The organism is Nesterenkonia sedimenti (assembly GCF_012641515.1).
GTDB lineage: Bacteria > Actinomycetota > Actinomycetes > Actinomycetales > Micrococcaceae > Nesterenkonia > Nesterenkonia sedimenti.
This window is the reverse complement of the sequence record NZ_JABAHY010000001.1, coordinates 507,846-563,525: the sequence shown is the minus strand read 5'-3', so window position 1 is coordinate 563,525 and position 55,680 is coordinate 507,846. Positions and strand designations below refer to the sequence as shown.

Here is a 55,680-nt window from a genome sequence, read left to right as displayed (position 1 = left end):
GGGGCGCTGCGAACAGACCATGAAAAAGGAGCCCTGTGAAGAAACTCTGGACCCGGGGAGTGGGACTCTTCCGCCTGCTCTGGCGTGAACTGGCCAAATTCGGCGTCGTCGGAGGGGTAGCCTTCCTCATCGACACCGCCGTGTTCCTGTGGCTTATCACCGGCCCCATGGACGACTCCCATGTGAAGTCCAAGGCCATCGCCGTGGCCGTGGCAACCCTCTTCTCCTGGGTGGGCAACCGGTACTGGACATTCCGCCACCAGCGCACCCGCACCCGGATGCGGGAACTGGTGATGTTCATCCTGATGAACGTCATCGGACTGCTGATCATGTCCGGCTGTGTGGCCTTCAGCTTCTATGTGCTGGGCCTGCGCAGCGAATTCGCATCCTTCGTCTCCGGCTCCATCATCGGTATGGGCCTGGCCATGGTCTTCCGGTTCATCGCCTATAAATACTGGGTCTTCACCGGCGAGGGTGATGCCGAGACCGCCAAGGCAGCCGCACACGCCGCGCCTTACACCGGCCAGATCCCGGCCCTGGACACCGAAACTGCCAGCGGAGAAACCGAGCGCTAAACACCCTCGTTGCTGCGGATCAGCTCGGCCAGTTCTGCATCCGGCTGACCATCAGTGAGGACGACGACGCCGCCCTGGGCCCAGGTGCCCAGCATCCGATCATTACTCTCCGGCGACCACTCGGTCAGCAGCAGTGGCCCCTGCTCGCCGCCGGTGTTCGCCGCAGCCGGCAGAGGAACCTCAGGCAGCGGCATCAGCAGCTGATCAGGATGCTGACGCACCTCCGCGGAGACATCCAGCACCCAGGCCGGGATCTCCTCGCCGGTGGCTTCCTCGAAGGAGGAGTCCAGCATGCCCAAGGAGAGCGCGGCCAGCTCCGCGTCACCCAAGGTGTCCGAATCCACCCAGCTCAACGGCTGGTCAGTAACGACGACGGCGGCCTCAGGCCAGCCCTCTGAGCCCAGCGCGACCTCCGCGCCCATGGCCCCGGCGGCCAGACTGGCTGCTGCCGCCTTCCAATGCGGGGGAGCGTCGATGAGCACCTCATCGCCTTCGGTGAGGTCATACTCCTCGTTGAAGAGCCCGATGAGCTTGGTGACCCAATTGGCCAGAACCTGTCCCGAGAGCTCAACACGGGTGTCTGCGGCGGCATAGTGAACAACGGCAGGCTGGGGCCGGGATCCCAGGTGATCAAGCAGCTCGGTAAAATCTGTGGGAACTTTTCCTGACGAGCTTCCCAGGGTAAGCGGACTCATTATTCGACTCCTCCCGCCGAAACTGCAGGTCGCGGCGTCGTTAGGCGGATTTTCGCGCCACGCCCGGTGTTGGGCGACGCGCCGAAGGCACTTGACGAATGTTTACTCACACCAGTGTAATTAGGTGCAGACATTGACCGATACGAACCAGATACGCGTTGGATGCGCATTGGGGGAGGCCCACATCATGGGGAAGGCACAGCGGCTGAGTAAGATCAGCCCCGAGCAGGACGAGACACCTGCCCGCAGCAGCGGGCTCGATGTTCCCTCGGACTGGTTCGTCGACCCCGCTGACCCCTCTGCGGCCGAGAAGCTGGAGCACGGCAAGTCTCTGGACGACCAGGCAACTGCGTTCCTGGCCGCCGCCGAAGCCGCGGAGTCACAGCAGAGCAATGGCACTGTCACCGCCCTGAGCGAGGCGCCTTCCCGCCGCGCTGAGTCCGATGAACAGACCAATGCGGACTCCGTCTGGCTCGGCATTCCCACACTCATCCCGGCCGAGCAGATCGAGGGCGAACTGGCCTGGCAGGTCGACGCTCTCTGCGCCCAGACCGATCCCGAGGCATTCTTCCCCGAGAAGGGCGGATCCACTCGGGACGCCAAAAAGGTCTGCGCAGCCTGCACTGTCAAACAGGAATGCCTGGACTACGCACTGGCCAATGACGAGCGATTCGGCATTTGGGGCGGACTCTCCGAACGGGAGCGCCGCAAGCTGAAGAAACGAGCACGGTAGGTGCCGGCAGCACATCCAAGGGAGGGTCAATAGGTGAGCAGCCCCGCTGCTCAGATCCGCATCGCCGCCGTCGTTCTGCATGATGGCGGCGGTTTTACGTCTGCCGCCCTCGGGGAACAGACCCGCCAGCCCGACCAGATCATCGAACTGAGTTCCCCCAATTACTCGGGGGTTCAGGACCTGTCCCGATCGCTGCGCTCGGGGCTGATCACCGACCGTCAGCACGCCCGCAGAACACTGAGCCCACCAGGACCCGGCGGAGCCCAGAACACTCAGCTGTGGCGGAACCTCGAACGCCAGCTGGGTGAGGGGTTCACCCCCCGCTACCAGTGGCTGTGGATCCTGCCCGCCGGCACAGTCCCAGCACCAGACGCGCTGGAGCGTCTCGAAGAGCGACTGTTCACCGTCCAGGACGAACAGACCCACAGTCAGATCGGCATCATCGGTGCCAAAGAGCTACACGAACCCATCGGCCAAGAGGCACGGCTGGTCAGCGCCGGACTGTGGCAGACCCGATCTGGGGAAGTCCTCACCCGCACTGAACCCATGGAACTGGACCAGGGGCAGTACAACGGGCGCGACGACGTCCCCGCGGTCCCAGCCCACGGCATGCTCATCCGAGCTTCAGTCCTGGGCAGTCTGGGAGGCTTCAACCCAGAACTCTCCGACCACTACGCTGCCGCTGAGTTCTGTGCCCGAGCCCGGGAGACCGGCACCCATATCGTGCTGGAGCCCACCGCCAGGGTCTACCGCACTGATCCGCCCAAACGCGATGTCCTGCACCGGCTCGGCGGCACCCTCTGGCTGCCTGCTGCCCAACGGCGCAGCCAGATCCGCGCCAGGCTCTCCGAGGCATCTCCGGCCGCGGTGCCCTTCCTCTGGTTGGGTATGTGGTTCAGCGCCCTGCTGCGGCTGTTCGCCGTGGTGGTCTGCAAAGCCCCAGGGCTGGCCGCCGGGCAGTTCCTGACAGCTGCCGCGGCCCTGCTGAACCTAGGCTCCATCTGGCATATCCGTCGGTTCCGCAAGATCGGCTACCGAGCAGCCCTGAGCAGAAAGAACACACCGGGGCGGCAGGAGGCCGCTGATGAGAAACCCCTGCCCCAGGCAGAGGAACTCACACCGACCCAACTGCGGGCCCAGCGTCGACGGGACATCACCGCAGAGACTGTCGGCGAACACGCCCAAGACAAGCCCGGCGGCCACGGCACGGCTCCGGTTTCTCGGCGGCGAGAGGACAAACTCGGACTGCTGCTGGTGGTCGCGTTCCTGGCCGGGGTCTCCCTCTTCGGCTTCCGTGAACTGCTGACCAGCCCCGCACTCAGCGGGGGAGCGGCCCTCCCGGCCGGAGGACTCTTCGAGGTCTGGCAGCAGAGCCTGAGCTTCCTGGTCTCCGATTCCCTGGGCGAACGCGCCGCAGCAGACCCCTTCAACCTGGTGCTGCTGATCCTCTCAGTGCTGAGCCTCGGCCATGCCTCAGCGGTGCTGTTGTGGGTGATGATCCTGGCCGCCCCGCTCAGCGCCCTGACTGCCTGGTGGGCCGCAGGACTGTGGAGTCCCAGGACCTTCCACCGGGTGATCGCAGCCGCCATCTGGGCACTGCTGCCGGGACTGCACACCGCAGTGGGCCAGGGACGGATCGGTCCTGTGCTGGCTCATATTCTGCTGCCGCTGGCAGTGCTGGCCACGGTCAAAGCCGTTCGGGCTCGCCGGGGACTCAGCGTTGGACGTGAAGCTGCCGCCGCCGCGGCCCTGCTGCTTGCGGCTGTTACGGCCGCCGCCCCCATCCTTCTGGTGCCGGTGGTGCTGGGCTGTGTGATCGCCGCCCTGCTGCTGGGCCGCTCCGGACGGGTCCTGTGGCTGCTGCCCATCCCGGCCCTGGTGGTCTTCGGGCCCATGGTGATCTCCACTGTGGACCGTGGCGGAAACCTCCTGGCGGCCCTGCTCTCTGAGCCGGGAAGACTGCTGCCCACCAGCGAAGCCGGAGCACCGGCGGCGATCTGGCAGCAGCTGCTGGGCTTCTCCCACTACTTCACCCCGCGAGAGGGCCTGCCCGGCACCGGCGGCGACGGCAACCTCGCCTGGCTGCCCCCAGAATTGGGCGATGACTTCTGGTCTCTACGCATGGCACTGCTTCTGGGAGCCCCTCTGCTGGTCATCGCGCTGCTGGCGCTTTTGGCAGTGGGTCGCCGCGGCCTCGTACTCACTGCGGGACTCACCAGCTGTGGTCTCCTTGGCTACTCTGCCCTGGCGGCCAGGGCCACTACAGGAGATGTCGCCGGTGAGCTCGTCCCGGCCAATATCGGCCCGGTGGTCTCCGCCCTGGCGCTATGCCTCATCGCAGCCGGGCTCAGTGCCCTGCACACCTCCACTGCTGCCGAATCCTCCCTCGGCGGGATCTTCGCGCCGGTGGCCACGACCCTCCTGATTCTGGCGATCTTCGCCTCAGCCGTGCTCTGGGCCGCACCCCGGCTGCTGCCCAACTCCACACTGGATGAGAAGACCGTCACTGCGGTGAACAGCCAAGAGGTGCTGATCCAACCCGGTCAGACCCGTTCTCTGCCGGCCACTGCGGCAGATCAGGGCACCGGCCCAGCCAATCTGCGCACCCTGGTGCTCAACAGCACCCCCGGCGGTGGTCTCACCGCAGAGATCGTCTCCGGCAGCGGCAAGACCTTGGATAAGGTGCGCACTGCGGCCGAGGTAGATGATCTGCCCCTGCTGGCCACCGATATCCCCGGTCTGACAGACCCCGAGCAGCCACCGCAGCCAGCCAGCGAACTGGACCGCACCCAGGAGCGCCTGGCCGAACTGCTCGCGGCGCTGGTGATCCCCGGCTCCGATGAGGTCAGTCCCCTGATGGCAGAGCTGGGCATTGGTTATGTCCTGGTGGAACAGGGCACTGCGCTGAGCCGAGCAGCCGATACCTCCGAGGGTCTCGTCCCGGTGGGTGAAACTGGCTTCGGCAATCTCTGGCGCCTGGATCCTGGCCCAGCCGAAGGGCTGGCCACAGCCGGCGGAATCTCCGGAACCGGAACTGCCTGGGCGCGTATCGTCACCGCCGAGGGCGAACCAGTGGCACTGCTGCCAAGCCAGAACAACCAGCTCAACCTCGACCTCAGCGAGGTCACCACCGCTGATGGCAGCACCCTGACGCTGGAGGAAGGGCAGGACTACTACGTAGAGATCGCCGCTGAACGAGCTGCCGGCTGGCATGCAGAGCTCGACGGCGACCGCCTCCGCCCGGTGACTCCACACAGTCTCGATGTGGATCCTGAGGAACTGGGCTGGATCCGGCAGTTCCACCTTCCCGCGGAGGCGACCTCCGGGGAGCTTCAGGGACAGCTGAGCATCAGCCATAACTCCCAGTTCCAGTACCCCATCCTGATCGGTGTGGCCGGAGTTCTGCTGATCTTCCTGCTGGTGGCCCTGCCCCTGCCACGCAGCTGGCGGCTCCAACAGGTCACCGCCGGGGAGGTGAAGGCATGAGCCCCAATAAGGTCAAAAAGCATATCCGCGCCCAGCGGAAGCTGCGCAAACAGCAGGCCCGTCAGGAACAGCGTGCTGCCCGCCAAGAGGAGAAGCTGGCCAAACTCCCCGAGGAGAAACGCCAGGAGCTGGAAGCCAAACAGGAGCAGACCAGCGGCAACCGGGTGGGCCAGATAGGCGCCGTTGTCGTCGGCCTTGGCATCATCGCCGCAGGTGCAGGTTCGGCCGGACTGGAGTTCATCAATGGGGGCGCCTCCCAGCCGTCGGCCGTCTCGGCGCATTACGAACCAGCCCCGGCGGTTCCGCAGCGACTGGTCTGCCCACCTATGCCCGGTGAGCCGGACAGTCTCAGTGAACAGGGTGTGCTGGAGTACGACGACCGGGACGATTCCGCGCAGCTGCAGCGCCTCGGGCTGCTCTTCGCCGCCGCCGATGGGCGCACCCCCGCCTCCGACTGGGTCCCACTGACCCAAGAAGGACGTGGGGAGGCCGAGTCCATTACCGAGGCTGGTGAGGATTCAGAGAACGACGACGCCGCTACACTGGCTGAACGCAGTCTCACGCCTTTGGCTCAGGATGAGGGTCCAGGTTCCACGGTTCTGCAGGTGCAGACTCTGGAGGAGGTCGCCCCTGAGGATGCCCCGGCGGCCCTGAGTGGGCTGACCTACCAGGCCGATTCCGGTGCCGTGACCGGGCTGGCGGCAGCCGAATGTGTTGAGCCTCAGCGCAATCAGTGGTTCCTGGGACCGGAGACCGGTTCCGGAGCGAACTCCCTGCTGACCCTGGCGAATCCCTATGACCGGGACGCCACCGTGGAGGTCACCACCTACAGCCCCGAGGGAGCAACGGGCGATCTCGGCCGGACCAGCCTCTTGGTGCCGGCGGATTCTGTGCGCACGGTGAATATGGCCGCACTCACCGATGGTGAGAACTCCCTTGCTGTAGAGGTTGCTGCTACCGGAGCCCCGGTGGCCGCGCATCTTCAGTCTTCTCGGGCCGATGGCGGCACCGGTGAAGGCACCGAACTGCTCAGCGGGCAGGCGGAACCTCGTCAGCAGCATCACCACTTGGGAGTTCCGGTGGGGCATCCGGAGCGGGACCCCGAGCTCTGGTTCCACAATCCCAGCGATGAAGTTGTGACCGTGGAGCTGCAGGCCTATAACCAGAACGGTCAGGCCGCCACGGAGACACCCGGGGTCTTCCACCTGGACCCGGGGCAGGTCTCGGTGCTGGGGCTGCATGGTCTGGAAACCGGCACCTATGAGCTGATCATGAACTCCGATCAGCCGCTGTATTCGGCAGTGCGCAGCGCCGGTGACGGTGAAGCAGTGGAGGTCGAGGAGGAAGAGACCGAGCTCGATCCGATCACCGGCGAACCCCTGGAACCTCAGGAGGATGAGGGGGAACCCGCCCCTGACTTCAGTTGGACTGCGCCGGTGGAGGGACTCCAAGAGGGTTCTGGGGCTCTGTTCCCCCAGGCGGCTGAGGGTGAACTTCGCCTGTTGGCCCCACCAGGTGAAACTCCCGCTGAGGTGACCTACCGGCTCTTCGATGCGGCGGGCAATGCCTCAGAGGAGCTCAGTGCGGAGATCCTTCCCGGTACCAGTGCGGTAGTGGAGATTGATGAGCTCGCCGAGCAGGCAGAGGATGCCGGTTTGGATGAGGTCTTCGCGCTGGTTGTGACTGATGTCGAGGGTGAGGCCTATGGCGGGATTCTCGCCGTGGACTCCCAAGGACAGTTCACCAGTATTGGACTGAACCCCATCGGCTCTCTGACTCAATATGTTCCCATGTGGCTAGTTCCCTAGAACCGTCCAGAAACCTCCAAATTTCCTTCGTAGGCTGACATGCATGAAGGAACGGAGAAACCTGGCGGTAGCTGCCGGATTCGGGGGAGTGCTGGCTCTCAGTGCCTGTGGTGACAGCGCCCCCGAGCGAGTACTGACCGAGGAAGAGGTGGAGGAGCTCCTTACTGTGCCAGTGTCGCTGCCGGAGGGATTCGATGCAGATCGAATGGTCGATGAACTTTATGACGACTACCAAGCGGATGAGTCCGAAAAGATCCGAACCTCGGGCAGCATCACCTACCCCGGTGAGGACTCATCAGTGGTGGACATTCGCATCCGCTCAGCTGACCCCCTTCTGGATCTGGGACGAGATCGATACGCTGAGTATTCGATAGCCTGCCTCGAGGAGACTGACGGGACTGTAGAAGTCCTAGAGATATGAATCGAAAAGCAGGGTGGGTAGCCGCTGGAGTAGTTGGAATTCTGGGTTTGACGGCCTGCGGTTCCGATTATCCGGGGATGAATACGAGCCCAGGGCTTACAGCGAGGGCGGGGACTACGGCGTAGAAACTGCGGAGTTCGTGGAACAGCAGACTTATCAGGCTGAGGGGCTCCACAACCAGTATGACGACTGGGCAGAGGACGGCGAGATCGCAGATAATCCAGCCATTGCCTTCCCGGTCGAAGAACGGGAGAACTACGAACGCATCTGCCGCGAGCGATTGGAGGACGCGGAGGTCGATGACCTCGAAGCAGGCGAGATGACCGGCTGGCTCCAGGAGACTGACCGCGGCGAAGTCACAGGCGTACTGGCCGGCGTCTACGGCGAACACACCACCGTCACCCTCCACAGTGAAGGAACCGACGCCGAAGTCATCCGCAACAGCCTGGATGAAATCGCCGAGTACATCGAAGACCAACTGGCCGAGATCGAGGACTGAACCAGACACGGCTGATGATGAGGTCCGCCGAATCTGGGTGCCGGCTGGGTAGGCTCTGAGGCTGTGGATTCCAAGCGCCGATGCACCAAGTCCAGCTGCGGGAAACCGGCAGTGGCAACCCTGACCTACTCCTATGCCGACTCCACGGTGGTGGTCGGGCCGATCAGCGTCTATGCCGAACCGCATACCTATGACCTCTGCGGCGACCACGCCGACTCCGTCAACGCTCCCCGCGGCTGGGAAGTGCTGCGACTGGACTACGAGCGGAAGAACCCCGACGACGACGGCGACCTCCTGGCCCTGGCCGATGCCGTGCGCGACCAGCCCGAACCCGAAGCCCCGGCCGCCCGTCAGGCGCCCCAGAAGCTGACCCCACCGGAGGGCGCCTCCTCCGGGGTATCCCGAGGAAACCTGCACCTGCTGCGCTGAACCGCCGCCGGCTCTGACCAGGGCCCTGTGCCTTGTAGGCTTGGACTATGCCCGCATCACCGCAGCTTGACCCTGCTGTCCTGGAAATCCTGCGCTGCCCGGTCACCGGCAGCCGCCTCACACAGGAGGGCTCGGAACTGGTCACCGTGGACGATCCCGCCCGTCGGTACCCCATTGACCAGGGTGTGCCCAAACTTCTACCGAACGGATGACCACCACCTATGAGCTTTGACTACAAAATCGCCGACATCTCCCTCCACGAGGCAGGCCGCCACCAGATCCGACTGGCCGAACATGAGATGCCCGGCCTGATGGCCCTGCGTGAAGAATACGCCGAGGAACTGCCCCTGGCCGGTGCGCGGATCGCCGGCTCCCTGCATATGACCGTGCAGACCGCTGTGCTCATCGAAACCCTCACCGCACTCGGTGCTGAGGTGCGCTGGGCCAGCTGCAATATCTTCTCCACCCAGGACGAGGCCGCCGCGGCCGTCGTCGTCGGCCCCAACGGCACCCCGGAGGACCCCCAGGGCGTTCCCGTCTTCGCCTGGAAGAACGAAACCCTCGAAGAGTACTGGTGGACTGCCACCCAGATCTTCGCCTGGCCCGGAGTCGACCAGGACCCCAGCAAGGGCGCAAATATGATCCTCGACGACGGCGGGGACGCGACCCTGCTGGTGCATAAGGGTGTCGCATTCGAAGCAGCCGGGGCTGTGCCCTCAGCAACTGATGAGGACCCCGAGGAATACCGGATCATCCTGCAGACCCTGCGCGACTCCCTGGCCGAGAACCCCCAGCGCTGGACCGGAATCGCCGGTGAGCTCAAAGGCGTGACCGAGGAGACCACCACCGGGGTCAACCGGCTCTACCAGCTGGCCCGGGACGAGCGGCTGCTCTTCCCCGCGATCAACGTCAACGACTCAGTGACCAAATCGAAGTTCGACAATAAATACGGCATCCGGCACTCCCTGCCCGATGGCATTATGCGCGCCACCGATGTGCTGCTGGGCGGCAAGACCGCCGTGGTCTGCGGATACGGTGACGTCGGCAAGGGAACCGCCGAGGCGCTGCGCGGCCAGGGCGCACGAGTGGTGGTCACCGAAATCGACCCCATCAACGCCCTGCAGGCGGCCATGGACGGATTCCAGGTCGCAACCCTCGACGACGTCGTCGAAGAGGGCCATATCTTCATCACCTCCACCGGAGGGAAGGACATCATCTCCGCAGAGCAGATGTCCCGGATGCGGGATAAGGCCATCGTGGGCAATGTCGGCCACTTCGACAACGAGATTGATATGGCCGGACTGGAGAAGACCCCAGGGATTCAGAAGATCGAGATCAAACCCCAGGTGCATGAATGGGTCTTCGAGAACGGAAAATCCATCATTGTGCTCTCTGAAGGCCGCCTGCTGAACCTCGGCAACGCCACCGGACACCCCTCCTTCGTGATGTCCTCATCCTTTGCCAACCAGACCATCGCCCAGATCGAACTGTTCGCGAAATCCCATAAATCCGGACACAGCGGTCACGACACTTACCAGAACCAGGTCTACACCCTGCCGAAGGTGCTCGATGAGAAGGTCGCCCGCCTCCACCTGGATGCTCTCGGTGCCCGGCTGAGTGAACTCACCAAGGAACAGGCTGACTACCTCGGCGTCGATGTCGCCGGGCCCTATAAGCCCGACCACTACCGGTACTAGGAGTAGGGCAGGGCGTGGAGGCGCTGCTGGAGGCTGAGCTGGCGTGACTGCTGCTGGACCATGCGCTGGTACTCGCGGTTGCGCCGCTCAGCCATCACCGCGCTGAGAAAATCCAATGAACCAGTAGGCGGCGGGGCCGGGGCGATATACCCGTAGATCTCATCGGCCAGCCGATCGGCCACCTGCAGCACTGCAGGCCGATCAATACTGGTCCCACCGCGCTCGACTGTGCGCAGCAGCCTCGCGGCCTGGGCGGCGGTGGTATCCGGGATCCGGCCGATATCGGCAATCTGCGCCCAGGCAGCCAATGGGCCAGGCACCGGCAGCATCATCGGCCGCACTCTGGGATGACGGGCCTTGATCGCATAGGTGCCGGCCATAATGTCACCCATCCGCTTTCCCCGAGGGTTGAAGATCGCCGCCAACAGCGGCATCAGCCCCAGGGTCAGATAGAACTCCCCGAAACCGGCCAGTCCTCGGATGAAGGAATGCCGGAACCGGATGGTGCCTCCGTCGTCGCGGACCACCCGGATGCCAAAGGCAAGTTTGCCCACCGAACGGCCCCGGGTCAGAGTCTCAATGGTCACCGGCACCGCCACCAGGCACAGCACCACAGTTGCCAAGGAGACCGCCGCCGCCATCGCGGGGTCGAGATAGCCGAAGGCCCCGGCGTTGATGCCCAGCAGGAAGAACAGAATCAGCAGGGCGGCCCAGTAGATGATCAGATCCACCAAAAGAGCAGCCCCGCGGGTGATCAGTGAGACAGAGGGCAGGTCGAGACTGACTGCCTCGCCGGTCACCACAGTTTTCACAGTCCCCAGCTTATAGGCTGGGGGAGTGGACATTGATGCGTTCATCGCCGTACACCAGCCGCAGTGGGACCGGCTGGAGTATCTCGCTGGGCGCCGGCGGCTCAACGCCACCGAGACCGATGAACTGCTCCAGCTCTACCAGCGGGCCTCCACACACCTTTCGATGATCCAGGCGGTGGAACCTGATTCCCAGGTGGCTGCTCAGCTCTCCGCCCAGATCGGACGGGCCCGGGCGCATCTGACCGGCACCGGGGAGAACCCCCTGGCGGGAATCGGCTTCTTCTTCACCCAGTCCCTCCCGGTGGCCTTCTACCGGCTGCGGTGGCTGACGGTGATCATCGGTGCCGCATTCCTCGCCCTGGCGCTCTGGGCGGGCTGGTGGACCTACCACCACCCACAGTTGGACCTCATCATGCCTGAGGCCGAACGTCAGCAGTACGCCCAGGCTGACTTCGTCTCCTACTACTCTGAGCACCCCAGTTCATCCTTCGCCTCCCAGGTCTGGACCAATAACGCCTGGATTGCCGCCCAATGCATCGCCTTCGGTATCACCGGGATCTGGCCGGTGTTCATCCTGGGGCTCAACGGGTTCAACGTCGGAGTCGCCGGGGGCATCATGCATGAACAGGACGCAGCCGCAGACTTCTGGGTTAATATCCTCCCGCATGGGCTGATGGAGCTGACCGCAGTGTTCATCGCCGCAGCCGCCGGGCTGCGCATCTTCTGGGCCTGGGTCGCCCCCGGCCAGCAGAAACGGCTGACCTCAGTGGCGGGGGAGGCGCGCCGGCTGTTCACCGTGGTGCTGGGCCTCGTCGTCGTACTTCTGGTCTCCGGCATTGTGGAGGGCTTCGTCACCCCCGCGCCCTGGCCGGATTGGCTGCGCATCGGCATCGGTGCCCTGGTGCTGCTGGCCTACTGGGTCTATACCCTCGTGCTGGGCTCCCGAGCGGCCAAAGCCGGGGTGACCGGAGACCTCGGCCGGTATGACTCCGGAAGCCACGAACTGACCGCCTAGCGACTCTCCGAGCGTGTTCCGCCCCAGGCCAGGCGCCTGCCCGTACTCTTGAAGTTGGCAAGTAATGCGTGGAGAGGCGATTGAAGTGAGTCAGAACCCCGACGAATCGCGTGAGACCAACGCGGAGGAGAAGGACTTCGAGTCCGGCCTGGACTACGGGGCCTTCGCCTCCGAGGAACCCGACTTCCCCGAGGAGCGGCTCGGCGAGGATACTCCCGAGACCGAGCAGGCTGAAAGCCCCGCCGAGGAGGACGAGCCCACCCAGGTCGTCCCGCCGGTGGCCGGAACCGGTGCTGCCCGCCCGGCCCAGAGCCCTGCGGCTACCAGCCCCGTGGCCGCCAGCCCCGCCCGGTCTCCTGAGGAGGACGAGCCTCAGCACACCACCGCTCTCGGCGGTGCTGCCGCCGCGGCTGCGGTGCAGCGTGAGCAGCAGACCACCACACTCGAGCGGGAAGAGCCTCGCCAGGAGCGGGAACCCCGCGAGCCCTACCGTGCCGCCCCGCATGTCGGTGGACCGCCACAGCGTCCTGCCGATGTTGCCCCCAATGACGAGCTGACCGAACAGGACATCGCCGAGGAAGCCGCAAAGTCCAAGCGCGGCATCTCCCGGTTCTTCACCGTGCTGGTGGCGATCTTCACCCCGCTGATGTTCATTGTGCTGGCCATCCGGCTGGTGGGCTCCCCGCTGTTCCTCTACGTGACCTACGCCCGCCCCGGCTTCCCCGCGGACCCCGATGGATGGGGGCTCTCGGAACGGCTGCTCTACGGCTCCTACGGCACCGACTTCCTATTCAACCTCTCCGACTCCCGCTACCTCTCACAGCTGGCGCCCGGTGGTGAAGCTCTCTTCACCGAAAACGAGGTCTCCCACATGATCGATGTGAAGGTCCTCATCTGGTACGCCATGGCAGTCGGCGTCGGACTTCTGGTGCTGACCCTGCTGCTGGGACTGATGCTTCGGGCATGGCGCCCCGGCGGATTGGCCCGCGGTATCTTCGCCGGTGCCTGGGCGACAATCGCCCTGGTCATCGCCCTTGCCGCCCTGGCCATCTGGGACTGGCAGTTCTTCTTCGAGGAGTTCCACCACCTGTTCTTCCCGCAGGGCAACTGGGCATTCGACGGCGGAAACCTCATCCGCCTCTACCCAGGACAGTTCTGGGTCGATGCAGGTATCTGGCTGGCTGGCTTCCTGATCCTGTTCAGCCTCATCGCACTGCTGATGACCTGGCCCACCAAGCGCCGCCGCGAACTGCGCGCCGAGCGGCTGGAAGAGGTGCAGGCACGCAAGCGCGCCAAGCTCGAGGAGCAGGCCCGCGCCATCTGAGCAGTAACACCGCCGCCCCGAGGGCAGATCAGATAGTGATCTCGCCCTTGGGGCAGGAGAAGGTGATGCTCATAATGCCGGGAGTTCCCGAGGGGGCGACCCAGTCGACGTCGACATCGTCGAAGGGATCAGCATCGGGCTGACCCAACCAGTCAGCCACCCGCTGGGGGTCACCGGCAATCGAGAGCCGCAGCAGCTGAGCCTGGGGCTGATAGGCCCGCGAGGGATGCAGATGCTCAGTGCCCTCATCCCAGCGCAGCAGATAGGGGACCTGTGGGTCAGCGATCAGACCCTTGATGCCGATCTGCTGCCAGGTCAGCTCCTGGCCATCGGGGAACTTCCGGTTGCCCGGAACTGACCGGCGGCCCAGACGCTGCTCAAAGGGCTCGAGGTCATCGACTGTGACGCACCAGCCCATCCAGCCGCCGCCGATCTGCGAACGGTTACGCACAGCCTGGCCGAACGGGGCCTTATCCGCGCTGGGGTGGTCCAACACCTCCACAATCTCCAGGTACCGGTGATCGGCTAGGGGGATGATCGCGCTCTGAGTGCCGAACCGGGGGTGGATCCCACCCTTGACCCGGTCAACACCCAGCTGATCGGTGATCCGTGCCACAGTGGCGTCCATGCCATCGGGGCCTACCGCAAAGGAGACGTGGTCCAGTCGCATCATGGTCCTATCCTGACACCGGGGACCGATGAGCCGAAATCGACGCCCAAGAATTCAGTTTCTCTACGTCGTGTAGAAAATGGTCCGTCACGGCGCGTATTCTGGTGTGGTGCCAGATTCCGCTCCCTCGCTGATGGCCACCGCCCGCCAGCCCAAATGGATCGCTATGCTCCTGCTGGCCCTGGTGATCGCCACAGTATTCGTCGCATTATCGGCCTGGCAGTTCGACGCCTCCCGCAGCGAGCACACCTATGACCACGACACCGAAGAAGCCGTGGAACTCACCGAGGTCTACGAGCCGGTGCGTCCCATCGGACTCGACGTCGCCGACCGGATCGTGAACCTGCGCGGAGAATTCGTCGAGGACACCCAGGTGATGATCGCCGACCGCCTCCAGGACGGCGAGGACGGCTACTGGGCAGTGGCAGCCTTCCGTGTGGCCGGCTCCCCGGATGGTCAGGTGATCCCGGTGGTCCGCGGCTGGAGTGAAAATTACGACGACGCCGGCCCACCACCGCAGGGGCAGCTGGAACTGCAGGGACGGCTGCTGCCGACTGAGGCCCCCGGGCCTGGTCCGCGGGAACTGCCCGTGGGAGTCCTTCCGACCCTCTCCGTGGCCGAGCTGATCAACCTCTGGGGTGAGGACTCCTACTCCGGATTCGTCGTCGACTTCAGCGAAGAGGCGATCGGGGCGTCATCGACCCTTGAACCGGTCTGGGTGGGACCCCAGCCCGAGGACAGCGAGATCAACTGGCAGAACCTCTTCTACGCCATTGAGTGGATCGTCTTCGCAGCCTTCGCCTTCTATATGTGGTGGCGACTGGTCAAGGACGATCACATCCGCCAGCAGGAGGAAGCCCGGCTGGACCGCGAATGGGAAGAGCAGTGGCGGGCCGAACAGCTGGCCAAACTCCAAGCGGCCCGGGCAACAAACACCGAAACGAAGGACCAGGCATGACTGAGAAGAATCAGAATGAGGCTCAGGGTGTAGCCGAGGAGACTGAACTGGGCAACCCGCCGCCGCGCCCCAAGGGCACCAATCGCCGGCTCTACGGCACCGCAGAGCAGATCCGCAGCACCCGGACCTTCTACCGGGTCATGGCTTTCATCACCGGTATCTTCCTGCTCATTATGGTCGCCAAGATCCTGATCAGCGGCTCCCTCTTCGGCTGGGTCTTCATGGAAGGCGGCCAGGAGCTCTACATCGGCGGCACCACCGTTACCGGTGAGTCCAATGCCATCGGCTTCTACCCGGCTGACTCCCTGCAGGATGCCCGGTCCACCTCCACTCTGATCGCTCAGGCCCACGGTGTGGCCTATATCGTCTACCTCGTGGCCGGATTCCGGCTCTGGTACATGATGCGCTGGGGCGGGGCGAAGATCGCACTGATCATCTCCGGCGGCCTGGTGCCCTTCTTCAGCTTCTTCGTCGAGCGCAAGATCGTCGCCGCCGTGCGCCGCGACCTCGACGCCGCCCCAGAGGCCGCATCGCGGTACTGACCAACGCGGTCCTGACCAACACAGATAGGATGTACGGGTGACTTCTGCTGAGACCCAAGCCCCTGCTGCCGAACGTCCAGACCACAGCGCGCAGACTGTGCTGGTGGTCGACTACGGCGCCCAGTACGCCCAGCTGATCGCCCGCCGAGTCCGCGAGGCCCGGGTCTACTCCGAGGTGGTTCCGCACACCCTGCCGGCAGCCGAGATCATCAGCCGCCAGCCGGCAGCCGTGATCCTCTCCGGAGGCCCCTCCAGCGTCTACGCCGAGGGCGCACCCTCCGTGGAACGTGAACTTTTCGAGGCCGGGATCCCCGTACTGGGCATCTGCTACGGGTTCCAGGCCATGGCCCACTCCCTGGGCGGCGAAGTCGCCCGCACCGGCGACCGCGAATACGGCAAGACTGAAGTCCGCGCCACCAACGTCCCCCATGGTCTGCTCGACGGCACCGATGCCGTCCAGACCACCTGGATGAGCCACGGGGATGCGGTGACCAAAGCGCCCGAGGGCTTCGAAGTTCTCGCGGTCTCCGATGCCGCCCCAGTAGCCTGCTTCGCCGATGAGGACCGCCGTCTCTACGGGGTGCAGTGGCACCCCGAGGTCAAACACTCACCTCAGGGCCAGCGGGTCATCGAGAACTTCCTCTACGAAGGGGCAGGCCTGACCCCAGAATGGACCACCGGCAATATCGTCGAAGAACAGGTCGCGGCCATCCGCGAGCAGGTCGGCGATGCCCGCGCTATCTGCGGGCTCTCTGGGGGAGTGGACTCCGCCGTGGCCGCCGCCCTGGTCCAGAAAGCCATCGGTGACCAGCTGACCTGTGTCTTCGTCGACCACGGTCTGATGCGCGAAGGTGAGGCCGAACAGGTCGAACGAGACTTCGTCGCCGCCACCGGCGCCAAGCTCTACATCGCCGATGAGAAGAAACGCTTCCTGACCGCACTGGCCGGAGTCGCCGACCCTGAGGAGAAGCGCAAGATCATCGGCCGGGAATTCATCCGCGCCTTCGAGGAGGCCGAGCGCAATATCCTGGAGGAGGCCGAGGCCGAAGGCGCCAAGGTCGAATTCCTGGTTCAGGGCACTCTCTACCCCGACGTCGTCGAATCCGGCGGGGGAGAAGGTGCGGCAAATATCAAATCCCACCACAATGTCGGTGGGCTGCCCGAGGATCTCGAGTTCCAACTGGTCGAACCTCTGCGCGCCCTGTTCAAAGACGAGGTCCGCGCTGTCGGTGCCGAACTGGGCCTGCCGGCAGAGATCGTCCAGCGCCACCCCTTCCCGGGCCCCGGCCTGGGCATCCGGATCATCGGCGAGGTCACCGAATCCCGTCTGGAGATCCTGCGTGCCGCCGATGCCATCGCCCGCGAGGAGCTGACCGAATCCGGCCTCGACGCCGAGGTCTGGCAGATGCCGGTGGTCCTGCTGGCAGATGTCCGCTCAGTCGGTGTCCAGGGCGATGGCCGCACCTACGGCCACCCCGTGGTGCTGCGCCCGGTCAGCTCCGAAGACGCGATGACCGCCGACTGGTCACGGCTGCCCTACGAGCTGCTGGCGACCATCTCGAACCGCATCACCAACGAGGTCGAAGAGATCAACCGAGTAACCCTCGACGTGACCTCGAAACCCCCAGGGACCATTGAATGGGAATAGGGGTAACCTTCCTCCAAACCCTTGCTGTGACTGTTGTGGAGGAAATAGGTGAGCGCCAAGGAGTCCGCCGCGTCGGCTGAAGCCTGGATCGAGTCCCAGGGCACCGGCACTGAGAACGACACCATGCTGCGGTTCACCCCCAGCCAGCACAATGCCATCGACCTCACAGAGGCCAACGCCTCAGGTCTGATGCAGCTGCTGGGCGGGCGCCGCACACGGCTCTCAACGCTGCTGAACAACCCCTCGGTCTTCGACCCCGCGGCCAAAGCTGCCGGAAATATCCGCACCAAAATCCGCGAGATGCGCGAAGAGCGCGGTATCGAAGTCGGCTGTCTGGCCGCCGGGATCGCCTCCTGGTCCGAGACCACCGATGCCGGTACCGAGTCCTTCACCGCCCCGGTGATGCTGGTGCCCATTGCCCTGCGCAGCCGTGCCGAGGCCACCAGCGTGGGCAATACCGACTACGAGCTGCAGTTCACTGCACCCGCCCAGCTCAACCCCGCCCTGGCCCGGCACCTGAAACAGCGGCATGGGATAGTCCTGGACCCCGATGAGTTCCAGGCCACCGGCTATGTCACCGCCCGGTTCGACCCCCACCGCACCGCCGATGCACTCTCCCGCATCGCCGCCAATACCGAGGGCGATGGCCCCCTGGGATCCCTGCAGGTCTGGAAACAGCTCTATGTCTCCACCTTCGCCGATCTCGCCGACCTCGGAAACCCGCAGAGCCTGGACCTTCAGCATCCGGTGCTGACCGCCCTGAGCAGCGGCGAGGAACTCGACCAGGCTGAGCCCCTGGAGGCCGCTGAGGCCCTGGATCCGGTGGATGAGCGCACACCTGAGGACGAACGGCTGATCACCGACGCCGACGCCGACCAGCAGGCCGCACTGGACGCCATCCTCTCCGGAGTCTCGGCAGTGGTCTCCACCCCGCCGGGCACCGGGCAGACCCAGACCGCGGTCAACGCCGCAGCAGGACTGGCCTGGTCGGGCAAACGCGTGCTGGTCATTGCCGAACGGGCCGATACACTCACCGAATTCACCCAGCGGCTCTCGGCAGCCAAAGCCGGCACCCTGGCCGTCAGTGTCACCGCCGGCCCGCTCTCGGCCTCCTCGCCCTCGGAGGAGCTGCGCACCCAGGTGGTCCGGGCGATCAAACGCGCCGAACGGGCCGAACCCCCGCGGCTGAGCCAGCTGCACAGTCGGGTCAGCGAACGCCGCCACCAGCTGCGTGACCATGTGGCCAGCCTGCATAAGGTCCGCCAGCGCTGGAACTGCTCTCCGTACCAGGCCATGCAGGCCCTGGCAGCCCTGACCAGTCTCAGCCCCGCACCGGGCACCAATGTCCGGCTGAAGCGCTCGGTACTGGACAACACGGTGGACCGCAGCGGGGTCTCCGTGAAGCTGAAGCGGATCGCCGAGCTCGGAGAATTCTCGGCCGAGACCCGCTCCAGTGCCTGGTTCGGCGCGAAGCTCTCCAACCGCCAGGAGACCACCGACGCCCAGGCCCTGGTCAGCCAGCTGCGCGAGGAGCTGCCCGGCTTCCGCGAACAGATGGAGACCGCCTGCGCTGCCGTGGGAGTCCGCCCCGGGAAGACCTTCTCCGAATGGCACTCCCAGGTGCTGCTCTTCCAGAGGGTCCAGGAATCCCTGGGCCGGTTCAGCCACGATATCTACGCCCGCGACGTCGACGATCTCATCGCCGCCACCGCACCGGGCTGGTGGCGCCGGCAGAATAACGTGGAGATGAGCTCCATGGCCCGCTCCCGGCTGCGCCGGGTGGCCAAGGAATACATCCGCTCCGGGGTCTCCATCAACGATCTGCACTCCTCCTTAGTCGATGTCCAGTCCGAACGTGAGGAATGGACCGGCTGGATCGATGAGAATAACGACGACGCCGGACTGCCCCGGGTCCCGAAGAACCTCGACTCCCTCATCAATAGGGTCGGCGAGGTCCAGACCCGGCTGCAGAAACTCGTCGGCGTGCTGCGCCCAGGTGACCAGACCCTCTTTGACCTCCCCGTTGAAGAGCTGATCAGCACTATCGAACAGTTGGAGGAGGACGAGCATTCGCTGCTGACCCTCCCAGAGCGCACTCTGCTGGCCGAGCAGCTGACCGAACAGGGCTTCGCCGAGCTGCTGGAGGACCTCGCCGAACGTGAGGTCCCAGCCGCCCAGGTCGCCGATGAGCTGGAGCTGGCCTGGTGGCAGTCCGCCCTGGAAGCGATGATCTCCGGGGATGAGTACTTGGCGATGACCACCGGGGAGAACCTCCGGCGGACCGAAGCCGAGTTCCGCAGTGCCGATGCCTCCCATATCGAATCCGGTGCCCAGCGGCTGAACCACACTCTGGCAGTGCGCTGGAAGTCCGCCGTGGAGTCCCATCCCGATGCCGCCGCCCATCTGCGCAGCCTCCTGCGGGACTCCGTTCCCACTGTGGCCGCCCTGGAATCGGTGGCACCGGAGATCACCCAGCCGCTGGTGCCCATCTGGGCGACCTCACCGGTAGGCCTGGCCTCCCAGTTCCCCGCCGGTGAACCCGGCACCCCCAGCTTCGATACAGTGATCCTGCTCGATGCCGAAACCCTGGATGTGCCCTCGGCACTGGGCGCGGTCTCCCGGGCCAAACAGGTGGTGGCCTTCGGTGATCCGGTCTCCGGTGCGCCCAAACCGATGATCGTCTCCGCCGATCCCATCGCCCGCGAGGCCGAGGCCCAGGTGCCGGGTTCCATCTACCAGGAGCTGGAGCGTGTGCTGCCCACCTATCGGCTCTCCGAGGTCCACCGCGGGGTCGACCAGGAGCTGACCCAGCTGCTGTCTGACTCCCTCTACGAGAGCCGGCTGGTCCGCCTGCCCGATGCCGCCCAGCTGACCGGTCAGGGCCGGCGCCTGCGCTTCGAACAGGTCAACGGAACCGGCGGACGGGAACCGGTGGAGTCGCCCACCGCCGAGGTCAACCGGGTGGTGGACTTGGTCTTCGAACATGTCCGGGCCCACCGCAACCGCTCCCTGGCCGTGGTCACCGGATCCGAATGGCATGCCAAGCGAGTCGCCGATGCCATCCGGCTCCACCTGGCCAACCACCCCTGGGCCGCGCCCTTCTTCGAACACGGAGCAGCCGGTGTGCCCGGCGGCTCCGGAGCCGGGGCCGCAGGAATCGGCACCGGTGAGAAATTCGTCGTCGCCCCTGTGGAACGCTGCCACTCACTGGTCCGCGATGATGTGATCTTCTCCCTGGGCTTCGGCCGCTCCGCCAAGGGCGAGGCCGCCCACGACTGGGGAGAGCTCTCCGGACCCCGCGGTCCCGAGTACATCGCCCAGGGGCTCACCCGCGCCCGCGGCCGGCTCACCGTGGTCAGCTCCATCAAGGCCGAGGACCTCGACCCCGAGAAGCTGCAGCCGGCTGCGAAACTGCTGCATAAGCTCCTGCAGCTTGCCGATGGCACAGAGACCAATCCCAGCGGTTCGGCCGATCTCGCCGACCCCCTGGTGCTGGATCTGGTGGACCGGATCAGGGCCCGCGGCGGCCGGGTCGAGGACGGTTTCCGCGGCACCCTGGACCTGGCGGCATGCCCCCGCCGGATCACCGCTCAGTCCACGGTCCGTCCAATTGCCATGGTCTCTGACGGAACGGATTCCTATGCAGGGCTCTCCGTGCGTGAACGCGCCCGGCAGCGCCCTGCCCGCTTCGAGCAGCTGGGCTGGGAGTACATGGTGCTGTGGACCATCGAGGTCTTCACCGATCCCACAGCGGCTACTGAGATGGTCGCTGAGAAGGTGGGACTGGGCTCCGGTCCGGAGTTCGCCCAGCACGGCCGTGGGCGACTGACCAACACCACGGGGCCGGTCACCTTCGGGGGAGCCGCTGATGAGTCCGATGAGGAGGCCCACCGCCGGCATAAGCGGTGGCCCAGCCCCAACCAGCGGCGGCCCTGAAAGACCGAGATGAACACAGAACGACGCCGCCATCGGCGAGTAGTTGCCCCCGGCACTGCCGAACGGGCCGAGGAGATCGAAGCCCAGGGTGGGCTCATCTCCCCGGTGGAGAGCGCTGAGTCCCCGGAGGAACTCCCGCAGGAGGATGCCCGGGGTGAATGGATGAAGGCCGAACGCCCACCGCATTGGTGAGGGTTTTCCCCAGCCCCAGTAAGGGTCCCTGGGACACTCCGGTGTCTCCACAGTCCGGCCCATAGGCCCAGGCGCGGGGTGCGCTCGGCTGCATGCTGGCCGGTATGAGCAGTGAGACCTTCTCAGCCATCGCCCCGGCGCGCCGGCGGCATATCCGCAGACCGAGGCCAGTGACTGAGAAGAGTGTCCCCTTCACGCCGGGCAGACCTCAGCATGCTGCACCCCGGCCGGAAGCGCCGGTGGAGACCCGCAGGCGCTCTGCCTCCCGTGACCGACAACGACGACGGCGGCAGCGGAGCAAGCCGCCGCGGGTCAGCCGCCGGCTGAAACCCGGTGGGCTCTACCGGTGGATCCGCAGATTCCGGATACCGGTGGCCATAACCCTGGCCCTGGCAGCCGCAGCGGCAGTGCTGCTGGCGGCTGAGGCCCCCGAGCTGGAGACCACCCAGGCGGTGCGGGTCACCACCGATATCGGAGTGGGGGAGAGGCTGGAGGCAGAGCACCTTGAGATCGCCGATATCGACTCCTCCGCAGTCCCCGAGGGCCACTCCGGGCAGCTGGAAGACTTCCTGGGCCAGACAACGGCCACCACACTGCCTGCCGGGGCGATCGCGCACCCCGCACAATTGGTGGGCCCCGGCCTCCTGGCAGGCTTCGATCCCGGAACTGTGGCGGTTCCGGTTCGGCCGGCAGATACTGCCATCATCGGGATGCTGACCCCAGGCCAACGAGTCGATGTCACAGCCTCAGCCGATATCCCCGAGGAGGACACCGGACCGCGGCGGATTGCCGAATCTGTGCCGGTGCTGTGGGTGCCGCAGGAGGAGTCGGAGAACTGGCTCGGTGCCGGAACCGAGGCGCAGAATGTGGTGATCCTCGCCGTGGATGCCCAGACCGCTGAGGCCATCGCTGAGGCCACCCACAGCGGCCGGCTGCACCTCAGTCTCGTCGGAGAGGAGGACTAAGAGCTGGAGGTTGAGGCAGCCGCAGTTGAGCTGCTGGAACTGCTAGAACTGCTGGAGCTCGAGGAGGTGCTGGAGGACTCACCGGAGGAACTGGTGCTGGAATCGCTGCTGGAGGAGCTGCCGCGGGAATCGGTGCGGTAGAAGCCTGAACCCTTGAAGGTCACACCGACATTGCCGAACTTCTTCCGCAGCACACCGGAGCATTCGGGGCATTCAGTCAGTGAATCCTCCGTAAAGGACTGCACGATATCGAAGGCGTGACCGCAGTCCTTACAGGCATAGGCATAGGTAGGCATTTTCCAGTCTCCCGGGGTTAGCACTCAGAAGTATCGAGTGCTAATTCTAGCCCAAGGAGAGGACTCCGGTCTCGGTCACCGCCTGCTGGATCCGCAGATCATGGGTCTCCACCGGGAAACTGCCCGGGGAAAGAACCTCCCAGGAGTGAACCACAGCCAGCAGCTGAGCCCTGGTGGCCAGCTTCGGGTTCTGCTGGAAGAGCGTGTCGTAATAGCCGCCGCCCTGGCCCAGCCGGGCACCTGAGGTATCCACTGCCAGGGCCGGTACCAGGACTGTCAGCTTCCCACCGATGAGCTCCTCAGTGCTGATCCTGGGGCCTGCCGGTTCGCTCACCGGAGCAAAGGGGCTGGGCTGCAGGGGAGTCTGAGGCGACCAGGCAGTCCACTGCATAAGCCGGTTCTCAGCATCGGCGATCACCGGCAGATAGACCACCCCGCCGCGGCTGATATGCCGGTGCAGAAACGGCAGCAGATCTGGCTCTCCGGGGATTGGGAGGAAGCCAGCGAGGACGGCATCGGCGGGGATGAGTGCGGTCAGGACCTCAGCCAGCTGTTCGCCACGGCTGCGGAGGTCCTCTGCGGTGAGCTGCCTGCGGGCGGTACGGAGGCGTCGTCGTACCTCTGCCTTAGCTGCTGCGGGGGAGGGCTCCGTCATTGACATCAGATCCAGGACTGCAGCCACATGCGCTGGCGCCACTGCTCATAGGGGATGATCTCAGCGGTCCACAGCGGCCAGAAATAGGCCGAGACCGCAATCGCCAACAGGACGAAACAGAGCACCATCACCGTATTGCGCTGCTGGGCGCTGATGATCTGACTCTTGGGCCGTGACTGGCCATCGCGGCCCACTGGGGATGTTCCGACTCTCAGCACCAGGGCCGCCACCGCCGTGATCGCCAGGATCAGGAAGGGGTGGTAGCTGATGGTGTAGAAGAAGAACATGGTCCGGTCGTTCTCACCGAACATCAGGACCAGCAGCCAGACGAAGAAACCGCCGACCCAGCCGGCGAGGATTGCCCCATAGCGGAAATCTCGGCGCCCGAACCACAGCAGCAGCACCAGGAGTAGGGCAATCACCCCGGTCCACCAGATCAGCGGATTCGGCAGATCCAGCACTGCCGAGGAGCAGTGGTCATAGGGGCAGACCACCGCCGGCTCACCGCCGATGGCGGTGTGCTCGAAGGCCTCGCCCTCCTCCCGGGACTGATAGTGCATCGACACTGGCCGGCCGGCGAAGAGCCAGGTCCAGGGATGGGAGGCGTACTCATGCTCGGAGTCCAGACCGGTGTGAAAATCAGTGGCCGAGCTGTGATACCGCCACAGCGACACCAAGGGATTCGGATGGGCGTCCCGGTCCCAGCCCCGCTCACCGAGCAGCCAACCGGTCCAGGAGGCCAGATAGGTCAGCAGGGCCATCGGCAGGACGGTCAGGACTGCCGGCAGGCCATCACGCAGCAGGCCGCCGAGCAGCCAACGCCGGATCCCCAAGGTGCGGCGGGCCTCGATATCCCAGAGCACCACCATGATCCCGAAGACGGCGATGAAGGCCAGACCGGAGAGCTTCACAGCCACCGCGCAGCCCAGCAGGACCCCGGCAACCAGCCGCCATGGCCGCCACAGCAGCCAGGGGCCTGCTGTCCAGAGCTGTGAATCACTTGGTGTCTCGGCTGCCCAGGCGGCCAGGCGTCGTCGTCCGCTGTACCGATCGGCCAGCAGCGCGGCAAATGCTGCCAGGACGAAGAGCATCAGGAAGATATCCAGCAGCGCCACCCGGGACATCACCAGATGATGGCCCTCCACCGCGGTGAGCACACCGGCCACACCGCCGAGGAATACCGAGCGGAACATCCGCTGGGCCACCAATGCCACCAGCAGAGTGCCCAGAACCCCGGCCAGGGCGGGGGCGAAACGCCAACCTGTGGCCTGCTCAATGCCGAAGAGATGGATGCCGATGGCGATCAGCCATTTGCCCAGCGGCGGATGCACCACATAGGAACCAGCTGCCCCCGGCTGCGGGGTCTCGCCCTCAGCCAGCCAGACATCATCGGCCCCCTCAGGCCATTCCAGCTCATAGCCGGCCTCCAGCAGGGCGTAAGCATCTTTGGCGTAATAGGTCTCGTCGAAGATCAGCGCATGGGGGTCGCTCAGCCCCGGGAAACGTAATAATGCGGCAAAGACCGCCACCACTGCTGGAACGACTGCGCCCAGCCAGCCGGGGGAGAAGCGGTCAGCCCCCAGCCGCAGCTCCAGCTTCCGGCGTTTCTCGGTGGTATCGGCCTGACTCACCCTCGATATGCTACTTGCCATGACCCACCACGCTGCGCATTGGCTATGGGATGCACCCGTGGTGCTGGCCGCAACCCCCATCGGGAATCTCAGTGACGCCACCGATCGGCTCAAACAGCTCATCAGCACCGCTGATCTCATTGCCTGCGAGGACACCCGCAGCACCGGGCGGCTGATCCAGTCCCTGGCTGTGAGCACTGATGCCCAACTGATCAGCCTCCACGAACATAATGAGGCCTCACGCTCGGCAGAACTGGTAGACCGTGCCGCAGCCGGGGAACGGATTCTGGTGGTCTCCGATGCCGGAATGCCCGCTGTCTCCGATCCCGGGCACCGGCTGGTCTCCGCAGCAGTAGAAGCCGGGGTGCCGGTTACCGCAGCGCCTGGCGCCTCCGCAGTGACAACCGCCCTGGCCCTGTCCGGACTGGCCACCGCACAGTTCACCTTCGGCGGCTTCTTCCCCCGGAAGCAGTCCGAGCAGACCGCCCTGATCACCCGGCTGCAGTCCGAGGAATGGACCACCGTCCTCTTCGAATCCCCGCACCGGGTCACCGCCACTGTGGAACTGCTCAGCGCGGAACTGGGGGAGGATCGGCAGGCCGCTGTGGCCCGGGAGCTGACCAAGAAATACGAGGAGATCCTCCGCGGCAGTCTCGGTGAACTGCATGCCGAGCTGGCCCGGCGCCAGGCCGCCTCACGGATCAAAGGTGAATTCGTCCTGGTGCTGGCCGGCACCAGCGGAAATGCCGGGGAGGAAGAGCTCAGTCTCGAGGAGGCTGCCGGCCTCGTCGTCGAACGTTCCCAGCGGTCCGGGCAGCGTCTGAAAGCCGTGGCCAAGGAGCTGGCGGCCACCACCCCCTACAGTGCGAGCGAGCTCTACGACGCCGCAACCAGGGTCATTCCGCGTTAAATCAGGCAAGGGCACAGCCTGGCGTGGTTAACTGGCCACCGTGAGTGATGAAACCCAGACCACTGAACAGACCGGAATCCGGGAGTCCAGCACCGAACAGGTCGCCCGGATCGATGACAGCGTCAACGTCACCGACGGGGTGCTCGCCCTGGCCGAGCACGCCCCCGAACACCCGGTCTACGCCGTGCGCAACGGGGCCGGCGGCTGGCTGGACGTCACCATCAGCGCCTTCCTGGAGCAGGTGCGCTCCGTAGCCAAGGGGCTCATCGGACTCGGTGTCCAGCCCGGGGATCGGGTCGCGGTGATGTCAGCGACCAGCTACCCCTGGGCAGTGGTGGACCAGGCCATCTGGTTCGCCGGAGCCATCTCGGTGCCCATCTATGAGACCAGCTCCGCACACCAGGTCGCCCCGCTGCTGGCCGACTCCAAGGCACGTATGGTGCTCATCGGAGATGACCAGCTGCGCGCCAAGGTCCAGTCCGGGGCGAATATGTCCGGAGGGAAGAACTCCGGAACCGAGATCTACCCCATCGCCAGTACCGCCGATCTCGAGGAGATCGCCGCCAATGGCAATACCGTCAAGGACGCCACCCTGGAGAAGGCCCGCTCCGGGGCCGGGGCAGATGATGTGGCCACCCTGGTCTACACCTCCGGGACCACCGGCAAACCCAAGGGAGTGCGCATCACCCACCGCAACCTCGCCGAGGGTGCGGCCAATATTGTTCCCTTCGCCTCCGATATCCTCGGCGAGGGCGAATCCCGGACCCTGCTCTTCCTGCCTCTGGCCCATGTGCTGGCCCGGGCCGTCCAGCTGATCTGCCTGCACCGCGGCATCCAGGTCGCCCATACCGGGGACACCTCGACCCTGCTGGATGACCTCGGGACCTTCCATCCCACCTGGCTGCTGGCCGTCCCGCGGGTCTTCGAGAAGGTCTATCACTCCGCGGCCGCCAAAGCGGAGTCCGAGGGCAAGGGCAGGATCTTCAACACCGCCTGCCAGACCGCCATCGACTTCTCCAAGGCCCTGGAATCAGCCGCTGCCGGCGGACGTGGACCCTCCCTCGGTCTGCGGGCCAAACATGCCCTCTTCTCCCGCCTGGTCTACTCCAAACTGCTGGATAAACTCGGCGGCGAGGTCACCCATATGGTCTCCGGCGCCTCCCCGCTGAACCCGGAGATCGGCCATTTCTTCACCGGCATCGGAGTTCCGGTCCAGGAGGGCTACGGGCTGACCGAATCCACCGCCCCGATCACCCTGAACATCCCCGGTGCCACCCGGGTGGGCACAGTGGGCCTGCCGGTGCCGGGAAATACGGTCAAAATCGCCGACGACGGCGAGGTCCTGCTGAAGGGACCAGTTGTCTTCGCCGGCTATCACAACAACGAGGAAGCCACTGCCGAGGCATTCGACGAGGAGGGCTACTTCCGCTCCGGTGACCTCGGGCAGCTCGATGAAGACGGCTTCCTGACCATCACCGGCCGGAAGAAGGAACTGATCGTCACCGCCGGTGGCAAAAACGTCTACCCCACTCCCATGGAGGAGAAGGTCCGGGCTCATCCATTGGTGGCTCAGGTCGTCGTCGTCGGGGATGAGAAGCCCTTTGTCTCCGCATTGGTGACCCTGGACCCGGAGTCGATCCGCGGCTGGACCCAACGCAACGGACTGGGGGATCTCACCCTTTCCGAGGCGCTGAAGGACGCCGATGCGGCTAAGGCCCTGGAGGCTGAGGTCCAGAAGGCAGTCGATGCAGCCAATGATGAGGTCTCCCGGGCGGAATCTATCCGCGAGTTCCGAATCCTCGACACGGAGCTCACCGAGGACTCCGGGCATCTGACCCCCTCGATGAAACTGGTCCGCGGCAAGGTCATCGAAGACTTCGCCGATACCATCAAGGAGATTTACTCCTAGCTCAGGGGAAGTATCCAGTAACCTTCCAGGTTTCTGCGCCAATGTAATGCGCATCATCTCATTTAATACTGGAAGGAAAACTGTGATGCGTAACGATAGTGACGTCGCCGATGGCCTGTATTTTGACATCCATTTGTTCGCCTTTCAGGACTACTCCTCTCCAGAAGAGCAGTGGGAGGAGGCTGTCACCGATCGTGGAGACGGCGATGTGGGGGATGAGGGTTACTTCGTCTTCAGCCTGCCCTCAACGGGATTCGAGAGCACTGGAGATCTTGGCCCCAGCGAGGAGCAGCTGGAAGCTCAGATTGAGCTCGCTGAACTGATTCTCGAGCGTATGTGATCTCTCCGGCGGCTCCGCGGCTAGACTGGTGGGCTGTGAGTACCGAGACTGCCCAGATCACCCCGGGCCAGACACCGCCTGCCTATCTGCCCACGGGGCAGAACAACGACGACGGCGCAGGCGGTCCGGTCCGGGACCAGACCGAGGAGAAGTCCAAGAAGAAGCGCCGGCTGGAATACCCGCCGGCCCCTGAACCGCTGCCGGTTCCGGTTCTGGACAACCACGCCCACCTCGACTTCCGGGACGGGCTGGTTAAGGTCACCGTGGCCGAGCATCTCGATACCGCCGAGGCCCTCGGAGTCAGCGGGGCCATCCTGGTCGGCTATGACGTGGCCAGCTCCGAATTCTCCGTGCAGGCCGCAGGGGAGGAGCCCCGGGCCAAAGCAGCCGTTGCCCTGCATCCCAATGACGCCCCGCGGCTGGCCGAGGACGGGAAATACCAGGAGGCCTTCTCCCGGATCGATGAGCTCTCCCGGGACGGTCAGGTTGTGGCCATCGGAGAGACCGGGCTGGACTACTTCCGCACCGGGGAATGGGGCCGGGAGTCCCAGCGCAAGAGCTTCTACGACCACATCGCCCTGGCCGCTGAGCGCGGACTGGCCATGCAGATCCACGACCGGGATGCCCATGCCGATGTCGTCAAAGTCCTCGACGACGCCCCCGAGCTGCCCGGCTCGGTGGTCTTCCACTGCTTCTCCGGAGATGCCGAGCTGGCCCGGATCTGCAATGAGCGCGGCTGGTACATGTCCTTCGCCGGTACCGTGACCTTCAAGAACGCCGAGGGTCTGCGGGAGGCGCTCGCCATCGCTGATCCCCAGCTGATCCTGGTGGAGACCGACTGCCCCTTCCTGACCCCGCACCCCTACCGCGGCCAGCCCAATGCGCCCTATATGATCCCGCAGACCATGCGGCTGATGGCTGATGTGCGAGAGGCCGACTTGGGTCAGCTGTGCCAGCAGGTCATGTTCAACACCAACCAGGCCTACGGGCAGTGGGTATGAACGAGCTTCTCTCAGCAGCCCATATCCGTGACCTCGCCGATGGGCTGGGCATCCGCCCCACCAAACAGTGGGGACAGAACTTTGTGATCGACCCCAATACCATCCGACGCATTGTCGGCATGGCCGAGCTCGAGGGCACAGAGCATGTCCTGGAGGTCGGACCAGGGCTGGGTTCGCTGACCCTGGGCCTGCTGGATGAGGCCGCCGAGGTCACCGCCGTGGAGATCGATCCGAAACTGGCCGCCCAGCTTCCTGAGACAGTGCAGCTGATGCGTCCTGAGAAGGCTGAGAATCTCACCGTCCTTCGCCAGGACGCCCTGAAGATCGCACCGGAGGAGCTCGGTGAGCCCAGTGTTCTGGTCGCCAACCTCCCCTATAACGTGGCGGTGCCGGTGGTGCTGCACCTGCTGCAGGTGCTGCCCAGCCTCACCAAGGGCCTGGTCATGGTTCAGGAGGAGGTGGCCGACCGCCTGGCCGCAGGCCCCGGCTCCAAGATCTATGGGGTGCCGAGCGTGAAGATCGCCTGGGACACCCAAACCCGGAAGGTCGGCGTCGTCGGCAAGAAGGTGTTCTGGCCCGAACCACGGATCTCCTCAGGACTGGTGCGCTTCGACCGCAGTGAGCCGGTCACCGATGCGATCAGCCGCCAGGAGGTCTTCGCTGTGGTGGATGCTGCCTTCGCCCAGCGGCGCAAAACTCTCCGGGCAGCACTGAGTGGTCTGGCCGGATCCGGTACGGCCGCCGAGGCTGCCCTGCGTGAGGCCGGTGTGGACCCCCAGGCCAGGGGAGAGACCCTGGATGTGCGGGCCTTCGCCAAGATCGCCGAGGCCCTGCGGGACCAGGATGGGTGAGGCGGAACATCACCGTGTCCCCAGCGGGGGATACCGTTGAGCATGATGCGAGACAGCGAGTTCTACGGGCATGTCACCGCCCTGGCCCCGGGCAAAGTGAACCTGGGTCTGCGGGTGGGGCCGCTGCGTGCCGATGGCTACCACGATGTGGCCAGTCTCTACTACGCGGTCTCCCTCTATGAGGAGGTCACTGCGACCCCGCGTGAGGATGATGCGATCACCATCTCCATCTCAGAACGCTCAGCCTTCACCAGCATCTACACCAAGGACCCCGAAACTGGTGAGCCTTCCAAGGCCGAGATCCCCCTGGATGAGCGCAACCTCGCCCATCAGGCGGCAGTCCTGCTGCGGGAGACCCTGCAGAACCGCGACGCCGCCACCTTGAGTTTCCCAGGCGCCGAACCACCCAGCTATGGGGTGGACCTCAGCATCACCAAGAACGTGCCCATCGCAGGCGGAATGGGCGGCGGCTCCGCCGATGCGGCTGCGACCCTGGTGGCCTGCTCCGCACTCTGGGAAGCCGGTCTCACCAAGGAACAGCTTGCTGAACTTGGCGCCCAGCTCGGAGCAGATGTGCCCTTCTCCATCCTAGGCGGTGCGGCCGTGGGCCAGGGGGCCGGGGAGGAGCTCACCCCGCTGCTGACCCCCGGGGAGCTGCACCTGGTGATCGTGCCCTCCTCACGGGGACTGTCCACTCCTGAGGTCTACCGCAGGCTCGATGAGATGCGGGCATATTCTTCAGTTCAGTCGGATGTGCCGGAACTCGACGCCGATCTCGTCCGGGCGGCCTGCACCTCCGATCCCGAGATGGTGGCCAGCCTCATGGCCAATGACCTCCAGGCCCCGGCAGTCTCCATGTTCGGTGCCCTGGAAGACATGATGGATGCAGGACTCACCGAGGGGGCCATGCAGGGTATGGTCTCCGGTTCCGGGCCGACCGTGCTGTTCCTGGCCCGCGACGCCCAGGCCGCCACCCAGCTGGCCACGGGCCTTCAGGAACGTCTGGATGTCTGGGCAATCCCGGTCAGCGGCCCCGCCCACGGAGCCCGGCTGCTCTAGACCCAGAAGGTCTCGCGGATCCCCATCACCAGGGAGATCCCGGCGCCGATGAAGGCCAGCACAATCACAATCCGGCGGGCCCAGGAGTCGCTGATCATCGTGCGCACCAAGGTGCCGATCCGCATACCCACCAGAATGGCGATGAGACTGCCCAGCCAGAACCACCAGGGGAACGCTGGGATCTCATTGCCGCTGAAGGTCAGTTTGGTCAGGAACCCGCTGACGGCCATCAGCACCCACAGCGGTTGGAGGGTGGCAGCAAATTTCCGCACATCCCATCGGGAGACCACCGAGTAGATCGCCATTGCGGGACCGCCGACACCGGCCAGCACAACCCCACCACCGGCCCCCACACCGGTGAGCACCCGGGCGATGGGACCATCCACGGCTGCACTGATCCGGCTGACGATCAGGGAGATGCTCAGCCCCAGGATCACCAGGCTGGCCACCACAATATAGAGCGGCCCCTGCGGGGAGATGGCTGCCAGCCAGCCGAAGAGCGGCATCACCAGCACTGCGGCAGGACCGATGACGGCGACCTTACGCCACTCGATGTCACGCCAGACAACGGGGATCATCAGGGCTGGGGCGAGGAAACTGAGCAGGTTCGTCAGCATCACCCCGCCATGGGGACCGATCATGACCACCAGGAATGGGGCCATCATCATGGCGAAACCGATTCCGGTGAGGCGCTGCAGTGTGGCAGCCAATACGACCAGACCAATAATGGCCAGGGCCACTGTGAGCTCAGCGCCCATCATCACCTCGTTCTCTCTGGGGCATATCCCAGCTGACCACATTACCTCCCCAGGTAGATAAGCTAGATCCCCTATGGCTCATCTTCTCGGCGCCGAAGGCATCTCCATCACCTTCGGCACACGCACTGTGCTCGACAACATCACACTCGGCATCGACGCCGGGGACAGAATCGGCATCGTCGGCCGCAACGGCGACGGCAAATCCACGCTGATGCGCATCCTGGCCAAATCCACAACCCCCGATGACGGCCGGGTCACCTGGCGCGGGGGCACCACCGTGGGTTTCCTGGACCAGCAGGACATCCTGGACCACAGCGCTACCCTGGCCGAAGTTGTCCTGGGCGGGATGGCCGAGCATGAGTGGGCGGCTGATCCCCGGATGCGGGATGTGGCCTCCGGGCTTCTGGGCGGCATCTCCTGGGACGCCCCGGTGGGGTCGCTCTCCGGTGGGCAGCGGCGTCGTGCCGCCCTGGCGAAACTGCTGATGAGTGACGCTGAGGTCATCATGCTCGATGAGCCCACCAACCACCTCGACGTCGAGGGTGTGGCCTGGCTGGCCAATCACTTGAAGACCCGGTGGAAACCGACGGAGGGTGCCTTCCTGGTGGTCACCCACGACCGCTGGTTCCTGGACGAGGTCTGCAGCACCACCTGGGAGGTCCATGACGGGACTGTGGACTCCTTCGACGGCGGCTACGCTGCCTATACCTTGACCCGTGCCGAACGGGACCGGGCAGCGGCGGTGGCAGAGCAGAAGCGTCAGCAGCTGGTGAAGAAGGAGCTTGCCTGGCTGCGCCGTGGTGCCCCGGCCCGTACCTCGAAACCGAAGTTCCGCATTGATGCGGCCAATGCTCTGATCGATGATGTTCCGGCTCACCGGGACGAGGTCCAGCTGAAGAAGATGGCCACTGCCCGGCTGGGCAAGGATGTGCTGGACCTGGAGAACCTCAGCTACCGGATCTCAGAGGAGGACACAGCTGAGGGGAAGGTGGAGCAGCCCGTTCTCTTCGATGACGTGACCTTCCGGCTTGGCCCGGGGGAGCGGGTCGGCGTCGTCGGGGTCAATGGCGCCGGGAAATCGACCCTGCTGCGCCTGCTCGATGACCGGATTCAGCCTCAGTCCGGCCGGGTGAAACGGGGTAAGACTGTCCGTACCGCGGTGCTCACCCAGGAGGTGACCGAGCTGCGGGAGCGTGAGCATATGCGCGTTCTCGAGGTGATGACCGAGGAGAAGTCCACTTTTGAGGTCGGCGGGAAGGAGCTCTCGGGCGCCCAGCTTCTGGAGACCCTGGGGTTCTCCCGGTCGAGGCAGTGGACCCCCGTCCGGGATCTTTCCGGTGGTGAGCGGCGTCGCCTGCAGCTGCTGAAGCTGATGACCGGTGAGCCGAATGTGCTTATGCTCGATGAGCCCACCAATGATCTGGACACCGATACATTGGCGGCCATGGAGGACCTCCTGGACGGTTGGCCCGGGACTCTGGTGGTGGTCTCCCATGACCGCTACCTCCTGGAGCGGGTCACCGATCACCAGGTTGCCCTGCTGGGTGATGGCAAGATCCGCGCCCTGCCTGGGGGAGTGGAGCAGTATCTGCGAATCCGCTCTGGCCAGGAACCAGCCCCGAGCGTTGATGGCCGCACCTACCGGGGGCAGAGTTCCTCGGCTGCGGCGGCGACTTCCCATGCGCCGGCGAACACTGGGGCGCCACAGTCTGCCCCGGCGGAGCCCTCTACAGCTGAGCCTGCCTCGTCGGGGGATTCTGCCTACTCCGAGGCGCAGAAGCGCCAGGCCCGTAAGGATATGCAGCGGGTGGAGAAACAGATGGAGAAACTCTCAGCGCAGCAGACCGAACTGCATGACCAGATGGCTGCAGCCTCGGAGTCCGTGGATCTGGAGAAGCTCGGCACACTCCAGGAACGGCTCAGCAGTATTGACGCTGAACTCGCCGAGGCCGAGGAGGCTTGGCTGGAGGCCAGCGAAATCGCTGAATCCTAAAGGAGGGGAGTGAAGGCTACGGAGTGGTCTCCACGAAAGTCGTGAATGCCTCGATGTAGTCCTTGGCCCGCTTGGTGGTTCCCTCGGCGGCGGTGCCGTCCTCGTTGAAGGTGTTCTCCCTGACAGTCTCGGCCACCACGGGTGTGCCCATGAGTTTCACGCCCAGAGGCGGCAGTGACTGCCGCAGCTGGGACTGAGAGTTGATGGTGCCGAAGCGTCCCGGAGAGGCCCCCACAATGCCCAGTCTCAGACCGGCCAGTTGGAAGCTGCCGCCGCGGGAGAGGATATCGATGGCATTCTTCACCGGCGCGGGGAAGGACTGGTTATGTTCCGGGGTGACCAGAAGTAGCCCGTCCACCGCCTCGACCTCCTGTTTGAACTTGGTCATCACCTCGGGGAAGTCCTCGTCGAGGTGCCGGTCGTAGAGCGGCAGCTCCGCAATGCTGATCTCAATCAGCTCTGCCCGCTCCGGGGCCTGGGCAACAATGACCTTAGCGAGCTTCCGGTTGATGGAGTCCGGGGCCAGGCTGCCGACGATGTATCCGATCTTCACCATGGTGTCTCTCCCTACGTGGTGGTTGGTCCAGGGATACTTCCGCTGCCCAGCCTAGCGAAGCCCCGGGACGTGGATAGGCTTGGGGGATGAGTCAGCATGAGCGTCTTCACCTGGATAATCAGAACCCTGAGCTGTACCGGACGCAGAGCAGTGTGGCCAAACAGGCCGCAGCTGCCATGGAGGAGGCGGGGCTATCGCGAGAGCTCATGGAAGTGATCAATATCCGGATTTCGCAGATCCACGGCTGCCCCTTCTGCCTAGAGATCCATACCCGCCGCGCTGATGAGCGCGGCGCAGATAGCCGGAAGCTGGCCCTGCTGCCGGCATGGCGTGAAGCAGGAATCTATACCGAGCAGGAACGTGCTGCCCTGTCGCTGGCGGAGATGGCTGCAGAGAAACCGGCGGTGGAGAATACCCAAGACTACGACGACGCCCGCGCAGTTCTTGGTGATGAGGCCACTGCCGCGGTGCTGTGGATGGCAGTGGCGATCTCTGCCTTCAACACCATTTCGATCATGAGTGGGCATCAGGTGCGCTGATTCCTTTGGGTTGCTGGCCTGGAGATTTTCCACCTTCAGGGAAACATCAGGTAAAAGTTGCGATAACGCCTAAAAATCTCTGAAGGACTTGGAATCTGACTGTGAGCTTAAAGTGCTAGGTCAGAGTGTTGTAATACTTGTGGCAACCTGGTCGCCAGCAGAATAGACCCTTGCGCTTTCGGTCTTTATCACTAAGGTAGGAGGCAGCTCGTACCTCCGTGCACGCACCATTGATCGGAGCGACCCGTTATGATTCGGGCCCTTTTGCGAAGATGATGTCCACCAGTGTTCTGATTGCACTGGTAGCAGTTCCTCTGATGGCCGCGGCCTTTGTGATGCTGCCTGCGGCGACTGAATCTGAAGAGGCCGATGCCTCACCCATCGAGGGCACGATGTCGAACGTGCAGATTCGCCCCTCCTACGACCGCAGTCTCTGCCTCACAGCGGTGAACTGATTCTTCAACCCGAACCAGACACCCTCTGCCTCCAATGGCAATATGCGCAATACCGACAGGGCGTTGACCCTGCAGCGCTGCGCCACGGAGCCGGGGGGGTCCGGGTCAGGGGTCGCTGTTGGACGATCTTCAGCGGTGGAATTACACCTCCGCCCACCGAGTCCACCTGATCGTTGGTGGCGGCAACACCTCATCCCGAGGTGACAGGTGCATCGACAACTACGGCGGCGGCCTGGCTCAGGTGGGTATTCAGCTGACCAACGTCTGCGGCGATAACCCCAATGTCAATGAGTGGAACTATCAGCGTCAGGGCACTGCGAATATCGCTCCCGGCTCTTTCCGCAACCCTACAGGGGTCTGCTGGAATGTTGACACCCAGTTCACCGGTGGGCAGATTCGAGCGGGCGCCGAGGTCAACAAGTCCGCCTGCGCTGGCGGCACTGGTGGAGTCCGTCACGACTACTAGTCGTTCTCCATGGGCACCAGCGATCCCGTCTCTGACCTGGCCATCGCCAAGGAAGCCTCCGGCAGTGACCCGGTGGTTCCCGGTACTGAGTTCACCTACGAACTCACTGTGACGAATAACGGCCCCTCCACCGCCCACGATGTCCAGATCACGGATGTGCTGCCCAGCCACCTGCGGTTCGAAGGCGCAGAGTACACCGTGACCGTGCCCAGCGCAGAGGGGGAGGGTGACACCGTCACCGTGGACTCCGGGACCTGCGAGGGCGCCAATGAATACGGCGCCACCGTCAGCTGCCTGCTGGCGACCGTGGAGATCGATCAGACGGTGACCGTGACCGTTGAGGTTCATCTGAACCCCGAGTACACCGGTGACGGCTCCGATATCGTCAACCGCGCTGAGGTGTGGCCGGAGGAGACGGACCAGGATCCAATCCACTCCAATAACACCACCACCGCCGGTGTACCCGGTGGCGAGACGGCCCGGCCGCAGGCTGACCTCAGCATCGAGAAGGTCCACACCCTGCCAGGTGACGAGATCATCCCAGGTGAGACCTTCAATGTCACCCTGACGGTCACCAACGACGGTCCTTCCACCGCCAACGGCGTCGTCGTCATCGACGAGCTGACGGCCGAACTGCGCGCCGCCTCCGCGACCATGACCGATGGTCAGACCTGTGACATCGGTAGGCCGTGGAACCCACCGAGGACGCCGCTGAGGCGGAGACTGAAACCACAGTGGAACACACTCCCGGCACCGAGGATCATGGCCCCCGACGCGCACGCCGGACCAACAGCACCGACTGACCCCACCCTTATGTATAGGGTGGCTACCAATGGGTGATGTTTTCGCTGGACGCTACGAATTAGTCGACCCCCTCGGCGAGGGCGGGGCCGGCGTGGTCTGGCGCGCCTGGGACCGCAAACGCCAGCACTATGTGGCAGCGAAGGTCCTGCGCCAGGTGGACGCATCCTCCCTGCTGCGCTTCATGCGGGAACAGTCCATGCGACTGGACCATCCGCATGTGCTGGCCCCAACCGGCTGGGCAGGGGAGGACGAGAAAGTCCTGTTCACCATGCCCATTGTCCGCGGCGGCTCGGTGGCAACATTGGTCAGCGACTTCGGCCCCCTGCCAGTGCGGTTGACCGCCGTTCTCTTAGACCAGCTGCTGGCGGCACTGGAGGCCATCCACGCCGAACGCATCGTGCACCGGGATGTGAAACCGGCCAATCTCATGCTCGATGCCACCGGAGATCGGATGCCCAGGCTCTGGCTGGGCGATTTCGGCATCGCAGCCGGCGACGACGCCCCACGCCTGACCCAGGGCCCCTACGCCATGGGCACCCCCGGCTATGTGGCCCCGGAATGCCTGCACCAGGGCTGGCAGCCCGATTCCCGGGCAGATCTCTACGCAGCCGGTATGTGTGCAGTGGAGATGCTCACCGGGCTCTCCCCGGTAACCGATACCGATGCGGCCGAGGCCATCCATCTCGCCGAACGACCGGACCCAGTCCCGGGCGAGCTGATCGGGGTCATCGACCGGCTTACCCGCCCCCAGATCACCGACCGCTACGGAACGGCCTCCCACGCCCGGGCGGCCCTGCGTGAGACCGGCCTGGTCTACGCATCCTCTGCCCAGGAGGTCCTGGGCGAGGTCGAAGTCTTCGAACATATCCCGCCGCTGCCGGATGGCTGGGGCGATTCCGGACCCCTGGGCGAGACTGCCGAGGCGCAGCCGGATCCCGAGGAGGTGCCCGCCGAGGTGCCCACCGTATTGATGGGCGCCAATACGACACCTCCGCCACCGGTCTCCCCGGGCACACCAGCCTCACCCTCCACCAATGCACTTGCCGAGCAGAGTTATGCCCCAGTACCCCAGCTGGGTGTGAACGAGCCGCAGACAGTACCCAGCCACGCCTATCAGAACCCCGGTTACCAGGGTGCCGAGGCGGCGCCGTACGCCACAACGGAATCACCATTCCGAGAGGCGGAGACCCAGCATAACTACGCTGCCTATAGTCCCACTGCGGCTGCACCGGCAGCACCGGCGGCCACCCGCCGGTCTCGCCATCAGCCCAAACGGGGACAGGGCCTGGCCGTGGCGATGATCCTCTTCGGCCTGGGCTTTGTCACCATCGCAGCAGTGCTGTTCCTCGCCCTGGACTAGCCGCCCGGGCTTAATCAGCGCCGGCGCAGACCCTTCAGCAGGGAGACCCCGCCGAAGGCAATCAGGCCCACACCCAGGGCGCCGAGCCCCAGGGCCAGCCAGTGATACGTACCGAAACTGCCTGAGGCGTCTACGCCGTCCTGGGCCTGTTCACCGGCAGCTTCGGGCTCCACCGGTTCCTCGTCATACTCAGGCAGCGGCTCATTGGCGCCTTCGAAGACTCCGGTGGTCAGCCGGTAGGGGACATTCAGCGAGCTCTCCCCGACATCGGGGTCCATAGCCACCAGCACGAAGTACTCCCCGGGGACGGAGGCATTGCGGGCATTATCCCCGGCGCTGGAGGCGAACCGGCCGGTCCAGGTCACCGGATAGGACTGGGCCCGCAGGGTTGTGGCGTGGGTTTCGTCGATAGTGGCAGAGAGGTTCTGCTCATCTGAGGCCCGGTTGCTGCCGGGCATCGTCGATCCGTAATAGGGGCTGATGATCGAGACCTGAGCCTCAGCCCAGCTGCGCTCGAGTTCATCGGAGAGCTCACTGGCCGGTTCGGGGAAGAAGACCTCAGCCTGAATCTGGTCATTCCAGTCGGCCTCGACCCGGTAGATATGCGCTTCTCCGGGCTGCAGCTGTGCGTCATAGGTGGTCCCGGTCTCCAACAGGGGAGCGTTATAGATGGAGCTGCCGGGCTCGATGGGGTTATTGGCATCCCGGTCGCGTTCCATCGTGAACCACTCCAGGCCGTCATCACCCCAGTGATTGCGGTCGTCATCGAAGGAGGACCGCAGCTGATCCCCATTGGTGGGATCCGGTTCCTCGCTGACCACCAGTTCGAAGTCCCGGCCGGAGAATTCATCGCCCTCGGGCTGGACTGAGAGCAGCAGCTGATCTAGGGAACCGCATTCTGGAACTGCGTTATACCGATCGGGGTCCTGGTCCGGGGTGGCCAGCACCTGCGCTCCGCGCTGCAGATAACCGGCGGGGGAGGCCTCCCAGCCGAGATCCGAGGAGTCGCAGGAACTGCCGTCGAAGGTGCTCAGCTCCAGGGTGGCATTGGTGAGCATATCGCCTTCAGGATCGGTATAGGCCAGGCCCACATGCAGGGTGGAGTTCTCCATGGTCCGCGAGACCCGGAAGAACATATTGTCCTGCTCGAAATTGGAGATATACCGATTCCCCGGTTCCAGGAGGGGAGCGCTGTCCTGGTTGGTGCCCGATTCCACCCGCTCAACACCCTCTGGAACCTCCGAGGTCTCCTCCTCGGTGTCATCCATCGCCCATACCGCCAGTGCAGGGGAGGAGGAAGCCGTCACCAGCCCGGCTACTGCTGCAAAACCGGCGAGCGCCCTCAGGGGAGACATAAGGGAGCTCTGCGGCAAAGTCATCAGTTCTCCGTCCTCGGCCTCTGCAGTTCCCATGCGGTGCGGTGATCAGTGCAGTCACCAGAGTACTCGTCAGTCAGCCCTGTCCTCCATTTGGGTTACTTCCTCGGACTGGGTATGACTGCCGGCCCCGGCCTTGGCGGTGGGCATCAGGCCCACCACCAAGAGCCCGACCAGGAGCATACCGATCAGAGTTTTCACCGGGGCCTGGACCGCCCAGGTCTGCTGTTCGGCGGAATCTGCCATGACTTCACCTTCAGGATTTCCGCAGGGCGCGGGCCAGCACGAGTCCACCGGCGGTCAGCAGCAGCATGGCGAAGGCGCTGAGCCCCACAATGAGGCCTGTGGTTGAGGAGAAGAAGCTGTCCTCCTCATCAGCGGCCTCGGAGGGAGCCGGATCCTCGGATTCGGTTCCGGTGCCGGCTGTCTGCGCCTCGGCAGAGGCCTCATCGGCGCCGTCGTCCTCATCCTCTTCCTCAGGCGGGGCAACACAGCCGACGCCGGCCTCCTCCTCATCCTCCTCGGGCGGAACGCAGCTGCCGTCCTCGCTCTGGCCGCCGGTGGTCTCGGCGTAGACCGGCTCAACCTCGCCGGTGGAACCATCGGAGAAGGTCTCGACGTGGAGGTAGAAGGGCAGTTGGGTGCTGACATTGGGATCGGAGTACTCACCCACATTGACCACTACGTAGTAGTCCCCGGCCACGGCGGTATCACCGGGAGCAGTGCGGCCGTAGTTATTGGGGGTGCGATTGTTGTACTGCACCGGATAGGTCTGCACCTGGGCGGTCTGCCGGCCGCCCTGGGCGAAGTTGATATCCCAGACCCGGTGCGGGTGATTCGCGCTGGACTGGTTGGGCACCACATCCCCGCGGTGGGGGTTGATGACCTGCAGCTCGCTGCCGCCGATGCCAAGGGGGCTGGGCACATCAGCATCCTCGGGGAAGAGCAGCTCCACCTGCAGCTGCTCGCCCCAGTCCACCGGCACCCGGAAGACCTGGGTCTCACCGAGAAGGGAGGTCCCGGCATAGGTCTCCCCGGGGTCCAGAGGGGTTGCGTTATTGAAGGAGTTACCGCCCAGCACCTCGTTCTCGCTGCGCTCATCCAGTTCCATATCGTGCCATTCGACCGAGCCGATATTGTCGGAGTAGCGCTCAGGCAGCTCCTCGGCGTTCTCTGCCGGGGGCTCCTCCCAGACCACAATCTCGAAGGGCTTGCCCGCATAGGCCTCGTCATCCTCCTGCAGTTCCACCGAGAGGATCATCTCGTCATCAGAACCGCAGTCCTCATGAGTGCCACCGGGATCCGGCACCGAGGTCAGACCCCCGGTGCGGGCCATCACGGCACGGGCGCGGGTGGATTCAGTGAGGTAGACCCATTCACACATTCCGGTCCGCGACCCACCGGAGTCATTGCCGTCCCATTCACTGGTGCCGAGATTGGCCTTGATATGGCTGAAGGCCCGGTCGCTGTCGAGATCGCGAAGGGTCGTGACACCCACATGCAGGGTCGAGCCCTCCATCGTGCGGGGGATGGTGTAGTACCGGTTATCCGGGTGGATAGTGTCCAAATACTGCCCACCGGGTTCCAGCACCGGCCGGTCATCGGCGAAGTGAGTTGCCCCTTCGACCTCCTCACCCTCCAGCTGGAAGGGTTCAAAGGCTCGCAGGGAAAGCCGCTCCAGAACCACCGAGAGGCTTTCAGCGTCATTGGCGTCGTAGTAGTCCCCACCGCCGGCATTGGCAATGCACTGCAGCTGCTCGCGGGCCACAGCGGCATCGGAGTCCTCTTCATCAATATTGAAACCGACGGTGTGCACCTGCAGGTCGATACCCTGATCGGCAATCGCCTGGGCGGCCTCACAGGGTTCAGGATCGCAGTTCTCCTCACCATCGGAGACCAGCACGATGGTCCGGGGCCCATCACCGTCGAAGTCCTCGGCGGCCTCTTCCAGGGCGTGGGCCAGGGGTGTCATGGCTCCGACGGCGTCGTAGTCATCAATGGCCCCGGCGAGCTCATCGCGGTTATCGGTGCCGATATCCACCGCGAGGTGGGAGTCCTCGCAGGCGTCCGGGTGGCCGGAGTCGGTGACCTCTCCGGAGAAGATGCGCAGGCCCACCTCCTGGTCATCACCCAGGGAGTCCACCACTCCGGTCAGCGCCTCCTTGGCGGCAGCGATCCGAGTCTGGCCGCCGGCGTCATCGGCGCTCATGGAACCGGAGGCGTCCATCACCAGCAGGAGTTCGGCATCCTCCATCTCGGGCTGGTCGAGCTCATCGGAGGCTCCGGCCTCCTCGACCTCCTCGGGCTCCTCCTGATCCGCAGCAGCCGCAGGTGCGAACCCGGCAATCATCAGAGCCGCCAGTCCGGCACCGGTGAACGTGCGAAGAGGGTGGGTGCTGTACCCCAGTGAAGCTTTGTGCTTTTGCATATCTGTCTTTCCTCGTATCAAGGTGACGGATCCCGCAGCAGGACCCCTGCCTGTGTTTGCATAAGCAAATCTATGAGGTTGCAGGAGCAAAGTCAAGCATATTGCGTGTAGGATTTACGGCAGCAAAGGATTCGCAAAGGAGTGATCTGATCATGAGTGACCCGGTAGAGGCCAATAGGGAAGCCCAGCGGGCGGCCTATGGGGAGCCGCTGAACGAGACCTTCGACCGGATCCGGCAGGCCTTCGGTCTGAACCAGGCCGGGCTGGCCGCGATCCTCGGGATCTCAGCGCCTATGCTTTCCCAGCTCAACAGCGCCCACCGGGTCAAAATCGGCAACCCCGCCGTGCTCTCCAGGGTGCACCAGCTGACCGAACTCGCTGACCAGCTGGCCTCCGGCCAGATCGGCGCCGATGATGTGCCTGATCGGCTCGAGCAGATTAAGAACTCCAAGGGCACCATTGGGCGGACCACCCAGCTGATGGCAGACCAAGCCAGCGACGCCGCCGTCGTCGCCGGTATCCGCAATCTGCTGCGTGCAGTGGCCTCCGGGGCAGAACTGCGCGATGCCGCCGATCAGCTATCGGCCAACTACCCCCGGATTGCCGAGGTCCTCAGCACCTACGGAACCGGCCCCAGCCACCCCGCAATGGAGCACTTCACCAAACATAAGGACCTGTTCTGAGCTGGTCCCGGCGGCGGGGAAACCCCGCTCGCCTCTCGTTCCGCTAACGCGGAACTTCACGCCTGAAGTCGCAACGTCGCTATCGCTCGTTGCTCACATAGGTCGTTGGGGTGGCTCTGTAGACCGCGTCTCGCAGGTAGTCTGTGTGCGGTACCCTAGTGGGGCTGAATATTCCGCCATGGTGTAATGGCAGCACACCGGTTTTTGGTACCGTGAGTCCAGGTTCGAGTCCTGGTGGCGGAGCGGAATAACACTGACCATGCAGGAGCGTTTACGTGTCTGAGAGTGCTGTACGTCCCGCAGCAGTCATCGTCCTGGCGGCGGGGGCCGGCACCCGGATGAAATCCCGCACCCCCAAGATCCTGCACACCCTCTGCGGGGTCTCCATGATCGGCCATGCCCTCGGTGCAGCCCGGGACCTCGACCCCGAACACCTCGTCGCTGTGGTCCGCCACCAGCGGGAGAAGGTCGCCGATCACATCACCGCCTGGGGTGAGAGGCATGATGTGGATATCACCATCGCTGACCAGGATGAGGTCCCCGGCACCGGCCGGGCTGTGGAATGCGGCCTCGAACAGCTGGCCGCCCAGGACGCCCTGCCGGTAACTGGCACGGTCGTGGTCACCTATGGTGACGTCCCGCTGCTGACCACCGATCTGCTGCGCAAACTAGTCAGCACACACGAGACCGAGGGCAATGCGGTCACCGTGCTCACCGCCATCCTCGAGGACGCCACCGGCTATGGACGCATTCTGCGCGATGCCGATGGCTCGGTCACCGGAATCGTTGAGCAGAAGGACGCCACTGCCGAACAGCAGGAGATCAAGGAGATCAACTCCGGGATCTACGCCTTCGACGCCCAGGTGCTCACCGAGGCCCTGGCGGAGGTCTCCACCGATAACGCCCAGGGGGAGAAATACCTCACCGATGTGCTGGGCATCGCCCGGGCGGCAGGCCGCCGGGTCGCCGCAGTCTCCACTAAGGACCGCTGGCAGGTCGAAGGCGCCAATGACCGCATCCAGCTCCAAGCCCTGGGCGCTGAGCTCAACCGGCGGATCGTGCGCTGGCAGATGCGCCACGGCACCACGGTCATCGACCCCGCCACCACCTGGATCGACGCCACAGTGATCCTGGAAGAGGACACCACCATCCTGCCTGGCACCCAGCTGCACGGGCGCACCCATGTCGAATGCGGCGCCGTCGTCGGTCCTGATACCACCCTCACCGATGTGGTGGTGGGGGAGAATGCCACCGTCACCCGCACCCACGGCTCCGGTGCCCGGATCGGTGCCGATGCCACGGTCGGGCCCTTTACCTACCTCCGCCCTGGCACAGTCCTGGGGGAGGAGGGCAAGATCGGCGCCTTCTACGAGACCAAGAACGTCACCATCGGCCGCGGCTCCAAGCTCAGCCACCTCGGCTACGCCGGGGATGCCGAAATCGGTGAGTACACCAATATCGGCTGCGGCAACATCACCGCAAACTACGACGGCGAGAATAAGCACCGCACCGTCATCGGCTCCCATGTGCGCACCAGTTCCAATACTGTCTTCGTCGCCCCAGTGGAAGTCGGCGACGGCGCCTATACCGGAGCCGGAGCGGTAGTCCGCAAGGATGTGCCCCCGGGAGCCCTCGCGCTCTCGGTAGCCCCCCAGCGCAACTCCGAGGACTGGGTAGAGAACAAACGTCCCGGTTCAGCAGCAGCTGAAGCGGCGAAAAAAGCCAAAAACGACGACACCGCTGAGTGATCACAGCAACGGACTGAAAGAGGACCCCGCCGAATGGACGAAATCAGGCAGAGCACCGAGAAGACGATGGTTGTGGCCTCTGGGCGGGCGCACACCGAACTGGCCCAGGAGATCGTCTCCGAGCTCGGCACCGAGCTGCTGCCGATGAGCGCATACGACTTCGCCAATGGTGAGATCTACGTCCGCTCCTCCGAGTCAGTGCGCGGTAAGGACGTCTTCCTGCTCCAGTCCCATCCCGCTCCGCTGAACAACTGGCTGATGGAACAGCTGATCATGATCGACTCCATGAAGCGCGCCTCAGCCAAGCGGATCACCGTGGTCTCGCCGTTCTACCCCTATGCACGGCAGGACAAGAAGGGCCGTGGCCGCGAGCCCATCTCCGCCCGCCTGGTCGCAGATCTCTATAAGGCCGCCGGTGCAGACCGGATTATGAGCGTGGACCTGCACACTGACCAGATCCAGGGCTTCTTCGACGGTCCGGTGGACCACCTCTTCGGTGTTCCGGTGCTGGCCGACTACATTCACGAACAGGTCGCCGGCGAGGAAGTCACAGTGGTCTCCCCGGATACCGGACGCGTCCGGGTGGCCGAGCGCTGGGCCGACCGGCTCGGTGGTGTGCCCCTTGCCTTCGTGCATAAGACCCGCGATCTCACCCAGCCCAATAAGGCCGAGTCCAAGCAGGTCGTCGGCGATATCGAAGGCCGCACCTGCGTGCTCATCGATGACATGATCGACACCGGCGGGACTATCGCCGGGGCGGTCTCCATCCTCAAGGACGCCGGGGCGAAGGATGTCATCATCGCCGCCACCCACGCGATTCTCTCCCCGCCGGCCACTGAGAAGCTCTCCAACTCCGGGGCCCGGGAGATCGTGGTCACCAACACCCTGCCGATCCCGCCCGAGAAACGCTTCGACCAGCTCACCGTGCTCTCCATCGCACCAGTGCTCGCCCGGGCCATCCGCGAGGTCTTCACCGACGGTTCGGTCACCACCCTCTTCGACGGCCAGGCCTGAACCGGGTATAGTAAGTCTTTGTGCCCAGGCGAGGGGGCGGCATCTGCTGCCCCGTAATCGACGAGGCGAGACTTTCACGGCGAGGCAAGCTGCCGGCGTCGTTCTCTCTCCTTCTGTCAGCCTGGCGATAACCGACCACTGACAAAAGGAACATCATGGCTGACAAGATTGAGATCGCGGCCGAGACCCGCACCGAATTCGGCAAGGGCTCCGCACGCCGCGCACGCCGCGCCGACAAGATCCCCGCCGTCATCTACGGCCACGGCGATGACCCCCGCCACGTGCTGCTGCCCGGTCACGAGACCGCCCTGGCCGTGCGTAACCCCAACGCTCTGATCACCCTGGACATCGAGGGCGACGAGCAGATGGTCGTCCCCAAGGACATCCAGCGCGACCCCATCAAGCCCTGGATCGTGCACCTGGACCTCCTGGCGGTGCGCAAGGGTGAGAAGATCGTCGTCGACGTGCCCGTCGAGGTCACCGGTGACCCCGCAGACGGCTACGAGTACATGCTCGACCAGCCCACCGTGCCGGTCGAGGCCGACGCCCTCAATCTGCCCGAGTCCATCGGCATCGACATCACCGGCCTGGACGAGAACGCTCTGCCCGATGCGCTCATCCTGCCCAAGGGTGCCGAGCTGGCCCTGACCGACCTCGAGTCCCCGATCGTCTCCATCTACGAGCCGCAGGAAGTGGAGCTCGAAGAGGACACCGAGGAAGAGGCCGCCGAGGCCGAGGGCGAGGGCGAAGAGTCCGCCGCAGGCGAGTCCGAGGAGTCCGGCGACGAGGAGTCCGGCGACTCCGAATAAGCACTGGCCACCGCCTGATCAGTACACTGGTCGGCATGGCAGAAAACGCATGGCTGATAGCGGGTCTCGGGAATCCTGGGGCCCGCTATCAGCACACTCGGCACAATATCGGCCAGATGGTCCTCGACGAACTCTTGGACCGGATGGGCGCAAGTTACACCCGCACTAAAGTCGGCGCCAAAGCTGTCGGCGCCCGGCTCGGCGACGGAGGCCCCAAGGCAATCTTTGCGATCTCTGAAGGGTATATGAACACCTCCGGCAAGCCGATCCGGAAAGTGATGGACTACTTCTCAGTCCCAGCCGAACAGCTGATCGTCGTCCACGATGAGCTGGACATCGACTTCGGCCGACTCAAACTCAAACGCGGCGGCTCCGAGGGCGGACACAACGGACTGAAATCCATCACCCAGCACCTCAGCGGCAGCCGCGACTATATCCGTGTGCGAGTAGGCATCAGCCGACCACCGGGGCAGATGGACACCTCCGACTATGTCCTGCAGAAGTTCTCCGTCAAGGAGCAGGAGGAACTGCCCGCGGTGATCGGCAAAGCCGCCGACGCCGTGGAGTCAATCCTGCTGGAGGACCTCACCACGGCACAAAATAAGTTCCACTAGGCCTGGCCCTTGATGAACTTGGAGACCTCTTTGGCCTGCAGGTTCACGAACTTTGCCATATAAGGCTCGGCCTGGGCCTTGAGCTTCTTACCGATCAGCGGAACCTTCACATCAACATCTCCGCGCACGGTCGAGAGGGTCTCCTCCTCGCCGCGGACGTGCAGGTTCTGTGAGGCTGTGGCCTTCACCGGGGCGCGCTCAACGTTGACCGCAGTATCGGAACGCCGGGAACCTCCGGCATCGGGGGCGCTCCACGTATCGGTGATGTTGACTGTCACGGTGCCCTTGATGACCTTCTTAGCCAGATCGGGGAGTCGGTCCGCACTCATGGCCTGCACTGAGCTGATCACCAGACCACCGTCATCCTGACGGGTCACCTCAAAGCTCTGCAGCTCGGAGCCGACCTTCTCTGCCAGATGTTCGTGGAAAGCCCGTGAGGCATATGCCTCCACAATGGCCTCGACCGAGTGGGGAATCACTTTTTCAGCTTCAAGTGCCACAATTGCTCCTTGAGGTTCGGTATGCGGCTGCAATGACTCTGCCATCCTATCCGGATTGTGGCCAGAAACACCGGCTGCCAGGAGGTCAACTTTCGTATAGCAGGAGGTAGCATGGGTGCGGTGACTCTCCCCACCATCCTCTTGCTGATCAGCGGTTTTGTTCTTCTTGTTTTCGGCGGTGAAGCCCTGGTCCGCGGTGCGGCATCCCTGGGCAAGACCGTAGGCCTCTCCTCACTGGTCATCGGTCTCACCGTCGTCGCCTTCGCCACCTCAGCCCCCGAATTGGCAGTCAGCCTCGGAGCGGCCATCGGCGGCTCACCGGGACTGGCGGTCGGCAATGTGGTGGGGTCCAATATCGCCAACATTCTCTTCGTCATGGGGCTCACCGCCGTCTTCGGTGCCCTGCTGGTCCGGGTCCAGCTGATCAAGGCTGATATCCCCTTCATGATTGCGCTCTCGGTGCTCGCGCTGATCCTGGCCGCCGATGGCAGCTTCTCCACAGTCGACGGCATCGTTCTGTTCAGCCTCCTGCTGGTCTACCTCATCGGAACCATCTGGTACTCCCGCCGCCGCAAACAGGCAGGGGATGACCCCCAGCTCGGCGTCGAAGAGGTGCTCAGCGAGGGCACCGGGAAACTCACAGCAAAACTACGAGCCACCAAACTGCGCTCCACCACAGTGGATGTCATCCTCATCGGCGCCGGTGTGGCCATGCTGGTCTTCGGCGCCCAGCTGCTGGTGCGGGCAGCCACCGATATCGCCGCAGCCCTAGGGGTCAGTGACCTCATCATCGGCCTGACCATCGTGGCCATCGGAACCTCCCTTCCCGAACTGGCCACCTCGGTCATCGCCGCCGTCCGCGGGGAACGGGATATGGCCGTGGGTAACCTCGTGGGCTCAAATATCTTCAATATCGGCGGTGTCCTGGGGCTCACCGGTCTCATCTCGCCCACCGGCGTCCAGGTGGAATCGGCTGCCATCAACTTCGATCTGCCGGTGATGATCGCAGTCGCACTTGTCCTGCTGCCCCTGGCATTCACCGGCCAGGCCATCGCCCGCTGGGAGGGCTATGTCCTCTTCGGGATGTATGTGGCCTATGTGGTCTACCTCGTCCTGGCCGCCGCGGATCACACCGCGCTGCGGCCCTTCAGCGCCGCCATGCTCTGGTTCGTCCTGCCGATCAGTGCCGTCTGGATCACCGCGATGGCCGGTTATGAATTGGGACGCAACCACCGCAGACGGAAAGTCGAATCCCAGAAAGCAGCTGAAACCAGTCACAGCATGACCTAGTATCGGGTCATGGAGCCTCCACGGATTTCTGCCACTGCCGGGGTGCTCGCTGCCCTGATTCTGACCTCCTGCAGTACTGACGAGGAACCTCAGGAGCTTACCGCCGAGGTCGACTACCAACCGGTGGCCCTCAGTGAGGCGACAGCTATCGACGACGCCGTGGCAGCCTCCCTGGCCACTGCTACAGAGATCCTGAGCCAGGACTCCGAGCCAGGTGAGAATACGGTGATCTCCCCGGCTTCGCTGAGCCTGGCCCTGGCCATGTTGGCCGAAGGAGCAGAGGGTCCCGCCGATGAAGCCCTTTCGGATTTCCTCGGGGCCAGTGACCAGGACCGGCGCGAGGCCTTCAGCGCCCTGCAGGCAGCACTGGGGGAGTACGCCGGGGATCCCAGCGTGGTCGAAGAAGACGAGCTCCCCGAGGTCCCTGTGCTCCACCTGGCCAATCAGCTGGTCATGCAGGAGGGAGAGGAACCAGATCAGGAAGTTCTGAATAACCTCGGGCAGTATTTCGACGCCGGGATCGTGGAGACCGATTTCGCCTCTGAAGAGAGCAAAGAGCTCCTGGACTCCTGGGTCTCGGAGAACACCGGGGGACTGATCGAGGAATCCGCCATCGAGGCTCCCGACCCCGAAATGCTCTTCACCCTGCAGAATGCGGTGCTCTTTGCCGCCGAATGGCGGGCGCCCTTCGACCCCGAACGCACCGATGATCTGCCCTTCACCACCGATTCAGGTGAGGAGGTTGAGGCGGAGATGATGCGTCATGACTACGGTTCAGTCCGTTACACCGAGTACGACGACGCCCAGATCATTCGTCTGCCTTATTCAGAGGGCTTCGCCATGGATGTGGTTCTGCCGGCCGAAGGGCACAGCCCCGAGGAGTTCACCGCCGAGGACTGGACAGCAGTGGATGAGGCCTTCGCCGAGGAGCCTACTGCGGAGGTGGAGCTGACCCTGCCGAAGGTGGAGGCCCGAACTGATACCGCTCTCGACGGCGTTCTCCAGGACCAGGGGTTGGGTCCCATCTACTCCGGTGATGATCTCAGTCCCCTGGGACCGGTTTGGGTCGGGACAGTCAATCAGCAGGCAGTGCTGGCGATCGATGAGGAGGGCACTGTCGCGGCAGCGGTCACCGAGATCGGCATGGTCTCCTCAGCACCTGGTGAGGAGGAGACCGAACCAGTGGAGATGACCGTGGACCGGCCCTACACCCTGCGCATCGTCCACGATGAGACCAACCTCCCGCTGTTTATGGCCGTGATCAACGACCCCACCCGGGAGTAGCTGCCCACAGCAGATCAACCCAGAGCGGATCAACCCAGGGCAGATTAACCCCGCGGTTTCTTTCTCTGCCGCCAAGACTGGGGGGCATGAGCGAAGAACTCAGAAATGAAGAGAACACCGGGCAGTATGTCACCGGTCAGATGCGCGAGGAACTGGCCCACCGTGGGGTGCTGATGCTGGACTCCGTGCTGGAGGACGACAACGGCGCCTGGCTGATGTCCAAACTGCTGACCCTCGCCGCGGACCAACCAACCCGGGGCATCTGGCTGTGGATCAATTCCCCGGGCGGATCGGTGCCTGCCATGCTGGCCATCCGCGACATCATGCGCAGCATCCCCAACCGGGTCTCCACACTCGCCCTGGGCATGGCCGCCAGCGCAGGCCAAATCCTGCTCTCGGCGGGAGAACCCGGTCACCGCTATGGCCTGCCCCATTCGAAGATCCTGCTGCATCAGGGATCCTCAGGAATCGGCGGCACAGCGGCCGATGTAGAGCTGGCCGCCGGGGAACTCCGCGATATGCGCGATACCGTCCTGGGACTGATCGCAGCCGACACCGGCCAACCGGTGGACAGAGTCTTCGAAGACTCCCTGCGGGACCGCTGGAACAACGCAGAGGCAGCCAAGGACTACGGCTTCATCGACCATATCGTCACCAATTTCCATGACATCTCACCCAGCGCAGCCAGACAGCCGGTGGGGTTGACCTCCACTATCCAGCCGGCGTCGTCGTTCTCTGATGAAAGAGAACAGGTATGAGCACCTATACGATTCCGAATGTCATCACCCGGGACTGGCGTGGGGAACGGGTGATGGATGTCTACTCGCACCTGCTGGCCGAATCCGTGGACAGCCCGGTGAATCTCTATATCAACTGTGAGGGTGGGGACCCCTCGGCGACGATGGCCATCTACGACACGATGCAGTACATCAAGGCCCCGGTGGCCACCACCTGCGTGGCCATATTGCGCAACCGGCGCAGCCTGGCCCCGAGAACCTCACGCCAGAGTGGCTGGTCGGCCGAAGAGTCCTGGCGGTGCAGTCTGCGCTGGGCGAGCTCATCCATGCCGCTCACATTACCCATGTCGGTGTGATCCTGAATCGAGCTTCTGCCCAGAGCAGAGGAATTACTCACATGGGATAGACATGCACAGCAAGGGCGTGAGTGACATTGGGGTCATCGCTGAGGGCCGCGCCCTCACTGGTCATCCCCTCCAACATGGGGCGGGGCTCGGGGTGGTCGAGTTCTGCGAGATAAGCCTCATGGGCCTCCAGGGATCGGATGGCCTGCTCCAGAGGCTCCCCGGAGACATCGATGAGGTAGTTCGGCTCAGTATTGGGCACGATCAGCGTACTGGTACCCCAGGGTTCGAGCCCCTCCTTATCCAGAAGGTCACGGAAGACCCAGGGGTTATCGGCATCGCGGATGGCATCGACGGTAGCCAGTCCGGTGGCCCGGTGGTCGGCATGGTTGAGACCCCAGCCGACTTTGAGCTCCCAGGGCTGGGTGAGCACCACATCGGGGCGGAAAATCCGGATCTGTCGAGCGATCTGCCGGCGGGTCTCAAGATCAGGCTCGAGCATGCCATCGGGGAGATCCAAGACCGTGAGATTCTCGACGCCGACCTCCGCACATGCGGCACGCTGTTCCTCAGTACGCAGGGCTGCGACCTCAGAGGGCTGACGGTTGCGCATCCCCGCCTCACCGGCAGTCAGCAGCAGATAGGCGACCTCCACACCAGCGGCAGTCCAGCGGGCCACAGCAGCGGAGGCCCCATATTCCATATCGTCGGGATGGGCCACCACGCACAGAACGCGGCTGATCCCGGTGTCGTCATAGAGCGGAAGGGTTGTCATGAGGTGCTCCTGCCTAAGGTCGGGGGCTGTTTCGATCATGGCACAACGGCCGGTTGAAGGGGAGGTCTGGACAGCGTGAGCGTGGCCGCGAAGCCCACTGCCGCCACGGCGAATGTATTGATCAGGATGAAACTGGCCGGTGCTGAGAAGGTGGTGGCCGCCGCCCCGGCTAAGGCCAGCATCCCCGCAGTGGCCATACTCTCACCGGCCTGAAGACCGGAGCTGAACCGGCCATGCTGCTCCTGCGGAGCCAGCCGCAGGGTTGCCGAAGTGATCCGCGGATACAGGGTGCCGAAGCCTGCGCCCATCAGCGCACAACCGGCGACGACGACGCCTAAAGGCGCATTTCCGGTCACGTAGAGCAGGGCGGCCATGGGGCCGGCGAGAACCAAAACCGCACCGGTGGTGATCAACCGATAATCGGTGTTCTCATCGGTCTGGCTGCGCCCCTGATACCAAGCGCCCACCGCCCAGCCGGTGGCTCCGACGGCGATGACCAGACCGGCGATAGTTGCTGAGAGCCCCCGGTGGCTCTGCATATAGAGCACGAGGAAAATCTCAGTGGCCCCACTGGATGCCGCGAGAACGGCCCGAATGACCACCAGCCGCGGGGCCCCGCGGACCAAGCGGAGGGTCCCGGCCGGCAGCAGCCGTGAGGCAGCCAGCATCAGCAGGGGTCCGCCCAGGAGCAGAGCTGTGACAGTGGTCAAGGCGCCATCGGACTGTCCGCCCAGATGCAGTGCCAGGGCAGCCCCGGCGGCCAGCAGCGCCCAGAGCATGCTGCGGCTGAGCAGCACCCGGTCCGCTGCACCGCTCCCAGAGGTTTCCAACGGTTTCTCGGTGCGTGTGCTGCGGATCAGACCGATCAAAGACAGGGCCGCGCCGATGCTGACGATGCCGAACATAATCCGCCAGGAGGTCAGTTCCGCCAGAGTTCCTGCGGCCAGCGGGCCAGCCATCGAGGGTAGAAGCCAGGCCGCAGAGAACAGGGCGAAGAGTGCTGGACGCAGATCCTCGTGAAGTTTGCGTCCGATCAGCACATAGATCACCACTGAATTCAGGCCCCCGCCGATGCCCTGCAGCAGCCGCCCGAGCACAAAGATGCTGATATGCGGTGCCGCGGCACAGAGCACTATTCCGGTGACGAAGAGGATCCCACCGATAACAAGAGGTGGACGCGGACCAGCCCGATCCGCCCATCCACCGGCCAGGATCATGCCCAGCAGACCGGTGACCACAGCCCCTGCTGAGGCTAGGGCGTACCACTGCTGGCCGTCGAGGTCGGCCACTACCAAGGGCAGGACTGTGGTCACCGCAAAGAACTCCAGGGCGATGAAAGTCATCAGCCCCAAAGCGCTGCACAGAAACGGGGCGCGCTGTAGGGTCCATAACTTCATAGGTCACCGCCGATGCTCAGCACCACTTTGCCCCGGCCATGCCCGGTTTCGATCTCACGGTGTGCTTCAGCGGCTTCCGCCAAGGGATAAATCCGGCGAATATACATCTGGAGGTCACCGGTGGACACCAGATCCACCAGGCGGCCCAACCGAGCCGCAGACCGGTCGCTGCGCAGCATCTGCAGTCCCAACTCCTCGGCGAGTTGAGGATCAGCAATAGTGGCAATGCGGCTGGTGTCTGGGACTACCTGGGTGGCGATATGCAGACTGCCCTGCCCGCTGGCATCCAGGGCCGCGTGGATGGGGCCATCGGCAGCCTCACGGATCCTCTCCAGCTGACCCTCCCCGTAGCTGACTGGGGTAGCGCCCAGCTGTCGCAGATGGGCATGGTTCTGTGGACTGGCCGTGCCGATAACTACGGCTGCACGGTTCCACGCCAGTTGAACCACCATGGACCCCACCCCACCGGCGGCACCGTGGACAAGAAGAGTTTCTCCTGCGGTCACCCGCAGGGCGTCAAGAACTGTATCTGCGGTCTGCCCGGAAGCTGATAGTGCCGCGGCCTCAGCCCAACCCACTGACGGCGGCTTAGGTACAAGCTGGTCAGCGGAGACGGTCAGATACTCCGCGTATGAGCCAAGCATCCTGTAGCCCAGAACCTCATCCCCAGGCTCAAAGGAGCTGACCTCCGAGCCAACGTCAGTGACCACACCGGAGAAGTCATTGCCTGGAACCATCGGCATACTTGGGCTGCTGCCCGGTAGCCGCCATCCGGCTCGTGCTGCGGCGTCGGCGGGCTGAACACCGGCATAAGCCACCTTCACCTGGACTTCTTCGGGCCCCGGGATCGGGACCGGCAGCTGCATGGTTCTTAAGTTCTCTGCGGGGCCGAAGTCTGTTACCGCGGCGGCATTCATGCTGTTCATCAGTGGAGTCCTGTTCGTCAAGTGAGCTTCAGGTAAAGTTGACTACATCAAGTGGACTTGACGTCAAGAGGTCCACAGAGGAGTCCTGATGCCGCAGCTGCCAGAGGGCCGGAATTGGTTGAAACCTGGCCAGGTGGCCGAACGTGCAGGAGTGGCGGTCTCGACACTGCATTACTACGAGAGCCAGGGCCTCATACAGAGCCGCCGCACTGCCGGCAATCGGCGCGAATACCGTAGGGATGTGCTGCGCATGCTGGCCTTCATCCGTGCCGCACAACGGGTAGGAGTCTCCCTGGATCAGATCAAGGCGGCCCTGGACCAGCTGCCCGAGGACACTGTGCCCACCAAGCGGGACTGGGCCAGTCTCTCCCGACAGTGGAGAGACGATCTCACCGAGCGGATCAACTACCTCACCGCCCTGCGAGACTCCTTCTCCAACTGCATCGGATGCGGATGCCTCTCCCTGAAAGCTTGCCCCGCATCGAACCCCAACGATGAACTGGGAGCCCAGGGGCCAGGTCCCCGCCGTTTTCCCTAGTACAGGTTGGGGGAGTGCGGATAGGCTGCAACCTGTGGCGCAGATATCGCTGAGTTGCCGCCTCCAATGGCGGGGACGAACAGTTGCCTGGGACCGCTTCGGTCAGGGCCCACCCCTGGTGTTCCTACACGGGACACCCTGGTCCTCTGCGCTCTGGAGGCCCATTGCGGAGTCGCTGAGCAGCCGATTTACTGTCTACCTCTGGGATATGCCCGGCTACGGGCAGTCCTCCAAGGAGCCCGAGCAAGGTGGATGTCGTGGCACTCCGCCCATGGGGATCAGCCTTCTTCAATCTGGTCAAAGACCATGCCGAGGTCTTCACCCAGTTGCCGGCAGCAGTGCACCGCGGAGCAGTCGAGGCCTATATCCAGACCGCCAGCCACCGGGGACTCACCCCAGCAGAGCTCGAGATGCTGGTGAGCCCTTGGCTTGAGGCTGGACAGTCAGCCTTCTACAGGCAGATCGCCCAGGCCGATGAGCGCTACACCCAGGAGGTTGAAGACCGACTGGATGCCATCTACGAGCCCGTGCATATCATTTGGGGCACCGAGGACACTTGGATCCCGGCCGACCGCGCTCGCAGACTCCATGAGCTCATTCCCCATTCAACCCTCACCGAGGTCGACGACGCCGGCCACATCATCCAACTCGATGCCCCCAACCAGCTGAGTGCCGACCTTACCGACTGGCTCTCCAGAACAGAGCATCGCGCAGGCCCTCACGAGAAGTAGAGGCAAGTCTCAGCATCACCCTGGAAGCGATGCGGATCATATGCGGCGGCAGGCTGCGTCGTCGTTGATACTGCCTGATTGCCCGGCGGAGGCTCAGCGGAGTCCCGCTCAGGGCCGAGCCGAGCGTGACCGCATCGATCAGCGACTCATTGGCTCCACGGCCCAGATTCGGAGACATTGCATGTGCCGCATCGCCTAGCAGTACAGCATTCCTCCGGTTCAGCCGGCGGGGCCAGCGGGACTCCCAAAGATCGTTGACCAGGGTGTGCTCCGGCGAGGCGAAGCGTAGAACAGTCTGAGGAAGCTCCGAATGATCCTTCCAGCGCTGGTGCAGGGCCTCGAGGGCTTGAGCTGGGCTGTCGAATCTCGTCTGAGGGACGGTGGCGAACCAATTGGCGCCCCCATCTGGATGTGGTGTGACTCCTAAGAGCCCATCCGGTCGCCAGATCTCCTCCAACGCATTTATTTCGATCTCCTCGCGGATGATCCCGCGGATAA

General features: G+C 64.3%; 57 protein-coding genes, 1 tRNA gene and 1 pseudogene (2 of these 59 running past the window's edge). 43 read left to right on the top strand and 16 right to left on the bottom strand.

Going from position 1 to position 55,680, the window contains the following annotated elements; genetic code table 11:
• Both manA and HGQ17_RS02795 read left to right on the top strand, forming a co-directional pair.
• A protein-coding gene (gene manA / locus HGQ17_RS02800; RefSeq protein ID WP_211090337.1) for a mannose-6-phosphate isomerase, class I crosses the window boundary here: on the top strand, positions 1–39 show its final stretch. 1,131 nt of this gene lie to the left of the window's left edge; only the last 39 of its 1,170 coding nucleotides appear in the window; its start codon lies off the left edge, out of view; the stop codon is at positions 37–39.
• Positions 36–575: a GtrA family protein gene (locus tag HGQ17_RS02795; protein WP_168886411.1), complete on the top strand. Its 540-nt coding sequence runs from the start codon at positions 36–38 to the stop codon at positions 573–575. Before manA ends, HGQ17_RS02795 begins: the two co-directional genes overlap by 4 nt.
• Here the strand turns inward: HGQ17_RS02795 and HGQ17_RS02790 are convergent.
• Complete coding sequence (locus HGQ17_RS02790; RefSeq protein WP_168886410.1) at positions 572–1,270, bottom strand: TIGR03089 family protein; 699 nt, start codon at positions 1,268–1,270, stop codon at positions 572–574. The two genes, HGQ17_RS02795 and HGQ17_RS02790, sit on opposite strands and share 4 nt — an antisense overlap.
• A gap of 187 nt (positions 1,271–1,457) precedes the next feature.
• Between HGQ17_RS02790 and HGQ17_RS15655 the strand changes: the two genes are divergently transcribed.
• From HGQ17_RS15655 to ahcY, 8 genes are all read left to right on the top strand, one after another.
• Complete coding sequence (locus HGQ17_RS15655) at positions 1,458–2,003, top strand: WhiB family transcriptional regulator (protein ID WP_324615158.1); 546 nt, start codon at positions 1,458–1,460, stop codon at positions 2,001–2,003.
• A gap of 33 nt (positions 2,004–2,036) precedes the next feature.
• Positions 2,037–5,489, top strand: coding sequence for a glycosyltransferase family protein (locus tag HGQ17_RS02780; RefSeq protein WP_168886409.1), 3,453 nt, complete (start codon positions 2,037–2,039; stop codon positions 5,487–5,489).
• On the top strand, positions 5,486–7,297 hold the full coding sequence (locus HGQ17_RS02775) for a DUF5719 family protein (RefSeq protein WP_168886408.1): 1,812 nt from the start codon (positions 5,486–5,488) through the stop codon (positions 7,295–7,297). The genes HGQ17_RS02780 and HGQ17_RS02775 overlap by 4 nt, the downstream gene beginning before the upstream one ends.
• A gap of 43 nt (positions 7,298–7,340) precedes the next feature.
• Positions 7,341–7,718, top strand: coding sequence for a hypothetical protein (locus tag HGQ17_RS02770; protein ID WP_168886407.1), 378 nt, complete (start codon positions 7,341–7,343; stop codon positions 7,716–7,718).
• 13 nt (positions 7,719–7,731) lie between these two features.
• Positions 7,732–8,217, top strand: coding sequence for a hypothetical protein (locus tag HGQ17_RS02765; protein WP_168886406.1), 486 nt, complete (start codon positions 7,732–7,734; stop codon positions 8,215–8,217).
• A 63-nt stretch (positions 8,218–8,280) separates the two neighbouring features.
• Complete coding sequence (locus tag HGQ17_RS02760; RefSeq protein WP_168886405.1) at positions 8,281–8,646, top strand: DUF3499 domain-containing protein; 366 nt, start codon at positions 8,281–8,283, stop codon at positions 8,644–8,646.
• 47 nt (positions 8,647–8,693) lie between these two features.
• On the top strand, positions 8,694–8,858 hold the full coding sequence (locus tag HGQ17_RS02755) for a Trm112 family protein (protein ID WP_168886404.1): 165 nt from the start codon (positions 8,694–8,696) through the stop codon (positions 8,856–8,858).
• A gap of 9 nt (positions 8,859–8,867) precedes the next feature.
• Positions 8,868–10,343, top strand: coding sequence for an adenosylhomocysteinase (ahcY, locus tag HGQ17_RS02750; RefSeq protein WP_168886403.1), 1,476 nt, complete (start codon positions 8,868–8,870; stop codon positions 10,341–10,343).
• On the opposite strand, the gene HGQ17_RS02745 is transcribed toward ahcY, so the two are convergent.
• The gene (locus tag HGQ17_RS02745; RefSeq protein ID WP_168886402.1) at positions 10,340–11,188 is read right to left on the bottom strand and encodes an RDD family protein; all 849 of its coding nucleotides are present in this window, start codon (positions 11,186–11,188) and stop codon (positions 10,340–10,342) included. The genes ahcY and HGQ17_RS02745 overlap by 4 nt on opposite strands.
• Between HGQ17_RS02745 and HGQ17_RS02740 the strand changes: the two genes are divergently transcribed.
• Together HGQ17_RS02740 and HGQ17_RS15465 are read left to right on the top strand one after the other, a co-directional pair.
• A complete protein-coding gene (locus HGQ17_RS02740) occupies positions 11,181–12,170 on the top strand; it encodes a stage II sporulation protein M (protein WP_324615157.1) in 990 nt (329 codons plus the stop codon). The genes HGQ17_RS02745 and HGQ17_RS02740 overlap by 8 nt on opposite strands.
• Before the next feature lie 85 nt (positions 12,171–12,255).
• The gene (locus tag HGQ17_RS15465) at positions 12,256–13,494 is read left to right on the top strand and encodes a lipoprotein intramolecular transacylase Lit (protein ID WP_168886401.1); all 1,239 of its coding nucleotides are present in this window, start codon (positions 12,256–12,258) and stop codon (positions 13,492–13,494) included.
• Between the two features lie 28 nt (positions 13,495–13,522).
• On the opposite strand, the gene HGQ17_RS02730 is transcribed toward HGQ17_RS15465, so the two are convergent.
• Positions 13,523–14,167 (bottom strand): VOC family protein, encoded by a 645-nt coding sequence (locus HGQ17_RS02730; RefSeq protein WP_168886400.1) that lies wholly within the window; start codon positions 14,165–14,167, stop codon positions 13,523–13,525.
• Between the two features lie 106 nt (positions 14,168–14,273).
• Between HGQ17_RS02730 and HGQ17_RS02725 the strand changes: the two genes are divergently transcribed.
• The 6 genes from HGQ17_RS02725 (at position 14,274) to cpaB (ending at position 22,405) form a co-directional block, all read left to right on the top strand.
• Entirely contained in the window at positions 14,274–15,122 is an 849-nt protein-coding gene (locus HGQ17_RS02725; protein ID WP_324615156.1) for an SURF1 family protein, read from the top strand.
• Positions 15,119–15,664 (top strand): DUF3817 domain-containing protein, encoded by a 546-nt coding sequence (locus HGQ17_RS02720; protein ID WP_168886399.1) that lies wholly within the window; start codon positions 15,119–15,121, stop codon positions 15,662–15,664. Before HGQ17_RS02725 ends, HGQ17_RS02720 begins: the two co-directional genes overlap by 4 nt.
• A gap of 97 nt (positions 15,665–15,761) precedes the next feature.
• Positions 15,762–17,312 carry a glutamine-hydrolyzing GMP synthase gene (gene guaA, locus HGQ17_RS02715; protein ID WP_168886476.1) on the top strand — a complete coding sequence of 517 codons (1,551 nt, stop codon included), beginning with the start codon at positions 15,762–15,764 and terminating at the stop codon, positions 17,310–17,312.
• A gap of 48 nt (positions 17,313–17,360) precedes the next feature.
• Positions 17,361–21,248 (top strand): DUF4011 domain-containing protein, encoded by a 3,888-nt coding sequence (locus HGQ17_RS02710; protein ID WP_168886398.1) that lies wholly within the window; start codon positions 17,361–17,363, stop codon positions 21,246–21,248.
• Between the two features lie 9 nt (positions 21,249–21,257).
• Positions 21,258–21,440, top strand: a complete 183-nt coding sequence (locus HGQ17_RS02705; RefSeq protein WP_168886397.1) for a hypothetical protein — start codon at positions 21,258–21,260, stop codon at positions 21,438–21,440.
• 104 nt (positions 21,441–21,544) lie between these two features.
• Entirely contained in the window at positions 21,545–22,405 is an 861-nt protein-coding gene (cpaB, locus tag HGQ17_RS02700; protein ID WP_168886396.1) for a Flp pilus assembly protein CpaB, read from the top strand.
• Here cpaB and HGQ17_RS02695 read toward each other — a convergent pair.
• From HGQ17_RS02695 to HGQ17_RS02685, 3 genes are read right to left on the bottom strand one after another with little or no spacing between them, the layout of a single operon-like run.
• The gene (locus HGQ17_RS02695) at positions 22,402–22,701 is read right to left on the bottom strand and encodes an FmdB family zinc ribbon protein (RefSeq protein ID WP_168886395.1); all 300 of its coding nucleotides are present in this window, start codon (positions 22,699–22,701) and stop codon (positions 22,402–22,404) included. The genes cpaB and HGQ17_RS02695 overlap by 4 nt on opposite strands.
• 46 nt (positions 22,702–22,747) lie before the next feature.
• Entirely contained in the window at positions 22,748–23,356 is a 609-nt protein-coding gene (locus HGQ17_RS02690) for a 5-formyltetrahydrofolate cyclo-ligase (RefSeq protein WP_168886394.1), read from the bottom strand.
• A 5-nt stretch (positions 23,357–23,361) separates the two neighbouring features.
• A complete protein-coding gene (locus HGQ17_RS02685) occupies positions 23,362–24,987 on the bottom strand; it encodes a dolichyl-phosphate-mannose--protein mannosyltransferase (protein WP_324615155.1) in 1,626 nt (541 codons plus the stop codon).
• Positions 24,988–25,006: 19 nt separating this feature from the next.
• On the opposite strand from HGQ17_RS02685, the gene rsmI reads away from it, so the two are divergent.
• The 6 genes from rsmI to HGQ17_RS02655 all read left to right on the top strand — a co-directional run bounded on the left by rsmI (position 25,007) and on the right by HGQ17_RS02655 (position 31,057).
• Positions 25,007–25,897 (top strand): 16S rRNA (cytidine(1402)-2'-O)-methyltransferase, encoded by an 891-nt coding sequence (rsmI, locus tag HGQ17_RS02680; RefSeq protein ID WP_168886392.1) that lies wholly within the window; start codon positions 25,007–25,009, stop codon positions 25,895–25,897.
• A gap of 40 nt (positions 25,898–25,937) precedes the next feature.
• The gene (locus HGQ17_RS02675) at positions 25,938–27,806 is read left to right on the top strand and encodes an AMP-dependent synthetase/ligase (protein ID WP_324615154.1); all 1,869 of its coding nucleotides are present in this window, start codon (positions 25,938–25,940) and stop codon (positions 27,804–27,806) included.
• Between the two features lie 85 nt (positions 27,807–27,891).
• Positions 27,892–28,146 carry a hypothetical protein gene (locus HGQ17_RS02670; protein ID WP_168886391.1) on the top strand — a complete coding sequence of 85 codons (255 nt, stop codon included), beginning with the start codon at positions 27,892–27,894 and terminating at the stop codon, positions 28,144–28,146.
• A 35-nt stretch (positions 28,147–28,181) separates the two neighbouring features.
• Complete coding sequence (locus HGQ17_RS02665; protein ID WP_407670730.1) at positions 28,182–29,147, top strand: TatD family hydrolase; 966 nt, start codon at positions 28,182–28,184, stop codon at positions 29,145–29,147.
• Positions 29,144–29,998, top strand: coding sequence for a 16S rRNA (adenine(1518)-N(6)/adenine(1519)-N(6))-dimethyltransferase RsmA (rsmA, locus tag HGQ17_RS02660; protein ID WP_168886390.1), 855 nt, complete (start codon positions 29,144–29,146; stop codon positions 29,996–29,998). The genes HGQ17_RS02665 and rsmA overlap by 4 nt, the downstream gene beginning before the upstream one ends.
• Before the next feature lie 42 nt (positions 29,999–30,040).
• Positions 30,041–31,057 carry a 4-(cytidine 5'-diphospho)-2-C-methyl-D-erythritol kinase gene (locus HGQ17_RS02655; protein WP_324615153.1) on the top strand — a complete coding sequence of 339 codons (1,017 nt, stop codon included), beginning with the start codon at positions 30,041–30,043 and terminating at the stop codon, positions 31,055–31,057.
• Here the strand turns inward: HGQ17_RS02655 and HGQ17_RS02650 are convergent.
• Positions 31,054–31,815 (bottom strand): sulfite exporter TauE/SafE family protein, encoded by a 762-nt coding sequence (locus tag HGQ17_RS02650; RefSeq protein ID WP_168886389.1) that lies wholly within the window; start codon positions 31,813–31,815, stop codon positions 31,054–31,056. The two genes, HGQ17_RS02655 and HGQ17_RS02650, sit on opposite strands and share 4 nt — an antisense overlap.
• Before the next feature lie 73 nt (positions 31,816–31,888).
• On the opposite strand from HGQ17_RS02650, the gene HGQ17_RS02645 reads away from it, so the two are divergent.
• Complete coding sequence (locus HGQ17_RS02645; protein ID WP_168886388.1) at positions 31,889–33,808, top strand: ABC-F family ATP-binding cassette domain-containing protein; 1,920 nt, start codon at positions 31,889–31,891, stop codon at positions 33,806–33,808.
• Between the two features lie 16 nt (positions 33,809–33,824).
• Here HGQ17_RS02645 and HGQ17_RS02640 read toward each other — a convergent pair whose 3' ends face one another.
• The gene (locus tag HGQ17_RS02640; RefSeq protein ID WP_168886387.1) at positions 33,825–34,364 is read right to left on the bottom strand and encodes an NADPH-dependent FMN reductase; all 540 of its coding nucleotides are present in this window, start codon (positions 34,362–34,364) and stop codon (positions 33,825–33,827) included.
• Between the two features lie 86 nt (positions 34,365–34,450).
• On the opposite strand from HGQ17_RS02640, the gene HGQ17_RS02635 reads away from it, so the two are divergent.
• The 5 genes from HGQ17_RS02635 (at position 34,451) to HGQ17_RS02615 (ending at position 37,988) form a co-directional block, all read left to right on the top strand.
• Positions 34,451–34,903 (top strand): carboxymuconolactone decarboxylase family protein, encoded by a 453-nt coding sequence (locus HGQ17_RS02635; RefSeq protein ID WP_168886386.1) that lies wholly within the window; start codon positions 34,451–34,453, stop codon positions 34,901–34,903.
• A gap of 272 nt (positions 34,904–35,175) precedes the next feature.
• Positions 35,176–35,358: a hypothetical protein gene (locus tag HGQ17_RS02630; protein WP_211090336.1), complete on the top strand. Its 183-nt coding sequence runs from the start codon at positions 35,176–35,178 to the stop codon at positions 35,356–35,358.
• A gap of 118 nt (positions 35,359–35,476) precedes the next feature.
• Complete coding sequence (locus HGQ17_RS02625) at positions 35,477–35,824, top strand: hypothetical protein (protein ID WP_168886384.1); 348 nt, start codon at positions 35,477–35,479, stop codon at positions 35,822–35,824.
• A 9-nt stretch (positions 35,825–35,833) separates the two neighbouring features.
• Positions 35,834–36,664, top strand: a complete 831-nt coding sequence (locus tag HGQ17_RS02620; protein WP_168886383.1) for a DUF11 domain-containing protein — start codon at positions 35,834–35,836, stop codon at positions 36,662–36,664.
• Positions 36,657–37,988 carry a serine/threonine-protein kinase gene (locus HGQ17_RS02615; RefSeq protein ID WP_168886382.1) on the top strand — a complete coding sequence of 444 codons (1,332 nt, stop codon included), beginning with the start codon at positions 36,657–36,659 and terminating at the stop codon, positions 37,986–37,988. The genes HGQ17_RS02620 and HGQ17_RS02615 overlap by 8 nt, the downstream gene beginning before the upstream one ends.
• Positions 37,989–38,002: 14 nt before the next feature.
• Here the strand turns inward: HGQ17_RS02615 and HGQ17_RS02610 are convergent, their stop codons facing one another.
• Genes HGQ17_RS02610 through HGQ17_RS02600 form a run of 3 tightly spaced genes read right to left on the bottom strand, consistent with a single transcriptional unit; the run spans position 38,003 to position 41,792 of the window.
• Complete coding sequence (locus HGQ17_RS02610; protein WP_168886381.1) at positions 38,003–39,400, bottom strand: hypothetical protein; 1,398 nt, start codon at positions 39,398–39,400, stop codon at positions 38,003–38,005.
• Between the two features lie 36 nt (positions 39,401–39,436).
• Positions 39,437–39,610: a hypothetical protein gene (locus HGQ17_RS02605; protein ID WP_168886380.1), complete on the bottom strand. Its 174-nt coding sequence runs from the start codon at positions 39,608–39,610 to the stop codon at positions 39,437–39,439.
• A 10-nt stretch (positions 39,611–39,620) separates the two neighbouring features.
• Positions 39,621–41,792 (bottom strand): vWA domain-containing protein, encoded by a 2,172-nt coding sequence (locus tag HGQ17_RS02600; protein WP_168886379.1) that lies wholly within the window; start codon positions 41,790–41,792, stop codon positions 39,621–39,623.
• 152 nt (positions 41,793–41,944) lie between these two features.
• Between HGQ17_RS02600 and HGQ17_RS02595 the strand changes: the two genes are divergently transcribed.
• From HGQ17_RS02595 to pth, 6 genes are all read left to right on the top strand, one after another.
• Positions 41,945–42,475, top strand: a complete 531-nt coding sequence (locus HGQ17_RS02595) for a threonine/serine exporter family protein (protein WP_168886378.1) — start codon at positions 41,945–41,947, stop codon at positions 42,473–42,475.
• 172 nt (positions 42,476–42,647) lie between these two features.
• Positions 42,648–42,718, top strand: a tRNA-Gln gene (locus HGQ17_RS02590).
• Positions 42,719–42,750: 32 nt separating this feature from the next.
• The gene (glmU, locus tag HGQ17_RS02585; RefSeq protein WP_168886377.1) at positions 42,751–44,223 is read left to right on the top strand and encodes a bifunctional UDP-N-acetylglucosamine diphosphorylase/glucosamine-1-phosphate N-acetyltransferase GlmU; all 1,473 of its coding nucleotides are present in this window, start codon (positions 42,751–42,753) and stop codon (positions 44,221–44,223) included.
• 33 nt (positions 44,224–44,256) lie between these two features.
• Complete coding sequence (locus HGQ17_RS02580; RefSeq protein ID WP_168886376.1) at positions 44,257–45,237, top strand: ribose-phosphate diphosphokinase; 981 nt, start codon at positions 44,257–44,259, stop codon at positions 45,235–45,237.
• Positions 45,238–45,392: 155 nt separating this feature from the next.
• Positions 45,393–46,046 (top strand): 50S ribosomal protein L25/general stress protein Ctc, encoded by a 654-nt coding sequence (locus tag HGQ17_RS02575; RefSeq protein ID WP_168886375.1) that lies wholly within the window; start codon positions 45,393–45,395, stop codon positions 46,044–46,046.
• Between the two features lie 35 nt (positions 46,047–46,081).
• On the top strand, positions 46,082–46,660 hold the full coding sequence (gene pth / locus HGQ17_RS02570) for an aminoacyl-tRNA hydrolase (RefSeq protein ID WP_168886374.1): 579 nt from the start codon (positions 46,082–46,084) through the stop codon (positions 46,658–46,660).
• Here pth and HGQ17_RS02565 read toward each other — a convergent pair.
• Positions 46,657–47,160 (bottom strand): DUF2505 domain-containing protein, encoded by a 504-nt coding sequence (locus HGQ17_RS02565; protein ID WP_168886373.1) that lies wholly within the window; start codon positions 47,158–47,160, stop codon positions 46,657–46,659. The genes pth and HGQ17_RS02565 overlap by 4 nt on opposite strands.
• Positions 47,161–47,280: 120 nt before the next feature.
• On the opposite strand from HGQ17_RS02565, the gene HGQ17_RS02560 reads away from it, so the two are divergent.
• From HGQ17_RS02560 to HGQ17_RS02545, 4 genes are all read left to right on the top strand, one after another.
• The gene (locus HGQ17_RS02560; protein WP_407670729.1) at positions 47,281–48,450 is read left to right on the top strand and encodes a calcium/sodium antiporter; all 1,170 of its coding nucleotides are present in this window, start codon (positions 47,281–47,283) and stop codon (positions 48,448–48,450) included.
• Positions 48,451–48,459: 9 nt separating this feature from the next.
• Positions 48,460–49,734, top strand: coding sequence for a serpin family protein (locus HGQ17_RS02555; protein WP_168886371.1), 1,275 nt, complete (start codon positions 48,460–48,462; stop codon positions 49,732–49,734).
• An 86-nt stretch (positions 49,735–49,820) separates the two neighbouring features.
• The gene (locus tag HGQ17_RS02550; protein ID WP_168886370.1) at positions 49,821–50,492 is read left to right on the top strand and encodes a ClpP family protease; all 672 of its coding nucleotides are present in this window, start codon (positions 49,821–49,823) and stop codon (positions 50,490–50,492) included.
• Positions 50,489–50,827 carry a ClpP family protease gene (locus HGQ17_RS02545; RefSeq protein WP_168886369.1) on the top strand — a complete coding sequence of 113 codons (339 nt, stop codon included), beginning with the start codon at positions 50,489–50,491 and terminating at the stop codon, positions 50,825–50,827. Before HGQ17_RS02550 ends, HGQ17_RS02545 begins: the two co-directional genes overlap by 4 nt.
• A gap of 37 nt (positions 50,828–50,864) precedes the next feature.
• Here HGQ17_RS02545 and HGQ17_RS02540 read toward each other — a convergent pair whose 3' ends face one another.
• From HGQ17_RS02540 to HGQ17_RS02530, 3 genes are read right to left on the bottom strand one after another with little or no spacing between them, the layout of a single operon-like run.
• Entirely contained in the window at positions 50,865–51,590 is a 726-nt protein-coding gene (locus HGQ17_RS02540; protein WP_168886368.1) for a PIG-L deacetylase family protein, read from the bottom strand.
• A 35-nt stretch (positions 51,591–51,625) separates the two neighbouring features.
• On the bottom strand, positions 51,626–52,933 hold the full coding sequence (locus HGQ17_RS02535; RefSeq protein WP_168886367.1) for an MFS transporter: 1,308 nt from the start codon (positions 52,931–52,933) through the stop codon (positions 51,626–51,628).
• A 50-nt stretch (positions 52,934–52,983) separates the two neighbouring features.
• A complete protein-coding gene (locus HGQ17_RS02530) occupies positions 52,984–53,913 on the bottom strand; it encodes an NADP-dependent oxidoreductase (RefSeq protein WP_229503212.1) in 930 nt (309 codons plus the stop codon).
• Between the two features lie 88 nt (positions 53,914–54,001).
• Here HGQ17_RS02530 and soxR point away from each other — a divergent pair, with 88 nt between their 5' ends.
• The 3 genes and pseudogenes from soxR (at position 54,002) to HGQ17_RS14970 (ending at position 55,182) form a co-directional block, all read left to right on the top strand.
• Positions 54,002–54,451 (top strand): redox-sensitive transcriptional activator SoxR, encoded by a 450-nt coding sequence (soxR, locus tag HGQ17_RS02525; protein ID WP_168886366.1) that lies wholly within the window; start codon positions 54,002–54,004, stop codon positions 54,449–54,451.
• Positions 54,408–54,638: pseudogene (locus tag HGQ17_RS15125) on the top strand (alpha/beta fold hydrolase); the annotation flags it as partial. The gene soxR and the pseudogene HGQ17_RS15125, both read left to right, overlap by 44 nt.
• Before the next feature lie 70 nt (positions 54,639–54,708).
• Positions 54,709–55,182, top strand: coding sequence for an alpha/beta fold hydrolase (locus HGQ17_RS14970; RefSeq protein WP_324615163.1), 474 nt, complete (start codon positions 54,709–54,711; stop codon positions 55,180–55,182).
• Here the strand turns inward: HGQ17_RS14970 and HGQ17_RS02515 are convergent.
• Positions 55,130–55,680: the 3' portion of an FAD-dependent monooxygenase gene (locus HGQ17_RS02515; RefSeq protein WP_168886365.1), read on the bottom strand. The gene runs 13 nt beyond the window's last position; only the last 551 of its 564 coding nucleotides appear in the window; its start codon lies off the right edge, out of view; it ends in the stop codon at positions 55,130–55,132. The two genes, HGQ17_RS14970 and HGQ17_RS02515, sit on opposite strands and share 53 nt — an antisense overlap.

Excerpts from the sequence above, each read along its gene's own strand:
- HGQ17_RS02790 (WP_168886410.1), bottom strand. The coding sequence starts at position 1,270 with ATGAGTCCGCTTACCCTGGGAAGCTCGTCAGGAAAAGTTCCCACAGAT.
- HGQ17_RS15655 (WP_324615158.1), top strand. The coding sequence starts at position 1,458 with ATGGGGAAGGCACAGCGGCTGAGTAAGATCAGCCCCGAGCAGGACGAG.
- HGQ17_RS02775 (WP_168886408.1), top strand. The coding sequence starts at position 5,486 with ATGAGCCCCAATAAGGTCAAAAAGCATATCCGCGCCCAGCGGAAGCTG.
- HGQ17_RS02770 (WP_168886407.1), top strand. The coding sequence starts at position 7,341 with ATGAAGGAACGGAGAAACCTGGCGGTAGCTGCCGGATTCGGGGGAGTG.
- HGQ17_RS02755 (WP_168886404.1), top strand. The coding sequence starts at position 8,694 with ATGCCCGCATCACCGCAGCTTGACCCTGCTGTCCTGGAAATCCTGCGC.
- ahcY (WP_168886403.1), top strand. The coding sequence starts at position 8,868 with ATGAGCTTTGACTACAAAATCGCCGACATCTCCCTCCACGAGGCAGGC.
- HGQ17_RS02745 (WP_168886402.1), bottom strand. The coding sequence starts at position 11,188 with ATGTCCACTCCCCCAGCCTATAAGCTGGGGACTGTGAAAACTGTGGTG.
- HGQ17_RS02730 (WP_168886400.1), bottom strand. The coding sequence starts at position 14,167 with ATGATGCGACTGGACCACGTCTCCTTTGCGGTAGGCCCCGATGGCATG.
- HGQ17_RS02720 (WP_168886399.1), top strand. The coding sequence starts at position 15,119 with ATGACTGAGAAGAATCAGAATGAGGCTCAGGGTGTAGCCGAGGAGACT.
- HGQ17_RS02705 (WP_168886397.1), top strand. The coding sequence starts at position 21,258 with ATGAACACAGAACGACGCCGCCATCGGCGAGTAGTTGCCCCCGGCACT.
- cpaB (WP_168886396.1), top strand. The coding sequence starts at position 21,545 with ATGAGCAGTGAGACCTTCTCAGCCATCGCCCCGGCGCGCCGGCGGCAT.
- HGQ17_RS02695 (WP_168886395.1), bottom strand. The coding sequence starts at position 22,701 with ATGCCTACCTATGCCTATGCCTGTAAGGACTGCGGTCACGCCTTCGAT.
- HGQ17_RS02690 (WP_168886394.1), bottom strand. The coding sequence starts at position 23,356 with ATGACGGAGCCCTCCCCCGCAGCAGCTAAGGCAGAGGTACGACGACGC.
- rsmI (WP_168886392.1), top strand. The coding sequence starts at position 25,007 with ATGACCCACCACGCTGCGCATTGGCTATGGGATGCACCCGTGGTGCTG.
- HGQ17_RS02670 (WP_168886391.1), top strand. The coding sequence starts at position 27,892 with ATGCGTAACGATAGTGACGTCGCCGATGGCCTGTATTTTGACATCCAT.
- rsmA (WP_168886390.1), top strand. The coding sequence starts at position 29,144 with ATGAACGAGCTTCTCTCAGCAGCCCATATCCGTGACCTCGCCGATGGG.
- HGQ17_RS02655 (WP_324615153.1), top strand. The coding sequence starts at position 30,041 with ATGATGCGAGACAGCGAGTTCTACGGGCATGTCACCGCCCTGGCCCCG.
- HGQ17_RS02650 (WP_168886389.1), bottom strand. The coding sequence starts at position 31,815 with ATGGGCGCTGAGCTCACAGTGGCCCTGGCCATTATTGGTCTGGTCGTA.
- HGQ17_RS02645 (WP_168886388.1), top strand. The coding sequence starts at position 31,889 with ATGGCTCATCTTCTCGGCGCCGAAGGCATCTCCATCACCTTCGGCACA.
- HGQ17_RS02640 (WP_168886387.1), bottom strand. The coding sequence starts at position 34,364 with ATGGTGAAGATCGGATACATCGTCGGCAGCCTGGCCCCGGACTCCATC.
- HGQ17_RS02635 (WP_168886386.1), top strand. The coding sequence starts at position 34,451 with ATGAGTCAGCATGAGCGTCTTCACCTGGATAATCAGAACCCTGAGCTG.
- HGQ17_RS02630 (WP_211090336.1), top strand. The coding sequence starts at position 35,176 with ATGATGTCCACCAGTGTTCTGATTGCACTGGTAGCAGTTCCTCTGATG.
- HGQ17_RS02620 (WP_168886383.1), top strand. The coding sequence starts at position 35,834 with ATGGGCACCAGCGATCCCGTCTCTGACCTGGCCATCGCCAAGGAAGCC.
- HGQ17_RS02615 (WP_168886382.1), top strand. The coding sequence starts at position 36,657 with ATGGGTGATGTTTTCGCTGGACGCTACGAATTAGTCGACCCCCTCGGC.
- HGQ17_RS02610 (WP_168886381.1), bottom strand. The coding sequence starts at position 39,400 with ATGGGAACTGCAGAGGCCGAGGACGGAGAACTGATGACTTTGCCGCAG.
- HGQ17_RS02605 (WP_168886380.1), bottom strand. The coding sequence starts at position 39,610 with ATGGCAGATTCCGCCGAACAGCAGACCTGGGCGGTCCAGGCCCCGGTG.
- HGQ17_RS02600 (WP_168886379.1), bottom strand. The coding sequence starts at position 41,792 with ATGCAAAAGCACAAAGCTTCACTGGGGTACAGCACCCACCCTCTTCGC.
- HGQ17_RS02595 (WP_168886378.1), top strand. The coding sequence starts at position 41,945 with ATGAGTGACCCGGTAGAGGCCAATAGGGAAGCCCAGCGGGCGGCCTAT.
- HGQ17_RS02580 (WP_168886376.1), top strand. The coding sequence starts at position 44,257 with ATGGACGAAATCAGGCAGAGCACCGAGAAGACGATGGTTGTGGCCTCT.
- HGQ17_RS02575 (WP_168886375.1), top strand. The coding sequence starts at position 45,393 with ATGGCTGACAAGATTGAGATCGCGGCCGAGACCCGCACCGAATTCGGC.
- pth (WP_168886374.1), top strand. The coding sequence starts at position 46,082 with ATGGCAGAAAACGCATGGCTGATAGCGGGTCTCGGGAATCCTGGGGCC.
- HGQ17_RS02555 (WP_168886371.1), top strand. The coding sequence starts at position 48,460 with ATGGAGCCTCCACGGATTTCTGCCACTGCCGGGGTGCTCGCTGCCCTG.
- HGQ17_RS02550 (WP_168886370.1), top strand. The coding sequence starts at position 49,821 with ATGAGCGAAGAACTCAGAAATGAAGAGAACACCGGGCAGTATGTCACC.
- HGQ17_RS02545 (WP_168886369.1), top strand. The coding sequence starts at position 50,489 with ATGAGCACCTATACGATTCCGAATGTCATCACCCGGGACTGGCGTGGG.
- HGQ17_RS02540 (WP_168886368.1), bottom strand. The coding sequence starts at position 51,590 with ATGACAACCCTTCCGCTCTATGACGACACCGGGATCAGCCGCGTTCTG.
- HGQ17_RS02535 (WP_168886367.1), bottom strand. The coding sequence starts at position 52,933 with ATGACTTTCATCGCCCTGGAGTTCTTTGCGGTGACCACAGTCCTGCCC.
- HGQ17_RS02530 (WP_229503212.1), bottom strand. The coding sequence starts at position 53,913 with ATGAACAGCATGAATGCCGCCGCGGTAACAGACTTCGGCCCCGCAGAG.
- soxR (WP_168886366.1), top strand. The coding sequence starts at position 54,002 with ATGCCGCAGCTGCCAGAGGGCCGGAATTGGTTGAAACCTGGCCAGGTG.